Source organism: Streptomyces sp. AC550_RSS872 (assembly GCF_019049285.1).
Classification (GTDB): Bacteria; Actinomycetota; Actinomycetes; order Streptomycetales; family Streptomycetaceae; genus Streptomyces.
Map to the genome: position 1 here is coordinate 172523 of NZ_JAGMUL010000026.1, position 56000 is coordinate 228522.

52 protein-coding genes and 1 pseudogene (2 of these 53 running past the window's edge) are annotated in these 56000 nt (G+C 71.1%); 18 read left to right on the forward strand and 35 right to left on the reverse strand.

Annotation, left to right across the window (positions count from 1 at the left end):
* The 4 genes from KUM44_RS12460 to KUM44_RS12475 all read left to right on the forward strand — a co-directional run.
* A protein-coding gene (locus KUM44_RS12460) for a DeoR/GlpR family DNA-binding transcription regulator (protein ID WP_217208136.1) crosses the window boundary here: on the forward strand, positions 1-411 show its 3' portion. 354 nt of this gene lie to the left of the window's left edge; 411 of the gene's 765 nt are visible here — the last part of the coding sequence; its start codon lies beyond the left edge, outside the window; it ends in the stop codon at positions 409-411.
* Positions 408-1748, forward strand: coding sequence for a 6-phospho-beta-glucosidase (locus KUM44_RS12465; RefSeq protein WP_217207889.1), 1341 nt, complete (start codon positions 408-410; stop codon positions 1746-1748). The genes KUM44_RS12460 and KUM44_RS12465 overlap by 4 nt, the downstream gene beginning before the upstream one ends.
* Before the next feature lie 128 nt (positions 1749-1876).
* Positions 1877-4921 (forward strand): glycoside hydrolase family 38 C-terminal domain-containing protein, encoded by a 3045-nt coding sequence (locus KUM44_RS12470; RefSeq protein ID WP_217207890.1) that lies wholly within the window; start codon positions 1877-1879, stop codon positions 4919-4921.
* A 4-nt stretch (positions 4922-4925) separates the two neighbouring features.
* Positions 4926-6176, forward strand: coding sequence for an alpha-L-fucosidase (locus KUM44_RS12475; protein ID WP_217207891.1), 1251 nt, complete (start codon positions 4926-4928; stop codon positions 6174-6176).
* A gap of 248 nt (positions 6177-6424) precedes the next feature.
* Here the strand turns inward: KUM44_RS12475 and KUM44_RS12480 are convergent, their stop codons facing one another.
* Positions 6425-7561 carry an ATP-grasp domain-containing protein gene (locus KUM44_RS12480; protein WP_217207892.1) on the reverse strand — a complete coding sequence of 379 codons (1137 nt, stop codon included), beginning with the start codon at positions 7559-7561 and terminating at the stop codon, positions 6425-6427.
* A 295-nt stretch (positions 7562-7856) separates the two neighbouring features.
* Between KUM44_RS12480 and KUM44_RS12485 the strand changes: the two genes are divergently transcribed.
* Both KUM44_RS12485 and KUM44_RS12490 read left to right on the forward strand, forming a co-directional pair.
* The gene (locus KUM44_RS12485; RefSeq protein WP_217207893.1) at positions 7857-8717 is read left to right on the forward strand and encodes a metallophosphoesterase; all 861 of its coding nucleotides are present in this window, start codon (positions 7857-7859) and stop codon (positions 8715-8717) included.
* Positions 8714-9394: a 4'-phosphopantetheinyl transferase gene (locus KUM44_RS12490; protein WP_217207894.1), complete on the forward strand. Its 681-nt coding sequence runs from the start codon at positions 8714-8716 to the stop codon at positions 9392-9394. Before KUM44_RS12485 ends, KUM44_RS12490 begins: the two co-directional genes overlap by 4 nt.
* 25 nt (positions 9395-9419) lie before the next feature.
* Here the strand turns inward: KUM44_RS12490 and KUM44_RS12495 are convergent, their stop codons facing one another.
* The 3 genes from KUM44_RS12495 to KUM44_RS12505 all read right to left on the reverse strand — a co-directional run bounded on the left by KUM44_RS12495 (position 9420) and on the right by KUM44_RS12505 (position 10972).
* On the reverse strand, positions 9420-9650 hold the full coding sequence (locus KUM44_RS12495) for a hypothetical protein (protein ID WP_217207895.1): 231 nt from the start codon (positions 9648-9650) through the stop codon (positions 9420-9422).
* A 107-nt stretch (positions 9651-9757) separates the two neighbouring features.
* Positions 9758-10282 (reverse strand): toxin-antitoxin system, toxin component, encoded by a 525-nt coding sequence (locus KUM44_RS12500; protein ID WP_217208137.1) that lies wholly within the window; start codon positions 10280-10282, stop codon positions 9758-9760.
* 39 nt (positions 10283-10321) lie between these two features.
* A complete protein-coding gene (locus KUM44_RS12505) occupies positions 10322-10972 on the reverse strand; it encodes a helix-turn-helix transcriptional regulator (protein ID WP_217207896.1) in 651 nt (216 codons plus the stop codon).
* 223 nt (positions 10973-11195) lie between these two features.
* Here KUM44_RS12505 and KUM44_RS12510 point away from each other — a divergent pair, with 223 nt between their 5' ends.
* Positions 11196-11858 (forward strand): hypothetical protein, encoded by a 663-nt coding sequence (locus KUM44_RS12510; protein WP_217207897.1) that lies wholly within the window; start codon positions 11196-11198, stop codon positions 11856-11858.
* Positions 11859-11942: 84 nt separating this feature from the next.
* Here the strand turns inward: KUM44_RS12510 and KUM44_RS12515 are convergent, their stop codons facing one another.
* Genes KUM44_RS12515 through KUM44_RS12530 form a run of 4 tightly spaced genes read right to left on the reverse strand, consistent with a single transcriptional unit; the run spans position 11943 to position 15285 of the window.
* Positions 11943-12746 carry an ABC transporter ATP-binding protein gene (locus tag KUM44_RS12515; protein ID WP_217207898.1) on the reverse strand — a complete coding sequence of 268 codons (804 nt, stop codon included), beginning with the start codon at positions 12744-12746 and terminating at the stop codon, positions 11943-11945.
* Positions 12747-12770: 24 nt separating this feature from the next.
* Complete coding sequence (locus KUM44_RS12520) at positions 12771-13547, reverse strand: ABC transporter permease (RefSeq protein WP_217208138.1); 777 nt, start codon at positions 13545-13547, stop codon at positions 12771-12773.
* Complete coding sequence (locus tag KUM44_RS12525) at positions 13547-14320, reverse strand: ABC transporter permease (RefSeq protein WP_217207899.1); 774 nt, start codon at positions 14318-14320, stop codon at positions 13547-13549. Before KUM44_RS12525 ends, KUM44_RS12520 begins: the two co-directional genes overlap by 1 nt.
* Positions 14317-15285: an ABC transporter substrate-binding protein gene (locus KUM44_RS12530; RefSeq protein WP_217207900.1), complete on the reverse strand. Its 969-nt coding sequence runs from the start codon at positions 15283-15285 to the stop codon at positions 14317-14319. Before KUM44_RS12530 ends, KUM44_RS12525 begins: the two co-directional genes overlap by 4 nt.
* A gap of 158 nt (positions 15286-15443) precedes the next feature.
* Here KUM44_RS12530 and KUM44_RS12535 point away from each other — a divergent pair, with 158 nt between their 5' ends.
* Positions 15444-16295, forward strand: a complete 852-nt coding sequence (locus tag KUM44_RS12535; RefSeq protein WP_217207901.1) for an IclR family transcriptional regulator C-terminal domain-containing protein — start codon at positions 15444-15446, stop codon at positions 16293-16295.
* Here KUM44_RS12535 and KUM44_RS12540 read toward each other — a convergent pair.
* Genes KUM44_RS12540 through KUM44_RS12550 form a run of 3 tightly spaced genes read right to left on the reverse strand, consistent with a single transcriptional unit; the run spans position 16210 to position 18415 of the window.
* Positions 16210-17148, reverse strand: coding sequence for a PDR/VanB family oxidoreductase (locus KUM44_RS12540; RefSeq protein WP_217207902.1), 939 nt, complete (start codon positions 17146-17148; stop codon positions 16210-16212). The genes KUM44_RS12535 and KUM44_RS12540 overlap by 86 nt on opposite strands.
* Positions 17145-17348, reverse strand: coding sequence for a hypothetical protein (locus tag KUM44_RS12545; protein ID WP_217207903.1), 204 nt, complete (start codon positions 17346-17348; stop codon positions 17145-17147). The genes KUM44_RS12540 and KUM44_RS12545 overlap by 4 nt, the downstream gene beginning before the upstream one ends.
* Entirely contained in the window at positions 17345-18415 is a 1071-nt protein-coding gene (locus tag KUM44_RS12550) for an aromatic ring-hydroxylating dioxygenase subunit alpha (RefSeq protein WP_217207904.1), read from the reverse strand. The genes KUM44_RS12545 and KUM44_RS12550 overlap by 4 nt, the downstream gene beginning before the upstream one ends.
* Positions 18416-18886: 471 nt before the next feature.
* Here KUM44_RS12550 and KUM44_RS45330 point away from each other — a divergent pair.
* Positions 18887-19042, forward strand: a pseudogene (locus KUM44_RS45330) (aspartate aminotransferase family protein); the annotation flags it as partial.
* Here the strand turns inward: KUM44_RS45330 and KUM44_RS45335 are convergent.
* The 3 genes from KUM44_RS45335 to KUM44_RS12560 are packed head-to-tail and all read right to left on the reverse strand — an operon-like array spanning position 19029 to position 20857.
* Complete coding sequence (locus KUM44_RS45335; protein WP_254389502.1) at positions 19029-19259, reverse strand: hypothetical protein; 231 nt, start codon at positions 19257-19259, stop codon at positions 19029-19031. The pseudogene KUM44_RS45330 and the gene KUM44_RS45335 overlap by 14 nt on opposite strands.
* Complete coding sequence (locus KUM44_RS47550; RefSeq protein WP_374202030.1) at positions 19145-19498, reverse strand: hypothetical protein; 354 nt, start codon at positions 19496-19498, stop codon at positions 19145-19147. Before KUM44_RS47550 ends, KUM44_RS45335 begins: the two co-directional genes overlap by 115 nt.
* Before the next feature lie 60 nt (positions 19499-19558).
* A complete protein-coding gene (locus KUM44_RS12560) occupies positions 19559-20857 on the reverse strand; it encodes an MFS transporter (RefSeq protein ID WP_217207905.1) in 1299 nt (432 codons plus the stop codon).
* Between the two features lie 162 nt (positions 20858-21019).
* On the opposite strand from KUM44_RS12560, the gene KUM44_RS12565 reads away from it, so the two are divergent.
* Positions 21020-23071 carry a phosphocholine-specific phospholipase C gene (locus KUM44_RS12565; RefSeq protein WP_217207906.1) on the forward strand — a complete coding sequence of 684 codons (2052 nt, stop codon included), beginning with the start codon at positions 21020-21022 and terminating at the stop codon, positions 23069-23071.
* A gap of 19 nt (positions 23072-23090) precedes the next feature.
* On the opposite strand, the gene KUM44_RS12570 is transcribed toward KUM44_RS12565, so the two are convergent.
* On the reverse strand, positions 23091-24128 hold the full coding sequence (locus tag KUM44_RS12570) for a DMT family transporter (protein WP_308402593.1): 1038 nt from the start codon (positions 24126-24128) through the stop codon (positions 23091-23093).
* Entirely contained in the window at positions 24125-24943 is an 819-nt protein-coding gene (locus tag KUM44_RS12575) for a phosphatase PAP2 family protein (protein WP_217207907.1), read from the reverse strand. Before KUM44_RS12575 ends, KUM44_RS12570 begins: the two co-directional genes overlap by 4 nt.
* Positions 24944-25138: 195 nt before the next feature.
* On the opposite strand from KUM44_RS12575, the gene KUM44_RS12580 reads away from it, so the two are divergent.
* A complete protein-coding gene (locus KUM44_RS12580; protein WP_217207908.1) occupies positions 25139-25753 on the forward strand; it encodes a TetR/AcrR family transcriptional regulator in 615 nt (204 codons plus the stop codon).
* Positions 25754-25904: 151 nt separating this feature from the next.
* Here the strand turns inward: KUM44_RS12580 and KUM44_RS12585 are convergent, their stop codons facing one another.
* The 3 genes from KUM44_RS12585 to KUM44_RS12595 all read right to left on the reverse strand — a co-directional run bounded on the left by KUM44_RS12585 (position 25905) and on the right by KUM44_RS12595 (position 29576).
* Complete coding sequence (locus KUM44_RS12585) at positions 25905-26861, reverse strand: DUF2510 domain-containing protein (RefSeq protein WP_217207909.1); 957 nt, start codon at positions 26859-26861, stop codon at positions 25905-25907.
* Positions 26862-27105: 244 nt separating this feature from the next.
* Positions 27106-28260, reverse strand: a complete 1155-nt coding sequence (locus tag KUM44_RS12590; protein WP_217207910.1) for an anhydro-N-acetylmuramic acid kinase — start codon at positions 28258-28260, stop codon at positions 27106-27108.
* A 32-nt stretch (positions 28261-28292) separates the two neighbouring features.
* Positions 28293-29576: an MFS transporter gene (locus KUM44_RS12595; protein WP_217207911.1), complete on the reverse strand. Its 1284-nt coding sequence runs from the start codon at positions 29574-29576 to the stop codon at positions 28293-28295.
* 214 nt (positions 29577-29790) lie between these two features.
* Between KUM44_RS12595 and KUM44_RS12600 the strand changes: the two genes are divergently transcribed.
* Complete coding sequence (locus KUM44_RS12600; RefSeq protein ID WP_217207912.1) at positions 29791-32466, forward strand: AAA family ATPase; 2676 nt, start codon at positions 29791-29793, stop codon at positions 32464-32466.
* A gap of 21 nt (positions 32467-32487) precedes the next feature.
* On the opposite strand, the gene KUM44_RS12605 is transcribed toward KUM44_RS12600, so the two are convergent.
* The 8 genes from KUM44_RS12605 to KUM44_RS12640 all read right to left on the reverse strand — a co-directional run bounded on the left by KUM44_RS12605 (position 32488) and on the right by KUM44_RS12640 (position 39807).
* On the reverse strand, positions 32488-33279 hold the full coding sequence (locus tag KUM44_RS12605; RefSeq protein WP_217207913.1) for an SDR family NAD(P)-dependent oxidoreductase: 792 nt from the start codon (positions 33277-33279) through the stop codon (positions 32488-32490).
* A gap of 76 nt (positions 33280-33355) precedes the next feature.
* Positions 33356-34489 carry a 3-oxoadipate enol-lactonase gene (gene pcaD, locus KUM44_RS12610; RefSeq protein WP_217207914.1) on the reverse strand — a complete coding sequence of 378 codons (1134 nt, stop codon included), beginning with the start codon at positions 34487-34489 and terminating at the stop codon, positions 33356-33358.
* Positions 34486-35781 carry a 3-carboxy-cis,cis-muconate cycloisomerase gene (gene pcaB, locus KUM44_RS12615; protein ID WP_217207915.1) on the reverse strand — a complete coding sequence of 432 codons (1296 nt, stop codon included), beginning with the start codon at positions 35779-35781 and terminating at the stop codon, positions 34486-34488. The genes pcaD and pcaB overlap by 4 nt, the downstream gene beginning before the upstream one ends.
* The gene (gene pcaG, locus KUM44_RS12620) at positions 35778-36383 is read right to left on the reverse strand and encodes a protocatechuate 3,4-dioxygenase subunit alpha (RefSeq protein ID WP_217207916.1); all 606 of its coding nucleotides are present in this window, start codon (positions 36381-36383) and stop codon (positions 35778-35780) included. Before pcaG ends, pcaB begins: the two co-directional genes overlap by 4 nt.
* A 6-nt stretch (positions 36384-36389) precedes the next feature.
* The gene (gene pcaH / locus KUM44_RS12625) at positions 36390-37163 is read right to left on the reverse strand and encodes a protocatechuate 3,4-dioxygenase subunit beta (protein ID WP_217207917.1); all 774 of its coding nucleotides are present in this window, start codon (positions 37161-37163) and stop codon (positions 36390-36392) included.
* Positions 37164-37181: 18 nt separating this feature from the next.
* Positions 37182-38384: a thiolase family protein gene (locus KUM44_RS12630; protein WP_217207918.1), complete on the reverse strand. Its 1203-nt coding sequence runs from the start codon at positions 38382-38384 to the stop codon at positions 37182-37184.
* Positions 38381-39025 (reverse strand): CoA transferase subunit B, encoded by a 645-nt coding sequence (locus tag KUM44_RS12635; protein ID WP_217207919.1) that lies wholly within the window; start codon positions 39023-39025, stop codon positions 38381-38383. Before KUM44_RS12635 ends, KUM44_RS12630 begins: the two co-directional genes overlap by 4 nt.
* Positions 39025-39807 (reverse strand): CoA transferase subunit A, encoded by a 783-nt coding sequence (locus tag KUM44_RS12640; protein WP_217207920.1) that lies wholly within the window; start codon positions 39805-39807, stop codon positions 39025-39027. The genes KUM44_RS12635 and KUM44_RS12640 overlap by 1 nt, the downstream gene beginning before the upstream one ends.
* Before the next feature lie 209 nt (positions 39808-40016).
* Between KUM44_RS12640 and KUM44_RS12645 the strand changes: the two genes are divergently transcribed.
* A complete protein-coding gene (locus KUM44_RS12645; RefSeq protein ID WP_217207921.1) occupies positions 40017-40481 on the forward strand; it encodes a MarR family winged helix-turn-helix transcriptional regulator in 465 nt (154 codons plus the stop codon).
* Positions 40482-40513: 32 nt separating this feature from the next.
* On the opposite strand, the gene KUM44_RS12650 is transcribed toward KUM44_RS12645, so the two are convergent.
* Positions 40514-41473, reverse strand: coding sequence for a DUF3048 domain-containing protein (locus KUM44_RS12650; RefSeq protein ID WP_217208139.1), 960 nt, complete (start codon positions 41471-41473; stop codon positions 40514-40516).
* Between the two features lie 250 nt (positions 41474-41723).
* Here KUM44_RS12650 and KUM44_RS12655 point away from each other — a divergent pair, with 250 nt between their 5' ends.
* Positions 41724-42914 carry a zinc-dependent alcohol dehydrogenase gene (locus KUM44_RS12655; protein WP_217207922.1) on the forward strand — a complete coding sequence of 397 codons (1191 nt, stop codon included), beginning with the start codon at positions 41724-41726 and terminating at the stop codon, positions 42912-42914.
* 66 nt (positions 42915-42980) lie between these two features.
* Here KUM44_RS12655 and KUM44_RS12660 read toward each other — a convergent pair whose 3' ends face one another.
* Complete coding sequence (locus KUM44_RS12660; protein ID WP_217207923.1) at positions 42981-44051, reverse strand: ATP-dependent DNA ligase; 1071 nt, start codon at positions 44049-44051, stop codon at positions 42981-42983.
* Between the two features lie 74 nt (positions 44052-44125).
* Between KUM44_RS12660 and ligD the strand changes: the two genes are divergently transcribed.
* Positions 44126-45223 (forward strand): non-homologous end-joining DNA ligase, encoded by a 1098-nt coding sequence (gene ligD, locus KUM44_RS12665; RefSeq protein WP_217207924.1) that lies wholly within the window; start codon positions 44126-44128, stop codon positions 45221-45223.
* Here ligD and KUM44_RS12670 read toward each other — a convergent pair.
* Both KUM44_RS12670 and KUM44_RS12675 read right to left on the reverse strand, forming a co-directional pair.
* The gene (locus KUM44_RS12670; protein ID WP_217208140.1) at positions 45210-47396 is read right to left on the reverse strand and encodes an OmpL47-type beta-barrel domain-containing protein; all 2187 of its coding nucleotides are present in this window, start codon (positions 47394-47396) and stop codon (positions 45210-45212) included. The genes ligD and KUM44_RS12670 overlap by 14 nt on opposite strands.
* Before the next feature lie 14 nt (positions 47397-47410).
* Positions 47411-49888 (reverse strand): ThuA domain-containing protein, encoded by a 2478-nt coding sequence (locus KUM44_RS12675; RefSeq protein WP_217207925.1) that lies wholly within the window; start codon positions 49886-49888, stop codon positions 47411-47413.
* A gap of 178 nt (positions 49889-50066) precedes the next feature.
* Between KUM44_RS12675 and KUM44_RS12680 the strand changes: the two genes are divergently transcribed.
* Positions 50067-51068 carry a multicopper oxidase domain-containing protein gene (locus KUM44_RS12680; protein ID WP_217207926.1) on the forward strand — a complete coding sequence of 334 codons (1002 nt, stop codon included), beginning with the start codon at positions 50067-50069 and terminating at the stop codon, positions 51066-51068.
* Between the two features lie 152 nt (positions 51069-51220).
* Positions 51221-52270: a LacI family DNA-binding transcriptional regulator gene (locus KUM44_RS12685; protein WP_217207927.1), complete on the forward strand. Its 1050-nt coding sequence runs from the start codon at positions 51221-51223 to the stop codon at positions 52268-52270.
* A 50-nt stretch (positions 52271-52320) separates the two neighbouring features.
* Here the strand turns inward: KUM44_RS12685 and KUM44_RS12690 are convergent, their stop codons facing one another.
* The gene (locus KUM44_RS12690; RefSeq protein WP_217208141.1) at positions 52321-53112 is read right to left on the reverse strand and encodes a VOC family protein; all 792 of its coding nucleotides are present in this window, start codon (positions 53110-53112) and stop codon (positions 52321-52323) included.
* Between the two features lie 285 nt (positions 53113-53397).
* Here KUM44_RS12690 and KUM44_RS12695 point away from each other — a divergent pair, with 285 nt between their 5' ends.
* Positions 53398-53652 carry a WhiB family transcriptional regulator gene (locus KUM44_RS12695; RefSeq protein WP_217207928.1) on the forward strand — a complete coding sequence of 85 codons (255 nt, stop codon included), beginning with the start codon at positions 53398-53400 and terminating at the stop codon, positions 53650-53652.
* A gap of 50 nt (positions 53653-53702) precedes the next feature.
* On the opposite strand, the gene KUM44_RS12700 is transcribed toward KUM44_RS12695, so the two are convergent.
* The 3 genes from KUM44_RS12700 to KUM44_RS12710 form a co-directional block, all read right to left on the reverse strand.
* Complete coding sequence (locus KUM44_RS12700) at positions 53703-54677, reverse strand: acyl-ACP desaturase (protein WP_217207929.1); 975 nt, start codon at positions 54675-54677, stop codon at positions 53703-53705.
* A 219-nt stretch (positions 54678-54896) separates the two neighbouring features.
* Positions 54897-55673, reverse strand: coding sequence for a dimethylargininase (gene ddaH / locus KUM44_RS12705; protein WP_217207930.1), 777 nt, complete (start codon positions 55671-55673; stop codon positions 54897-54899).
* A gap of 99 nt (positions 55674-55772) precedes the next feature.
* Positions 55773-56000 carry the 3' portion of an excinuclease ABC subunit UvrA gene (locus KUM44_RS12710; protein ID WP_217207931.1) on the reverse strand. 2064 nt of this gene lie beyond the right edge of the window, so 228 of the gene's 2292 nt are visible here — the last part of the coding sequence; its start codon lies beyond the right edge, outside the window; it ends in the stop codon at positions 55773-55775.

The following is a 56000-nucleotide window of genomic DNA, read 5'->3' on the forward strand; positions in this document are numbered from 1 at the left end:
AATCTGGTGGTCTACGAGGAGCTCGCCGACGACGAGGGCATCGAGCTGGTGCTGCTCGGCGGCATGGTCCGCCGTGAGTACCGCTCCCTGGTCGGCTTCCTCACCGAGGACAATCTGCGCCAGCTGCATGCCGACTGGCTGTTCCTGGGCACCAGTGGAGTGCGGCCGGGCGGTCAGGTGATGGACACGACGGTCGTCGAGGTGCCGGTCAAGCGGGCCATGATCAAGGCCGGCGAGAAGGTCGTCCTGCTCGCCGACGCGGCGAAGTTCCCGGGCACGGGGATGGCGAAGGTGTGCGGTCCGGACGACCTGGACGTGGTGGTGACGAACGCGCCGGTCGACGCGGCGACCCGGTCCTCCCTGGAGGAGGCCGGCGTCGAGGTGGTCGTGGCAGGAAAGGTGCAGGTGTGAAACTGACGATGCTGGGCGGCGGCGGATTCCGCGTGCCGCTCGTGTACGGGGCGCTCCTGGCGGACCGCGCCGAGGGCCGGGTCACCCAGGTCGTGCTGCACGACCTGGACGCCGGCCGTCTGAGGGCGGTGACCCGCGTCCTCGCCGAGCAGGCGGCCGGGGTGCCGGACGCGCCCGAGGTGACCGCCACGACCGACCTGGACGAGGCGCTGCGCGGCGCCGACTTCGTCTTCTCGGCGATCCGCGTCGGGGGCCTCGAAGGCCGGGCGAACGACGAGCGGGTCGCCCTCGCGGAGGGTGTCCTCGGCCAGGAGACGGTCGGCGCGGGCGGCATCGCCTACGGCCTGCGGACCGTCCCGGTCGCCGTCGACATCGCCCGGCGCGTCGCCCGCCTCGCGCCGGACGCCTGGGTCATCAACTTCACCAACCCGGCCGGCCTGGTCACCGAGGCCATGTCCCGCCACCTCGGCGACCGCGTCATCGGCATCTGCGACTCGCCGGTCGGCCTCGGCCGCCGTATCGCCCGCGTGCTCGGCGTGAAGAACCCCGGCGAGGCGTGGATCGACTACGTCGGCCTCAACCACCTCGGCTGGGTGCGCGGCCTGCGCGTCGCCGGCCGCGACGAACTGCCGCGCCTGCTCGCCGACCCCGACCTGCTCGGCTCCTTCGAGGAGGGCAAGCTCTTCGGCGTCGACTGGCTCCAGTCCCTCGGCGCCATCCCCAACGAGTACCTGCACTACTACTACTTCAACCGCGAGGCCGTCCGCGCCTACCAGCAGGCGGAGAAGACCCGCGGCGCCTTCCTCGCCGACCAGCAGGCGCACTTCTACCGCGAGGTCGAGCGGTCGGACGCCTCCGCCCTGGAGATCTGGGACCGCACCCGCGCCGAGCGGGAGGCCACCTACATGTCCGAGAACCGGGAGACGGCCGGCGCCGGCGAGCGCGACGCCGACGACCTGTCCGGCGGCTACGAGAAGGTGGCGCTCGCGCTGATGCGGGCCATCGCCCGTGACGAGCGCACGACCCTGATCCTCAACGTCCGCAACCGGAGCACGCTGTCGGTGCTCGACTCCGACGCCGTGATCGAGGTGCCCTGCCTGGTCGACGCCAACGGGGCCCACCCGGTCGCCGTCGCCCCGCTGCCCGACCACGCCACCGGCCTCGTCTGCTCGGTCAAGGCGGTCGAGCGGGAGGTGCTGGCCGCCGCCGAGTCGGGTGCCCGGGCCACGGCGGTGAAGGCCTTCGCCCTGCACCCGCTGGTCGACTCGGTGAACGTCGCCCGCAGGCTGGTCGAGGGCTATACCGGGGTGCATCCCGGGCTCGCGTACCTTAGGTAGCGCCCACCTCGGAAAGCGCTTCCATCCGCACGCCCTCACCTCCCGTCCCACGCCCCCGAACCTCGCCTCCCGACCCTCGCCTCCTCCCTCGCTTCCCCCTCCGTTCTCTCCCTCCCTGGAGACTTCTCATGCACGACGAACGCCGCCGGATCGAGGAACGCGTCGAGCGCGTCCACAACCAGCGCATCAAGCCCGCGATCTACTCGGCCACCGTCCCCTTCGAGGTCGAGGCCTGGCAGGCGCCGGGTGAGCCGGTCTCCTTCGAGGAGGCCGCGGCCGCCCGCTACACGCCCTTCGCGATGGACACCCCGTGGGGTCCGCCCTGGGGCACGACCTGGTTCCGGATGCGCGGCCGGGTGCCCGCCGAGTGGGCCGGACGGCGCGTCGAGGCGGTCATCGACCTCGGCTTCGTGGGGGACTGGCCCGGCAACCAGGCCGAGGCCCTGGTCCACCTGCCCGACGGCCGGCCCCTGAAGGCGGTCAACCCGCTCAACCAGTACGTGCCGATCGGCAACCCGGTCGCGGGCGGCGAGGAGATCGACTACCTGGTCGAGGCCGCCTCCAACCCGGACATCCTGGCCGACAACTTCTCGAGGACGACCCCGCTCGGCGACATCCTCACGGCGGGCGACAAGCCGCTCTACACCTTCCAGCGCGCCGACATCGCCGTCCTGGACGAGGAGGTCTGGCACCTCGACCTGGACATCCAGGTGCTGCGCGAGCTCATGGTCCACCTCGGCGAGCACGAGCCGCGCCGCCACGAGATCATGCACGCCCTCGACCGGGCCATGGACGCCCTCGACCTGGACGACGTCTCCGGCAGCGCGGCCGCCGTACGCGAGGTGCTCGCCCCCGTCCTGGCCCGCCCCGCGCACGCCAGCGCGCACACCATCTCCGGTGTCGGCCACGCGCACATCGACTCCGCCTGGCTCTGGCCGATCCGCGAGACCAAGCGCAAGACCTCCCGCACCTTCTCCAACGTCACGTCGCTGGCCGACGAGTACGACGACTTCATCTTCGCCTGCTCGCAGGCCCAGCAGTACGAGTGGGTGCGCGACAACTACCCGCACGTCTGGGCCCGCATCCAGGAGTCCGTGAAGAAGGGCCAGTGGGCGCCGGTCGGCGGCATGTGGGTCGAGGCCGACGGCAATCTGCCCGGCGGCGAGGCCATCGCCCGCCAGCTCGTCCACGGCAAGCGGTTCTTCATCGAGCACTTCGGCGTCGAGACCAAGGGCGTCTGGCTGCCGGACTCCTTCGGCTACACCGCCGCCTACCCGCAGCTCGCCAAGCTCGCCGGCAACGAATGGTTCCTGACCCAGAAGATCTCCTGGAACCAGACCAACAAGTTCCCCCACCACACCTTCTGGTGGGAGGGCATCGACGGCACCCGCATCTTCACCCACTTCCCGCCGGTCGACACCTACAACGCCCGCTTCAGCGGCGAGGAGATGGACCGCGCGGTCCGCAACTACTCGGAGAAGGGCGGCGGCACCCGGTCATTGGCCCCCTTCGGCTGGGGCGACGGCGGAGGCGGCCCCACCCGCGAGATCATGGAGCGGGCCCGCCGGCTCGCCGACCTGGAGGGCTCACCCAAGGTCGTCGTCGAGCACCCGGACGAGTTCTTCGCCCAGGCCCGCGAGGAGTACCCGGACGCCCCGGTCTGGGTCGGCGAGCTCTACCTGGAGCTGCACCGGGCCACCTACACCTCCCAGGCCCGCACCAAGCAGGGCAACCGCCGCTCCGAGCACAGGCTCCGCGAGGCCGAGCTGTGGGCGACGACGGCCGCGCTGCACGCGCCGGGCTACTCCTACCCGTACGAGAAGCTGGACCGGCTCTGGAAGACGGTCCTGCTGCACCAGTTCCACGACATCCTGCCGGGCTCGTCGATCGCCTGGGTGCACCGCGAGGCGGAGGCCGAATACGCCCGTGTCGCCGAGGAGCTGGAGGCGCTGACGGCCGAGGCGGTGGCGGCGCTGGGGGCCGGAGGCACCCGGGTCTTCAACACCAGCCCGTTCGACCGTGCAGAGGTGGTCCGTACGGCCGCGGGGACGCCGGCGTACGTGGAAGTGCCCGCGGGCGGCAGCGCTCCGCTGACCGACGCCGAGCCCGCACAGCCGGTCCGCGTCCTCGGCCACGTCCTCGACAACGGCCTGGTACGCGTGGAGGTGGCGCAGGACGGCACCCTGTCCTCGGTCTTCGATGTGCGGGCCCGGCGTGAAGTCCTGGGCGACAAGGGCAACTTGCTCCGCCTGCACACCGACCTCCCGAACTACTGGGACGCCTGGGACATCGACAAGCACTACAAGAACCGGTACACGGACCTGCTGGAGCCCACGTCGATCGAGGTCGTCTCCGAGGACCCGCTGCTGGGCGCGATCCGCGTGACCCGCTCCTTCGGCAAGGGCTCGACGATCACCCAGACCATCACGCTGCGCGCCGACAGCCCCCGCATCGACTTCGAGACCGAGATCGACTGGCACGAGGCGGAGAAGATCCTCAAGGCCGCGTTCCCGGTGGACGTCCGGGCCGCGCACTCCTCCGCCGAGATCCAGTTCGGCCACATCCAGCGGCCCACCCACACCAACACCAGCTGGGAGGCGGCCCGCTTCGAGGTCTCCGGCCACCGCTGGGTGCACGTCGGCGAACCGGGCTACGGCGTCGCGGTGCTGAACGACTCCACCTACGGCCACGACGTCTCCCGCACGGTCCGTGACGACGGCGGTACGACGACCACGGTCCGGCTCAGCCTGGTCCGCGCCCCGCGCATCCCGGACCCGGAGGCCGACCAGGGCAAGCACCGCTTCACGTACTCGCTGCTGCCCGGCGCGAGCATCGAGGACACCGTCGCCGAGGGGTACTCCCTCAACCTGCCGCTCCGGGTGGCGGACGCGGCCGGCGCTCCCGAACCGGTCGTCTCGGTCGACGGCCACGGCGTGACGGTCGAGGCGGTCAAGCTCGCCGACGACGGGTCCGGTGACGTCGTGGTGCGCCTGTACGAGTCGGGCGGCGGTCGCGCCCAGGGCGTACTGCGCACCGGCTTCCCGCTGGCCGGAGCCCAGGTCACCGACCTGCTGGAGCGCCCGCTGGAGGAGACGGCCGAGGTCTGCGACGGCGGCGTGCCGGTCTCGCTGCGGCCCTTCCAGGTGCTGACGCTCCGGTTGCGCAGGGGCTGACCCCATGCCGATGCAACCCTGGTTCACCGACGCCAAGTTGGGGATCTTCATCCACTGGGGCATCTACGCCGTGGACGGTGTCCAGGAGTCCTGGTCGTTCTACGACGACATCGTCCCGTACGACCGGTACATGTCGCAGCTCGACCGCTTCACCGCCTCCCGCTACGACCCGCGCGACTGGGCCAGGCTCTTCGCGCGGGCCGGCGCCGGGTACGCCGTCCTGACCAGCCGTCACCACGACGGCGTGGCCCTCTGGGACACGGCCCACGGCGATCTGAACGTGGGCCGCGACCTGATCGGCGGCTACGCGGACGCCCTGCGCGAGCAGGGCCTCAAGGTCGGCCTGTACTACTCGCACTCGGACTGGAGCCACCCCGATTACGCCTCCACGCGCAAGCCCGGCCGCCCGCCGGAGCTGGAGGACAACCGTTACTCGGAGGTCGCGGCCGAGGACGAGGACCTGGACGCCTGGGAACGCTTCCTCGCCTACCGGGACGGCCAGCTCCGGGAACTCACCTCCCGCTACAAGCCGGACCTGCTGTGGTTCGACGGCGAGTGGGACCGCAGCGAGGAGCAGTGGCGGATCCCCGAGCTGGCCGCGTTGATCCGCTCCGAGGTGCCGGACGTCGTCTTCAACGCCCGCATGCTCAGCGAGGGCGACTACGCCACACCGGAACAGGGCGCCCCGGTCGTCCCGCCCGAGGGTCCCTGGGAGCTGTGCCTGACGATCAACGACTCCTGGGGCCATCAGCACCACGACCACAACCACAAGTCGGTCGACCAGCTGATCCGCTACTTCACGGAGACGATCGGAGGCGGTGGCAACCTGCTGCTCAGCGTCGGACCACGCGAGGACGGCACGATCCCACGGGAGCAGGCCGAACGTCTGGAGGGGCTGGGCGACTGGATCGCGCGGCACGCGGAGGCGGTGTACGGCACCGGGCGCGGCCTCCCGCCCGGCCACCACTACGGCCCGAGCACCCTCTCCAAGGACCGCCGCACCCTCTACCTGATCCTCTTCGACGCGCCGCGTGCCGAGATCAACGTGCGCGGACTGCTCGGCTCGGTACGCCGGGTCACGGTCCTCGGCAGCGGCACCGAACTGGCCCACCGCATCACCGGCGGCCTGCACGAAACACCGGGCGTCCTCTGGATCGAACCGCCCACCGGAGCCGACCTCGACCCGCACGCCACGGTGCTGGCCGTCGAGTTGGAAGGGGAACTGGAGCTGTACCGCGGCGCGGGCCGCTTCTGACCCCGCTACGCACCTTCGGGCCGGCCGGCCGCCACCCCCGTGACAGCGCCGGCCGACCCGAAGCCCCCGTACATCCCCCGTCGTGGTGCGTCCCCCCGTGGATCCCCCGCTGATCCCCCGTGCCTTTCACTCTTATGAGCACGCTGTCCGCGCCCTGATACACCCCTCGCTCGGTTCGGTCGGCGTGCCCGCGGCACAGGCAGGTGTTCTCGACCCGACGCAACCCGCACCCGGCAACGCAACGCAACCTAAAGAGGCAGAACCTGAGCCGCCCCAGCTGCATCGACCGAATCCACCGGTGCCGGCGCGGGCACCGCCGGCAGCAACGGCGCTTCAATCTCCCCCCGCTGCTGGGGAATGGACACCGGCCGCAGCGGCCGCGGCCCCGAAACCACCGTGTAGTCCTGCCCGAGGAACGGCGGAGCCACCTCGCCCGGATCCTCACCGAGCGCCAACTGAACAGCCAGCCAGGGCACGTTGACCCCGCACAGCGACAGCTGATGCAAGCCGCCGGCGGGCCGCGTGTTCACATCCATCAGCACCGGAGTCTCCCCGAACATCCGGAACTGGATGTTGGACAGATAGTGCAGCCCGAACCCCTCCGCGATCAGCCGCGCCGGCTCCAGCCACGGCTCCTGAAGCGTGAACCCGCGACGCCGGCCGTTCTTGATCCGGCCGATCGCCAGCCGGACCCGGTTGTCGGGACCGGTGAGGCAGTCCACCGACACCTCGGGCTGCTCCAGCCGCGGCATGACCAGCCAGTCCACCGGCTCGTCGGCCCGCCGCAACGCGTCCACGACAAGATCCAGCTGCACATACGGAGTCGGGAACCCGTTGAGGTGCATGAGCGAGAAGGGGGCGCGTGTGATCATGCGGAAGCCCACCCCGCCCGCACCGGACGCCGGTTTGAAGCAGGCCTTGTGCCCGCCCGCCTCCAACTCCTCGACCGCGGCGACGAGTTCATCGGCGTCGCGCACCCGCCACCACGGCGGCACCGGCACCCCGATGGCCTGCACGGCCTCGTACGCGATCACCTTGTCCTGGAAGACCGCCACGGCCTCCGGCGGCGGTGCCAGCAAGGCCGTACCGACCGCCTCGAACTCCGCGCGGTGCGCCACGACCGCCGACTGGTGCAGCCGCGGCACGAACACGTCGATGCCACGGCGCCGGCACTGGGCGAGCGCGTACTCGACGTACGCGGCCGGGGACAGGCCCTCCGGCTCCAGTTCGGCGGTGTCGGCGGCGGCCAGCACGGGCGAGTCGGCGTCCCCGTGCGTCGCATGGATCTCGACGGCCCGATCGCTGGGATTTCTCCGCAGCTGATCCATGAAGAACACGTTCTCCGCGTACGTGCGGTTGAGCCAGACGCGTACGCGAGAGACCATGCAGGGCCGTCCTTTCGGGGTTCGCGGGCAGGGCAAAGCAGGCCCGTGCCCGGGCAGGGTGGTTGGAGGGACACCAAACCGCCCCGTGCGAAGGGAAGTCCAGGCGGTGGTGTTGGGGCGATCATACGGCTTTCAAAGGGCGCCGCGTGCAACGTACGTGTTACGGAATCGCGGATCATTCCTGACCGCCCGTCGGCCCGGGCCGCCCCCTGCCCAGGTGATGCGTGTCCCCCTTGTACGGTGAACGCATCCTGTGTTCTCGTGTTGTCATTCGTGTGATCGAAAGGGGCGAGGGGTGACGTCGACGGTCGGCGGTGCCGGACAACTGCTGGCCATCAGTGACCTGCATATCGGCTACGAGGAGAACCGCGCCCTCGTCGAGAAGATGCGGCCGGACTCCGACGACGACTGGCTGCTCGTCGCCGGTGACGTGGCCGAGACCGTGGCCGACGTCCGCTGGGCCCTCAGGACACTCGCCGGCCGCTTCCGCAAGGTCGTCTGGGCACCCGGCAACCACGAACTGTGGACCCATCCGAAGGACACCGTCACCCTGCGCGGTGTCGCCCGCTACGAGCATCTGGTCGAGATGTGCCGGGAACTCGGCGTGACGACCCCCGAGGACCCCTACCCCGTCTGGGACGGCCCCGGCGGCCCGGTCGCCGTGGCTCCGCTGTTCCTGCTGTACGACTACTCGTTCCTGCCCTCCGGCTGCACCACCAAGGAGGAGGGGCTGACGTACGCCCACGGGACCGGGATCGTGTGCAACGACGAGTACCTGCTGCACCCCGACCCGTTCCCGTCCCGCGAGGCCTGGTGCGCGGCCCGGGTCGCCGAGACCGAGCGCCGGCTCGCCGCACTGCCCGAGGACCTGCCCACCGTCCTCGTCAACCACTACCCGCTGGACCGGCACCCGACCGACGTACTGTGGTACCCCGAGTTCGCCATGTGGTGCGGCACCCGGCTCACCGCGGACTGGCACCGCAGGTTCCGGGTCGAGACCATGGTCTACGGCCATCTCCACATCCCGCGGACCACCTGGCATGAGGGCGTCCGCTTCGAGGAGGTGTCGGTGGGCTACCCCCGTGAGTGGCGCAAACGACCGGACTCACCGGGACGGCTGCGCCGGATTCTGCCCAGTAAGGACACGACCCGTTGATCGAGGAACTGCTGCCGGCCTCTGTGGTCGCCGTCGAGGCGTACGGCGACGAAGAGCCCGCGAACACCGCCCTGTACCCCGAGGAGGAGGCGGTCGTGGCCCGGGCCGTCGACAAACGGCGCCGGGAGTTCGCCGTCGTCCGCTCCTGTGCGCGCCGTGCCATGGACAAGCTCGGCGTGCCCCCCCAGCCCATCCTGCCCGGCGAACGCGGCGCCCCGACCTGGCCGGCGGGCCTGACCGGCAGCATGACCCACTGCGCGGGCTACTGCGCCGCCGCGCTGGTCCGCGCCGCCGATCTGGCCTCCCTCGGCATCGATGCCGAGCCCCACCAGACGCTCCCGGACGGCGTCCTGTCCGCCGTCGCCCTGCCCGCCGAGGCCGAGCGGCTGCGCAGGCTGTCCGGCGACCACCCCGGCATCCACTGGGACCGGCTGCTGTTCAGCGCCAAGGAATCCGTCTACAAGGCGTGGTTCCCGCTCACCGGAAAGTGGCTGGACTTCACCGAGGCCGACATCGAGATCTTCGCCGACCCCGGTGAACAGCGCGGCGGCGGTCTCCGCGCCCGGCTCCTCGTGCCGGGCCCGTGGGTCGGCGACCGCAGGCTCGACCGGTTCGAGGGCCGATGGACCGTCCAGCGGGGGCTGGTGGCGACAGCGGTGAGTGTGCCGCACACCTGAGCCCCCGGGGCCCGCGCGCGGCGCGCTACGGCTCCGCCGGGCACCAGCTCCGCAGCATCCGGAAGAACTCCTCCTCGTTGCCCGTCAGCCCCGCGTCCGCCAGGGCCTGTTCCGCCTCGGCGAGGACGGCGGGCGGCACCACGGGTGGCCGGCCGCCCCCGGGAGGACCGTCGAACGCGGCTCGCACGGTGTGCAACAGCCGCAGATAGGCCTGGACGGCGGTGCGCTCGCGGTCGGTCAGTACGGCGGTGGGCATCGGTCGGCTCTCCCCAGGTCGGCGTCATCGCGTCACGCCCCGCACATGGAGGCGCACCACCAGCTTGCCGTCCACCACTGACAATCGGGCCTCGGCAGGGCGGTGGGTCAGCCCTGTGGCCCCAGGTAGCCCAGTGACGCCTCGATCCGCCCGGCCAGATGGTCACGCTGTCCCCGTACCGAGGAAACCGCCAGCCAGGTACGGCACTTGCTGGCGAGCAGCAGGCCGAAGCTCTCGGCCTCCTTCTCCTCGGCCTGGTCGAAGTGGTCGCGGGCGGCGACCTTCAGCACCGTCGACCGTAAGTCGGCGTCGTCTTGGAGGAGCCGGGCCGCCACGGTGGCGCCCTCGACGCTGTGGCTGCCGTGGCCGGCCTTCATGTGCCACAGCTCGTGGCCGAGGATCACCAGCTGGTGGTCGGGCGCGGTGCGTTCCTCGATCACCACGAGGTCCTGGTCTGCCATGTCGAGCCACAGCCCACTGGCGGTACCGGGCGGGAAGGCGGCGGTACGGAAGTGGACGGGCCGGCCGCGGCGTCTGCTCATCGCGTCGCACAGCGCGCGGTACAGCTTCTCCGGCGGCGCGGGCGCCGAAAGCGCCAGCTCCGCGACCAACTCGCCGCACAGGCGGCGCATTTCCCTACCGATGCCCACTGGTCTCCCGTTCTCCCCGGATCACGACTCGGGCCGCTTGACGCTCTCCAGGAGCATGTCCAGCCACTCCGCGACCTTGTCGCGATGCTGGTCGGTGGGAAGTTGGGCGGCCCGCCAGGCGATGCCGCGCACCCCGTGGTCCTGGAGGAGTCTCTCCAGCGGATCCTCGGCCGACTGGGCCGCCTCACGCTCGGCGAGCTTCTGGAGCAGGTCCTGCTCGGTACGCTGGAGCGCGCCCGCGAGCGCCTCGGGGTCCTCGGCCGTGAGGAATCCGGCGTGTACCCGGTAGAAGCGCTGGATGGCGTCGCAGTGCTCCATGGTGGGGCGCCGGTCGCCGTTGATGAGGGCGCCCGCCTGCTGCCGTGACATGCCCGCGCCGTCAGCGATCTCCTGCTGGGTGTACTTGCGGCCGTTCGGCTTGAGGCGGGTGCGCCGCAGCAGATCGAGGCGCTGGAGGAACCGGGCCTGTACATCGGGCTCGCCCGCGGGGCGCCCGCTCAGCAGGGCCTTGATCACCGGCACCGGGACGCCGGAGGCGACGGACAGACGGCCGGTGTCGAAGACCTCCGCGTGCGGCACGCCGAGCCGGTCGGCGAGCGCGGTGACACGAGCGACGACGGCCGGCAGCTCAGCCGTCGGCGTAACGCCCGGACCCTCGATGCCATCCGTCACCGACAGATCTCCTACGTCTCTCACAGGCTTCTCACAAGCGGTTGCCGTGAACTCGACGGAGATTACCGGGTAGTTCGAACTCACATCCAGGTCTCGCCACAACTGTGTCCAATTTCAGCCGTCAACCGGCACGGAATGCCACGATAGTTGACACGGCTCCGGCGTGGGCAGCAGGATCAAGGCGCCGCGTGAAGGCCGCATAGGCAAGAGGGGTGACCTCTCGATGGCATATCAGGCAGGTGGACAGCGGTCCGTACCGCGGTCCGTCCCCGAGCGGTCCGAGGCCGAGGCGTACCTACGGGACTACGCCACCCTCGTGGAGGCCGTGCCCTTCCCGTCCGTCGTCGTCGACCACCGCTGGGACGTCGTTCTGGCGAACACCGCTTTCGCGTCACTTTTCCGTTGTGTGGGCCCGCATCCGACGGCAATGCCCGACGACAACTTCCTCAGGTTCGTGCTCTTCCATCCGGACGCGAGCACGGTCCTCGGCGACCACGAGTCCAGCTGGTGCCTGCCGATGCTGGCCCACTTCGCCGCCGCCGTGGAGTTGCACGGCCATGACCACGGCCTCCAGGCCATCCGCCGCGAGATCGCCCAGGACCCCCTCATGGAGGCCGCCTACCGGCAGGGCCTGCCGCACTGGATCCGCGCGGTCGGCGAGCGGGCGGTCGCCCAGGACGGCGCCGTACGCCCGCTGCTCCACCCGGATCCGCGCTGGGGCGCCACCGACTGCCGGGTCGTCGACGAGACGCCCCGCACCCTGCGCGAGATGGGCCACACCCGGCTGACGCTGGTGCTGCGCGAGGTGCGCCGCGACCGGCCCAGGGCGCGCGCGGTGCGCCGCGGCGCCGCCCGTCTGCGCGTGGTGCCCACCCCCGAGGACTGACCGGGGCACCGTCGGCGTTCAGGTCGTCGACGGCGCCCCGTCAGAGCTTCCGCGCAAGCCGCGCGCGGTGAGTGGAGGCGTTCCTCATGTGACGACCTTCCCGGGGGGACCGGTCTCGGTCCCCCCGCGCTTCGCCGTCTGGATCTGCTCGTACACATGGGTGCGCAGTTCGGCGAAGCGCGGGTCGACGCGGGTGTGCAGCTGGTCGCGCTCGGCGGGCAGGTCGACCTTCAGCTGTTCCTGGACGACGGTGGGGGAGGCGGACAGGACGAGCACCCGCTCGCCCAGGTACACGGCCTCGTCGATGTCATGGGTGACGAACAGGATCGTGATGCCGCGGTCCCGCCACAGCCCCCGGACCAGGTCCTCCAGATCGGCCCGGGTCTGCGCGTCCACGGCGGCGAACGGCTCGTCCATCAGCAGCACACGGGGCTCGTACGCGAGCGCGCGGGCGATGGCGACGCGTTGCTGCATGCCGCCGGACAGCTGCCACGGATACGCCCCGACGGCATCCGTCAGCCCGACCGACTCCAGCGCGTCGCGCACCAGCTCCCGGCGTCGCGCCTTGCTCAAGTCCTTCTGCCTGAGCGGGAGTTCGACGTTCGCGCCGACCCGCATCCAAGGGAACAGACTGCGTCCGTACTCCTGGAAGACGAACGCCATACCGGGCGGTGGACCGGTCACCCTCCGTCCCTCCAGGAGCACTTCGCCGCTCGTCGGCGTGAGCAGCCCTCCCATGCACTTCAGCAGAGTCGTCTTGCCGCAGCCCGACGGGCCGACCAGACAGACCAGTTCGCCCGCTTCGACGGTGAAGGTGAGGTCGCGCACCGCCTCCACGCGCCGTCCGGAACCCTCGTAGACCTTCTTCAGGCCGCGTACGTCGAGCATGACCCGCCCCTTCACGGTGTTCACTCAAGACCGCCGGGTGGTCGCACGCAGACCGCGATACCAGCCGAGCACCCGGCGCTCGACCAGCTGGAAGACGACGGAGAGCAGGAAGCCGAGCAGACCGAGGACGAGGATGCCGGTCCACATGTCGGGGATGGCGAAACTGCGCTGGAACTGGACGACGGTGAAGCCGATGCCGTTGTTCGCGGCGAACATCTCGCTGATGACCATGAGGATGATGCCGATCGAGAGGGCCTGGCGCAGTCCGGCGAAGATCTGCGGGCTCGCCGAGCGCAGCACCAGATGGCGCAGGCGGGCGATGCCGGTGACGCCGTAGGAGCGGGCCGTCTCCAGCATCACCGAGTCGACCGCGCGCACGCCCTCCACGGTGTTGAGCAGGATGGGCCAGACGCAGCCGCTCGCGATCACGACGATCTTCATGGTGTCGCCGATGCCCGCGAACAGCATGATGACCGGGACCAGCACGGGCGGCGGCACGGCTCGCAGGAACTCCAGGACCGGCTCGAACACCGCGCGCACCTGGCGGTAGGAGCCGATGACCGTGCCGAGCGCGACGCCGACCGCGGCGGCCAGGGCATAGCCGCCCAGGAGGCGCAGGAGGCTCGGTACGACGTCCGTGCGCAGGCGGTCGGCGGTCCAGACGTCCGGGAAGGTGTCGAGGATCATCCGCAGCGGCGGCCAGAAGGGGTCGGTGCTGCCGTTCGACGCCGCCCACCACACGGCGACCAGCACCGCGGGCAGCGCGACGACGAAGAGCAGCCTCAGCAGCAGGCGTCCGATCACACCGCCACCTCCCCGCGCACCGACTGGTGCCAGGCCAGCGCCCGCCGCTCCACCGTCCGTGCGCCGACGTTGATGAGCAGCCCCAGCAGCCCCGCGACCACGATCAGCGCGTACATCTCCGGCACCGCCTGCGAGGTCTGCGCGACCGCGATCTGCCGGCCCAGCCCCGGTGCGCCGATGACGAGTTCGGCGGTGATCGCGAGGATCAGCGCCACCGCCGCGGCGAGCCGTACGCCGGTCATGACGTACGGCAGGGCCGTCGGCCACAGCACATGGCGCACGCGTGCCCAGGTGCCGAGTCCGTAGCTGCGTGCCGTCTCCTCGGCGACCGGGTCGATGTCCTGGACGCCGTACAGGGTCTGGATCAGTACCTGCCAGAAGGAGGCGTACACCACCAGCAGGAGCACCGACTTGAGTTCGGTGCCGTAGAGCAGTACCGCCAGCGGGATCAGTGCCACCGACGGGATGGGGCGCAGGAACTCGATCGTCGAGGCCGTCGCCTCGCGCAGGTACGGCACCACCGAGACGAGCACGCCCACGACGACACCGGCGCACACCGCGACGGCCAGGCCCAGCGCCCAGCCGGTGAGCGTGTCGCCGAGCGCGCTCCAGAAGGCGGCGTCGGCGGCCTCGTGCACGAGCGCCTCGGCGATCCGGCTCGTCGGCGGTACGTAGGCCTCCTTGACCAGGCCGAGCCGCGGCGCCGCCTCACCCAGGGCGAGGAAGGCCGCGAGTCCGGCCGCACCGAGTGCGACGTTCCCGCCCCTCACGGCAGGAGCGCGTCCAGGTCGGGCGTCTTCTTGAAGAGGCCGTCCGTCTCGCCGAGCTTCATCAGGGCCTCGATGGACGACCGGTTCGCCTCGGCCGGCCACTTCGGCAGGGTGACCTTCGCCAGCACGTCCGCCGGGATCTTCGTGTACGTCGTGATGATCTGGCGGGCCTCGTCCGGATGGGCGTCGGCGTAGGCGAGGGACTCGGCGGTGGCGTCCTGGAACTTCTTCACCACCTCCGGGTTCTGCTGCGCGTACTGCGTGGACGCGAAGTACATGGCCACGGTGAGGTCCGGGGCGACGTCCACCAGGGGTGAGGCGATCTCCACGCCGCCCTGGGTCTTGATGGTGGCGGTCGCCGGCTCGACCACCATGGCGGCGTCGATCTGGCCCTGGTCGAGGGCGGCCGGCATCTGGTCGAAGGCGAGCTCGACGAAGTTCACCTTGTCGGGATCGCCGCCGGCCTTGCGCACGGACTCGCGGACGGCGGTCTCGTTGATGTTCTTAAGGGTGTTGATGGCGACCTTCTTGCCCTCCAGCTCCTTGGCGGACTTGACCTGGCTGCCCTTCTTGACCATGAGGGCGCCGAAGTCCTCGCCCGCCACCCCGGTCGACGCGATGCCGTTGGCGACCGCCTTCACCGGGACGCCGTTGGACTGGGCGACCATCAGGGACGTCACATTGCTGAACCCGAACTGGAACTGTCCGCTCGCCACGCCCGGCACGATCGCCGCGCCGCCCTGCGCGGTGGTGAACTCCAGCTTCAGGCCCTGCTTTTCGAAGATCCCCTGCTTCTGGCCGAGATACAGCGGCGCGACATCGACGATCGGGATGAGTCCGACCCTGACGGTGGTGATCCCGCCGGACGACGCGCCCGGGTCCGACGAACCGCCGTCGGACGAGCCGCAGGCCGTCGCGACGAGCAGCAGGGCGCCGGCGGTGAGACCGGCCGACAGACGACGCATGGCTCCTCCTGTACAGACAACGGTGCAGCGGTGTTCCGACAGGTTGTGCGCAAGGCGCACAGTAGTGCGCGAGAAGGCCCAGCGGGAAGGTGGAAGTCTCAACCGAACCGGGTCACACGGGTTCCCCGACAACATGGTTGACACCATTGGAGGTGGCGATGCTTCCGGGAGACCGCGCACCGCACTTCGTGAGGTCCTTCGAGCGCGGCCTCGCCGTGATCCGCTCCTTCGACGCCGAACACCCCGCCCGCACCCTCAGCGAGGTCGCCCAGACCTGCGAGCTGACCCGAGCCGCCGCCCGCCGTCTGCTGCTCACCCTCGTCGACCTCGGCTACGTCCACCAGGACGGCCGGCACTTCCGCCTCACCCCGCGCGTGCTGGAGCTCGGCTACTCCTACCTCTCCAGCGTCACCCTGCCGCAGATCGCCGAGCCGTACCTCGAACAACTCGTCGACCGGGTAAGGGAGTCGTCGTCGCTGTGCGTTCTGGACGGCCAGGACATCGTGTACGTGGCGCGGGTGCCGACCCGGCGCATCATGACGGCGGCCATCACGGTGGGGACCCGGTTCCCGGCGTATGTGACGTCGGTGGGCCGGGTGATCCTCGCCCATCTGCCTGAGGAGGAGGTCGAACTCCACTTGGGGCGGGCGGAGTTGAAGCAGCTGACCTCGCGCACGATCACCTCTCCGGGCCGCCTGCGGGCCGAGCTGGGGCGCGTCCGGCGGCAGGGTTACGCCATCGTCGACCAGGAGTTGGAGGAGGGGCTCCGGTCGGTGGCCGCACCGGTGCGGGAACCGGACGGCGAGGTGGTGGCCGGCGTGAACATCGCGGTGCACGCCGGCCGTACCTCGGTGGACTCGATCCGTGCGGACCTGCTGCCGCATCTGCTCGCGGCGGTGGCCCGGATCGAGGCCGACCTACGGATCACAGGTCCAGCACGAGCCGCTTCCCACGGCAGCGGGACACACAGATCATCATCGTCTCGCCGCTCTCCTGCTCCTCCTGCGTGAGCACGGAGTCCCGGTGGTCCGGCGTGCCGTCGAGGACATCGGTCTCGCAGGTCCCGCAGGTGCCCTCGGTGCAGGAGAACAGCACCTCGACACCGGCGGCGCGCACGGCGTCGAGCACGGAGACGTCGGCGGGCACGGTCACCGTGTGGCCGCTCCGGGCGAGCTCGACCTCGAACTCCGTGTTCTCGCCGCCCTCCTGCTCCTTCGGCGCGAACCGCTCCACATGCAGCAGCCCGGCCGGGCACCGCGCCTCCACCGCGTCGAGCAGCGGCCCGGGCCCGCAGCAGTAGACGAGCGTGCTCTCGGGAACCTCGTCGAGCACCGGGGCGAGGTCGAGAAGGCCGGTCTCGTCCTGGGGTGCCACGGTGACGCGGTCGCCGCCGTAGCGGCTCAACTCCTCGGTGAACGCCATGGACCGGCGGGACCGCCCGCCGTACAGCAGGCTCCACTCGGCCCCCGCGCCCTCCGCCGCCGCCAGCATCGGCAGGATCGGGGTGATGCCGATGCCGCCGGCGATGAAGCGGTAGCGGGGCGCCGGCCGCAGGGCGAAGTGGTTGCGCGGCCCGCGCACCCGCACCTTGGCGCCCAGCCCCAACTGCTCGTGCACATGGGCGGATCCGCCCCGCCCGTCCGGTTCCCGCAGCACCGCGATCCGCCAGGCGTCCCGGTCGGCCGGATCGCCGCACAGCGAGTACTGCCGCTCCAGCTCCGGACCGAGGACGACGTCGATGTGGGCGCCGGGCTCCCACGCCGGGAGCGGCTCGCCGAGCGGGTGGCGCAGGGTGAGGGCGAGCACGCCGTCGGCCGCCAACTCCCTGTGCTCGACGACGAGTTGGGCTTCGTATGCGGTCATGAGCTGTTTCCTTGCGGATCGTGTCCCTGCGGCTGCTGTCCCTGGGGCTGGTGTCCCTGGGGATGGGCGAGCATCCACTCCCACATCTCGATCGGGTCCTGCGAGGTGTGCTCGCGTCCGCAGTGACAGGTGCCGTGCAGCACGTCGGTGCCCGGCAGCCAGTCGATGCGGTAGATCTCTCCGGTGGGGCTGCCGCTCACAGGACCTTCTCCACGGGCTTGTCGCCCTCCTCGACCAGCCGGGCGAGGATACGGCGGGCGGCCAGGCCGCCGGTGTCGATGTTGATGCTCAGCTCCTGGTAGCCGGTGCGCTCGGTGCCCAGGGTCCGCTGGAGCAGGTTGAGGGCGGTGACGTCCTGCATGACGACCGTGTGGTTGTTGCCCCGCAGGAACTCGGTGACCTCGGCGTCGTCCGTCGCCCAGTCCCGGGAGACGGCCCAGAAGTCGTAGACCTTGCCGTCGCCGGACGGGGTGATGGCGTACGTGATCTCGGTGTGGAAGCCGTTCGGGTCGCTGCCGTCCGCCTCGGGCAGCACACCCACGGGGGCGATCCGGCTGTGCAGCAGGTAGAGGCAGGGCGCGTGGTACTCGATGTCCTGCCAGCGGGTGATCCGGCCCTCGATGCCGGTCGACCTGGCGTAGAACGGCGGGCACTCCGCGTCGTCCATGTGCCGGCTCACCCGGACGATCCCGGCACCTTCGTCGACCTCCGTGGTGATCGGCGTCTCGGCGACCTCGGGGGTGCCGATGTAGCCGCCGTGCAGGTAGGTCTCGTGGGACAGGTCGAGGAGGTTGTCGACGAGGAGGCCGTAGTCGCAGTCGATGGGCTCCATGCCGCGCACGGTGACCCAGCCGGGGGAGTCGAGGTGCCTGGCCCGCGGGATGCCCTGCGGATCGGCGAGCGCCGGGTCGCCGATCCACACCCAGATCAGGGAGTCCTGCTCGACGACCGGGTACGAGGCCACGCGCGCCGTCCGCGGGACGCGCTTCTGCCCCGGCACATACACACACGTGCCGGTCGTGTCGTACGTGAACCCGTGGTACCCGCACACGATCCGGTCGCCGTCGAGCCGGGTCGGCGCCTCGGACAGCGGGTACCGGCGGTGCACACAGCGGTCGTGCAGGACGACCGGCGTCCCTTCCTCCTCCGTGCGGTACAGCACGAGGGTCTCACCGAGGATCGTCCTGCCGAGCAACTCCCGTCCCACCTCATGGCTGTAGGCGGCGACGTACCACTGGTTCCTGGCGAAGGCGGTCATGTGAGGCATGGCAGAGGTTCCCGTCTCTGAGTGCGGGGCGCCCTCGCCCCGCGTGCCGTGGTGGAACTCAGGTTCCTGACGACCGCGACCGCCGCGCAAGGCGGCTTCTGCCAGGCGGAAGGGGTTCCGTAAAGGAGCAGGTCGACCGGGCCGGGGCGGGCCTGCCCGGGCGAACGAGGCGGCGCGGGGCAGAGGGCCGTGGCCGAGGCCGACGGCGACGAACCTCCACGCCGGTTTCCCGGGCCAGGCGTTGCACCAGAAGCCGTAGCCGGTCGGGACCTTGCCGTCGGCGTCGCGCAGGCCGGCAGCGGCGCGGCGACGCCCGCGACCTGGTCGAGGAACGCCCGTGCCTGGTAGGCGATGTTGCCGCCGTTGCCGGCCCCGACCCCCGGCGCCTCCATCGGGACACCGCCCGCGAAGTACGGCAGCTGCGGACCGGCGGTGATCTGCCGTACGCCGCGCGTACGGGCCTCGGGCTGCGCGTCGTCGCATGTGCCGCACGTACGGGAGGTGCGCGGCCGGGGCCTGATGCTGGGCGTCGAGATCACCCGGCCCGGCACCGACGAGGCCGACCCGGCCGCCGCGTCGGCCGTGCTGGAGGCGGCCCGCGAGGGCGGCCTCCTCATCGGCAAGGGTCGAAGAGGTACTCGGCGGGCCGGTGCTGGTCGAACGCGGCCCGGCCGTCGCCGCCCAGGACGTCGAGGGCGAGCCCGTTGGGCAGGCCGAAGCCGGTGCGCGTCACCGAGAACGTGCCGACGAACCCGGACTCGAAGCGGACGGTGAAGGACGCGGTGTCCTCGTTCTCGACCTCGGCGAACTCGTCCGATACCGGGGCCGCGTTGTGTCCCACCACCGCGCCCAGTGGCAGCGGCCGCTTGGTGATCTGCGTCGACAGCGCGCACCGGACACCGAGGCGATCGGCCCGGCGACGTACTCGGCGGCGTCGACGACGTGCGACCCGACCTCCCCGAGCGCACCCGAACCGGGGCAGCGCTTGAACCGCCGGCTCAGCGGCCCGTTCGGGTCCGTCGCCCAGTCGCACCAGTAGCGCCCGCTGAACAGGGGCAGGTCACCCAGCTCACCGGCCCGCACATGCTCACGGATCGCGGCGATGCCGGGGGAGCCGCGCCGCGCTGATCCGGAGTCGCGCGGTCACCTTTCGAGCGCCTTGTGCGCCGTCTCGGGCAGCCGCAGGTACACCAGCGACGAGGCGAGGCACAGGACAGCGACGTACCAGGGGAAGAGGTCCGCGTGGCCCAGCTCCTTGAACAGCGTGCCGACGTACGGCGCCGTACCGCCGAACATCGCGACCGTCAGCGAGTACGGGAACCCGATGCCCGCCGCCCGTACCCGCGGCGGGAACACCTCGGCGTTCACGGCCGCGCTGATCGACGTGAACCCCGTCAGCAGCACCATGCCCGCGCACTGCACGAGCAGCAGCACGGCGAACGAATCGCGCAGAGCGTGCAGCAGGGGGACGGTGAGGAGGGTGAAGCCCAGGCCGAAGAAGAGGAGGAGTGGGCGGCGGCCGAAGCGGTCGGAGAGGAGGCCGCCGATCGGCTGGAGCAGACCGAAGAAGGCCAGCGAGATCGTGCCCGCGAGCAGGGCGTCCGACTTCTCGATGCCCGCGTTGAGCTCGGCGTACGTCGGCAGATACGACGTCCAGGTGTAGTACGCGATCGTGCCGCCCGCGGTGATGCCGCAGATCAGCAGGGACTGGCGCGGATGGCGGCGCAACGCCTCCAACAGGCCGGGGCGCGGGGCCTGTTGCTGCTCGGCGCTCCGCGTCTCCTCGGCGCCCTGGCGGATCCAGAAGCCGACCAGGCTGAGCACGGCACCGAGGACGAACGGCACCCGCCAGCCCCAGCCGTTCATCTGCCCGTCGCTCAGCGTGTCCACCAGCAGGGTCGCGATCCCGGACGCGACGAGCTGCCCGGCGGTCGTCGACACGTACTGGAAGCTGGAGAACAGCCCGCGCCGGCCCGGCCCCGCCGACTCGACCAGGAACGTCGTCGACGCCGCGAACTCCCCGCCCACCGACAGGCCTTGCAGCAGCCGGGCCAGCACCAGGATCACCGGGGCGAGGACGCCCGCCGTCTCGTACGTCGGGGTCAGGCCGACCAGCAGGCTGCTGCCGCCCATCAGCAGGATGGTGACCGTCAGAGCGGAGCGCCGGCCGCGGCGGTCCGCGATGGCGCCCATCAGCAGCCCGCCCACGGGCCGCATGAAGAAGCCCACCGCGAAGACCGCGAACGTCGAGAGCAGCGGTACCAGGGAGTTGTCCGCGCCCTTCGGGAAGACCTCGGCCGCGATGTAGGTGGCGAGGAACGTGTAGGCGTACCAGTCGTACCACTCCACGGCGTTGCCGACCGAGGCGGCGAGGAGCTGGCGTACGGGCCGTGAGGTCGGCGGGGAATCCGTGCGCGTCGTCTCTGTCATGATCGCGACCATCCCCGCGCCCGAGTCCCGGCACACCTCCCGTACCGACGACTTTCACACGAGCGCCACCGGACCCTTCCCTGACGTTTGGTGCTCCTGGAACACTCCTTCCGCGCGGCTTCCGTCACCAGCCGGCCGGTCAAACCACCCTAGATGGGAAGAGGTCCCTCACTCATGCCCGAAGTCAATCGCCGCAGATTCCTCCAACTCGCGGGCGCGACCACGGCGTTCACGACTCTGTCGAGCAGCATCCAGCGGGCCGCCGCCATCCCCGCCAACCACCGCACGGGGTCGATCGAGGATGTCGAGCACATCGTCGTCCTGATGCAGGAGAACCGTTCCTTCGACCACTACTTCGGCAAGCTGCGCGGCGTCCGCGGCTTCGGTGACCCCCGCCCGGTGAAGCGCGACGACGGCAAGCCGATCTGGCACCAGTCGAACGGCAGCAAGGACATCCTGCCGTTCCACCCGGACGCCGACGACCTGGGCATGCAGTTCCTGGAGGGCCTGCCGCACGGCTGGACCGACGGCCAGCAGGCCTACAACGGCGGCAAGTACGACAAGTGGATCCCCGCCAAGGGCACCACGACCATGGCGTACCTGACCCGCGAGGACATCCCCTTCCACTACGCCCTCGCCGACGCCTTCACCGTCTGTGACGCCTACCACTGCTCCTTCATCGGCTCGACCGACCCGAACCGCTACTACATGTGGACGGGTTACACGGGCAACGACGGCCAGGGCGGTGGCCCGGTCCTCGGCAACGACGAGCTCGGCTACGGCTGGACGACCTACCCCGAGCGCCTTGAGCAGGCGGGCGTCTCCTGGAAGATCTACCAGGACATCGGCGACGGCCTTGACGCCAAGGGCTCCTGGGGCTGGATCGAGGACGCCTACCGCGGCAACTACGGCGACAACTCGCTCCTGTACTTCAACAAGTACCGCGACGCGGGGCCCGGCGACCCCTGGTACGACAAGGCCCGCACCGGCACCGACGCCAAGAGCGGTGAAGGCTACTTCGAACGGCTGAAGGCCGACGTCAAGGCCGGCAAGCTGCCGCAGATCTCCTGGATCGCCGCCCCCGAGGCCTTCTCCGAGCACTCCAACTGGCCGTCCAACTACGGCGCCTGGTACATCGCCCAGGTCCTGGACGCCCTCACCGCCAACCCGGAGGTCTGGTCGAAGACGGCCCTGTTCATCACCTACGACGAGAACGACGGCTTCTTCGACCACGTCGTGCCGCCGCTCCCGCCGAAGGACGCCTCCCGGGGCAAGTCCACCGTCGACGTCTCGCTCGACCTCTACAAGGGCGACAGCAACCGCCCGGCCGGCCCCTACGGCCTCGGCCCGCGCGTGCCGATGCTGGTCGTCTCACCGTGGAGCAAGGGCGGTTACGTCAACTCCGAGACCTTCGACCACACCTCGATCCTGCGGTTCATGGAGCGCCGCTTCGGGGTGCAGGAGACCAACATCTCCCCTTGGCGCCGGGCCGTCTGCGGCGACCTGACCTCGGCCTTCGACTTCTCCCGCAAGGACAGCCGCCCGGCCGCCCTGCCGGGGACGGACGAGTACGAGCCGCAGGACCGCGAGCGCCACCCCGACTACAAGCCGACCCCGCCGGCCGACCCGGACATGCCCCGCCAGGAGCGCGGTCTGCGCCCGACCCGGCCGCTCAAGTACGCCCCGCACGTGGACGGTTCCGTCGACGCCGCGGCCGGCAGGTTCACACTCACCTTCGCCTCCGGCGCCAAGGCCGGTGCCGCCTTCCACGTCACCTCCGGCAACCGCACCGACGGCCCCTGGACGTACACCACCGAGGCCGGCAAGAGCATCGCGGACACCTGGAACTCGGCGTACTCGAACGGCTCGTACGACCTGACCGTGCACGGCCCCGGCGGCTTCGTGCGCTGGTTCAAGGGCTCGAACAGCGCGGCCGGCCCCGAGGTCACCGCCCGGCACACCGGCGACGACATCGAGCTGACCTTCACCAACAAGGGAGCGGCGAGCGTCCGCCTGAAGATCGCCAACGGGTACGGCGGTCGCGCCACCACGGTGACCGTGCGGCCCGGCGCCACGGTGTGCCGCACGGTCGACCTCGCGGCGAGCCGGCGCTGGTACGACCTGACCGTCACCGCCGACGCCGCCCCGGTCTTCCTGCGGCGGTTCGCCGGGCACGTCGAGAACGGGCGGCCGGGTGTGAGCGACCCGGCGATCATCACCGAGTAACCCGGACAGGGGCCGTTGCTCAGAGTGGTGTGAGGTGCCTCGGCTGCGGTTGCCGGGGCACCAGCGCCGGTTCCTGTGCGGGGGCGTCTACGGGGGTGCCGCGTCGGATTGTTCGTCGGCTGCGGCTGCGGCTGCGGCTGCGGCTGCGTCTGTGGCGTGGTTGGTCGCGCCCACGCGGCCGAGCCGCACATCGATACGGCCCGTGCCCCTTTTCCGGCGTTGCCGTCACGGCGTCCGGTTCGGGAGTCGCCCGGCTGAGCAGCACCACGCCCCATGACGCCAGGCCCGCCCCGGCCGGCGCGAGGAGCACCCCTTCTGCGCCGCCCTGCAACCGCTCGCCGAGCAGGAGGAGCCCGATCACCGCGGCCGCCATGGGGTTCGCCAGCGTCACCATCGCCAGCGGAGCGCCGAGGCCGCCCTGGTAGGCGGTCTGCGACAGCAGCAGCCCGCTCACCGCGAGGGCCGCGACCAGCAGCGCCACCCCGGTCACCTGCGGGCTGAGCAGCGGGGCGGAGTGGTCCGTCATGGCCACGGTCACGGTCTGCGTGAGCGCCGAGCCCACCCCGGAGGCGAGACCGGACGCGGTGGCGTGCCGCAGCCCCGGCCGGGCGCCCGGCCGCGACAGCATGCCGATCAGCGCCACGGTCACGGCCGCGACCGCCACCGCCTCGGACGTGCTCAGCACCTCCTCGGGGGCCGGCCCGGACGCCGTGACGAGGATCGCCGTCAGACCGGTGAGCGTCAGCGCCGTGCCGCGCCACTCGACCGCGCTGACCCGCCGCCCGGCGATCCGCGCGCCCAGCGGCACCGCGGCCACCAGGGTGAGCGCGCCGAGCGGCTGCACCACGGTCAGCGGACCGTACTTCAGGGCCACGACGTGCAGCAGCGCGCCCGAGCCGTTGAGGAGGACGGCCCCCCACCAGGCGCCGGACCGCAGCAGTCGTATCAGGCTCGATCCCGGGGCGCGGGAGGCCAGCCGTTCCTGGGCCACGGCCGCCGCGGCGTAGGCGACCGCGGAGAACAGGGACAGGACGACGGCGATCAGGGTGGCATTCACCGGCCCGCTCCCACAATTACGGATTCCTCGTCGGAGACCGCGTCCCGGGCCGCCGGCGCGGGCTTGCGGGTGCCGTGTCCGGCCGTGGTCGCCGTGCGCCGCGGCAGCTTGATCACGGCGAGCGCGATGCCGAGCATGGCCGTCGCCGCGACCGCGTCGAGCCAGTAGTGGTTGGCCGTGCCCACGATGACCAGCAGCGTGGCCAGCGGGTGCAGCAGCCACAGCCAACGCCGGCGGGAGCGGGTCGCCACGATCAGGCCGATCGCCACCATCAGGGCCCAGCCGAAGTGCAGTGAGGGCATCGCCGCGAACTGGTTCGAGAGGTGGTCGGTCCGGGGCGAGCCGTACACGGAGGGGCCGTAGACCTGGCCGGTGTCGATCAGGCCGGTCGCGGCGAGCATGCGGGGCGGGGCCAGCGGGAACGTCAGGTGGACCACCAGGGCGGTGGCGGTGACGGCGGCGAGGACACGGCGGGCCCGGACGTAGTGGGTGGGCCGGCGCAGGTACATCCAGACCAGGAAGGCCGCGGTGGCCGGGAAGTGCACGGCCGCGTAGTAGGTGTTCGCGATGTGTACGAGCGTGTCGCCGTGCAGCAGCAGATGCTGCACCGAGCCCTCGCCGGGCAGATGGACGGCTCGTTCCAGGTCCCACACGCGGTCCGCGTTGCGGAACGCCTCGCCGGTGTGGCCCGTGGCCAGCTGCCGCCCGAACTTGTAGACGAGGAAGAGCCCTGCGACGAGCAGGAGCTCCCGGACGAGCGGAGGCCGCGCTATCGCGTCGGTCTCCGCCTGAGCAGGCTCGGTGCGGCCATTCATTTTCCCCCGGCCCTTTCGCCGAACGGTGGGTGGTGCTGGGTGGTACCCGGCGAACTCATCGATACGGAAGCGTACCGAAACGTCCATGTACCGAAACGCTGCTGTTCCGATACGCCACTGTACCGATACGTCAGCGTTCCGGTACAGTGGCGTATCGATAGACGTACGACACGCTGGAAGTGAGGAGAAGAGCCGATGACGTCGCAGGCCGCGGACGGACCGGAGACGGTCGTCGCCTCGCGCCGCTCCAAGATCACGCCCGAGCGTGAGCAGGAGTTCTTCGACGCCGTGCTCGAACAGATCCGCGCGTGCGGTTACGACGCCGTCACCATGGAGGGCGTGGCCAGCAGCACCCGGTGCAGCAAGTCCACGCTGTACCGGCAGTGGAAGACGAAGCCCCAGTTCGTGGCGGCGGCCCTGCGCGCCAGCCGGCTCACGCGCTTCGAAGGCATCGACAGCGGCACGCTCGCCGGTGATCTGCGCGAGGCGGCGCGGGCCGCGGGGGCGTGGTCCGGCAAGGACACGCGGCTGTTCCAGGCGCTGGGGCATGCCGTGATGGAGGACCCGGAACTCAAGTGCGCGCTGCGCGAGGCGCTCATCGACCCCGAGATCGATGCGCTGCGGCAGATCCTTCGGCGGGGGGTGGAGCGCGGGGAGGTCACCGCCGGCCACCCCGCCCTGGAGTACGTCCCCGCCCAGATCTTCGGCGTGCTGCGGGCCCGCCCCGTGCTGGAGGGCGAGGACGCCGACCCCGACTATCTCGTCCGGTTCGTGGAGGCCGCCGTGCTGCCCGCACTGGGCCTCACCTGAGACTCAGGACGCCGTCCACGGGATGACTGGACGGTGACCTGATCCGCGCCGCACCGTGGGGACGGGGGCGGCGCGCACCCCCCGGCCGGGTGGGGTTCCTCTTGAGCGGAGGGGCGCCCCACCCGGCCGCGTCATTGCCGGACGCCGGGCATCAGACGTCCTGGCCGTTGCCGCCGCCCGTGGAGACCTTGATGCCCTTGGCTATCTCGTCGAGGACGGACTGGCCCTCGCTGACGTCGACGCCGAGGCGGACCACGACGATCTGCCGCTCGCTCACAGGCGAGGGGAAGGCCAGCGACTCCACGTAGCCGTCGGACCCCTTGCTCGTGACGGCCTTCCAGCGCACGAGATAGCCCTTCTGCCCGGCCACGGTCACCGCCTTGGAGGCCAGCACCTCGTGCGAGGTGATCTCGCCGTACCCCTTGCCGTAGGACTCCTCGGCGTTCGCCTCGATGTCAGCCTTGGCGACCTCCTCGGGGGTGTCGCCCTTGGTGCGGAGCGCGAGCGCAGGGGCCGAGTAGGCGCCGCCCTTCATACAGGTCTGGGAGGTGTCCGAGGGGCACTTGTACGTCTCGTCCGACCCGACGTGCGCACCCCAGTTGGTCTCCTGGCCGTACCAGTCGTCCGGGATGGGCAGACTGATCCCGCTCACCTCGTCGGTCACCGACCCGCTGTCCACCTTCGGCGCCTCGGACTGATCGGGCGAGGGCGACGCCCCACCGGAACCGCCGTCCCCGCCGCCGTTGCCTCCCCCGGGCCCGTCCTGACCTCGTTGCCGGGAGTTGGCGCTGCCGCCGCCCGAGCCGTCGTCGGCGGTCAGCGCGTACACGCCGACGCCGATGCTCGCGAGGACGACCGCGGCAACCCCCACGGCTATGCCGGTGCGCAGCCCACGCCGCCCGCCCGACTGCAACTGGCCGGGATAGCCCGGATGCACCGGATACGCCCCACCGGCCGCCAACTGCTCCGGAGGCCCCCATACGTCCGCCGGCCCCGCGGGCCGGACCTGATCCGTCCATGCCTTGCCGTCCCACCAGCGCTCGGTGGGCGGACCGTCACTTTTCTGCCCCGGGTCGGGGTACCAGCCGGGAGGAGTCACCTGCGTCATGCGCCCACCGTATGAGGTGTCGGTGAAAGTCGGATGAGAGGAAGTCAGCCTGTCCGGCGACATTTCAGCCCGTGCGGCGTTCAAGAACGAGGTCACCGCCGTCCCGAGCCCCCACCCACCCGCTGGGGGCGATCTTTCCAGCCCGTCCGGCGTTTGAGGACGAGGCCCGAAGGACCGGCAGCGGGGGTCTGGGGGCGCGGCCCCCAGGGACGGGACGGGTAGGGGCGGCGGGGGCGAGTCAGCATCACCGCAGGACGAGCCGTTCCGGTCGCTCTCCCGCCGGCGGCGGAAGCCGCAGGCCCTCGCGGCCCGGCGTGATCGAGCCGAGTACGCGTGCGTGCCGGGCGCCCGTGGCCGAGGGGACGGTGCCGGGCAGGCCATGGGCGGTCAGGAAGCCCAGTACGGCGAAGGCGTACGCCTCCTTCGCGGCGGCCGGGAGTCCCAGCTCGTCGGAGGTGCGAAGAGGGACCCCGGGCAGGCGCTGCCCGAGCATCGTCATCAGGACCGGGTTGCGGGTCCCGCCGCCCGAGGCGATCACCTCCGTCGCGCCGGCCGCGCGCACCGCGTCGGCGACCGTGCGTGCCGTGAGCGCGGTCAGCGTGGCGACGACGTCCTCGGCCGACAGGGTGCCGAACCCGGCCAACGCGTCCCGCAGACGGCCCAGGTGGAACAGCTCCTTGCCGGTCGTCTTGGGCGCGGGCAGCGCGTAGTACGGCTCCGCCAGCAGCCGCCGTAGCAGCGGTTCATGGACGCTGCCGCGACCGGCCAGCGCCCCGTCCACGTCGTACGCCAGCCGTCCGCCGCTGAACCCCCGCGCCGCCGCGTCGATCAGCGCACAGCCGGGCCCGGTGTCGAACGCGGTGCCGTCGGGTGCGGTGAGATTGGCGATCCCGCCGATGTTGAGGGCGACGGGTGTGCCCGGCCGGCCGCGCAGCCACAGCAGGTCGACCAGGCTGACCAGCGGGGCGCCCTGTCCGCCGGCGGCGATGTCACGGGGACGGAAGTCGGCGACCACGGGCAGCCCGGTCGCCTCGGCGATCCACGCGGGCTGCCCGAGCTGAAGGGTGCCGTACACCTTCCCGTCCTCGGCCCAGTGGTAGACCGTCTGCCCGTGCGAGGCGGCCAACTCCGCCCGCCCGCCGCACAGTTCACGGTCCGCACGCACGGCGGCCGCCGCGAAGGCCTGCCCGATCCCCGTGTCGAGCCGGCACACCTCCGCCATCGAGGTCGTCCCCGGCGGCAGTGCAGCCCCGAGCGCCTCCCGCAGCCCCTCGTCGTACGCCTCGCTCACCAGCCCCAGTGGTTCGAGCACCAGGCTGTCGCCGACGAGGCTCAGATCGGCGGCCGCGGCGTCGATGGCGTCGTACGACGTGCCCGACATCAGGCCGATCACCCGCATCCGATCACCTGCATTCGATCATCCGCATCCGCTCAACCCGCCCTTTCCTTCACTTCTCCGGCCGGAACCGCCGTCAGCGCGAGGACGCTCACCGCGCAGGTCGCGGCCGCGTAGTACGCGGGGATGTCCACGTTCCCGGTCCGTTCGATCATCTCCGTGATGATGAGCCCGGCACACCCCGAGAACACCGCATTGGACAGGGCGTAGGCGAGCCCCAGCCCCGTGTAGCGCACGTTCGTCGGGAACAGTTCCGCGAGCATCGCCGGACCCGGCCCCGCCATCAGCCCCACCAACGCGCCCGCACCCCACACCGCCGCACCCTTCACGGTGAGGGAAACGCCCGGGTCCTGGAGAAGGTTGAGCAGTGGCACCGCGAGGATCACCGTCAGCACCGCCCCCGCCAGCATCACCGTCCGCCGCCCGACCCGGTCGCTGAGCCACCCCGCCGGCACGATCGTCATCGCGAAGCCGAGGTTGGCCAGCGCCGTGGCGATCAGCGCCTGCTGGAAGCTCGCGTCCAGCGTGGACTGGAGGTACGACGGCAGCACGACCAGGAAGGTGTACCCCGCCGCCGCCCACCCCATGATCCGCCCGGCGCCCAGCGCGATCGCCCCGGCGACCGCACGCCGGGTCGGCCGCTCCGCCTCCCGCTCCTCGCGGAACGCCGGCGTCTCGTCCAGCCGCAGCCGCAGCCACAGGGCACCCAGCCCCAGCGGCAACGTCAGCAGGAACGGCAACCGCCAGCCCCAGTCGCCCAGTTGCCGCTCGGTCAGCACCGTGGCCAGCAGCGCCGCCGCCCCCGCGCCGCCCAGCAGCCCCAGCGCCACCGTGAACGACTGCCACGACCCGTACAGCCCGCGCCGCCCGGGTGGCGCGAACTCGGTCATCACCGACACCGCGCCGCCGAACTCCCCGCCCGCCGACAGCCCTTGCAGCACCCGCAGAAACGTCAGCAGCCACGGGGCGAGCGCGCCGACCGTGTCGTACGTGGGCAGTACGCCGATCAGCGTCGTCGCCCCGGTCATCAGCGTGATCACCAGGATCAGCACGGGACGCCGGCCGATCCGGTCACCGAGCCGGCCGAAGACGGCCGCGCCGACCGGCCGGAAGAAGAACGCCAGCGCGAACGACGCGTACGTCTTCACCAGCGCCTCGACCTCGCTGCCGCCCTCCGGTGTGAAGAACCGCGCCGCGATGATCGTCGCGAAGTAGCCGTAGACACCGAACTCGTACCACTCGATGAGGTTGCCCACCGACCCCGCGACCAGCGCCCTGCGGGACCGGACCGGGACCCGGTCGGGGAAAGTGGACGTCATGCCCGCGCCTCCTGGTTCACGAATGCCGGTCGTGGGGACGGCTTTTGACTGTTGGTAAGTTACGGCGGTGCAGGTCGCAAGCCCTGCGCGTCGCCCGCGCGCACCCGTTGTCACCCGTCACGGCAACAGGTGCCCGGACCCGCCTCCACTTAGGCAATCGGACGACTACGCTCGAGGTCTGTACGTCGTTCGGGCGACTTGGGGAGGTAGCGGGATGACAGAGGTACGGCCCACGCAGGCCGCCTCGGCCTCCCTGTGGGAGCGTGACGAGGAAGTCGCCGCCGTCGAGCGGGCCCTCGACACCCTGTGCGCGGACAAGTCCTCGTCAGGAAGCCTCCTGGTGCTCCGGGGCGAGGCGGGACTCGGCAAGACCGCGCTGCTGGCCGAAACCCGCCGTATCGCCGAGGCCCGCGGCTGCGCGGTGTGGTCCGCCCGGGGCAGCGAGACCCTGAGTTCCGTTCCCTTCAACGTCGTACGGCAGCTGCTCCAGCCCGCGCTGCTGTCGCTGATGCCGGAGGAGGCCCGCGAGTACCTCGGCGACTGGTACGACATCGCCGGACCCGCCCTCGGCATAACGGGGCCCGGCGAGCGCCAGGCCGACCCGCAGGGCGTGTGCGACGGGCTGGTGGCCGCCGTACGCCGACTCGCCCGGCGCGACTGGCCGCTGGTGCTGCTGATCGACGACGCCCACTGGGCCGACCAGGAGACCCTGCGCTGGCTCGCCGCCTTCGCCGAACGCCTCGGTGAGCAGAGCGTCCTGGTCGTCGTGGCCCGCCGCCCCGGCGAGGTCAGCGGCGACAGCGCCCGCCACCTCGACGCGGTCGCCGCCGCGGGCAGTTCCGTCGCCACCCTGAGCGCCCTCACCCCGGACGCGACCGCCGGCCTCACCCGCGCCACTCTGGGCGCCCACGCCGACGCCCCGTTCTGCCGCGAGGTCTGGGCCGTCACCGGCGGCAACCCGTACGAGACAGTCGAACTCCTCGCCAAGGTCCAGGACAGCGAGTTCGAGCCGACCGAGTCCGCGGCCGGCGAGCTGCGCGCCCTGAACCGCTCGGCGCGCGGCGGCGGCCTGGTCGCCCGGCTGGAGACGCTCGGCATCGAGGCCACCCGGTTCGCCTGGGCGGCCGCGATCCTCGGCACCGGCATCTCCGTCGACCTGGTGGCCGAGCTCGCCACCATGAGCGTGGACGACGCCGTGCGCTGCGCGGACCTGCTGCGCGCCGCCCGCATCCTCACCGAGCCCGACCCGGCGAGTGTCCAACCGGACGACGGCGACCTGGAGTTCGTCCACCCGCTGATCGCCAGCGCCGTCTACAACTCCATCCCCGACGCCCTGCGCACCGCCATGCACGGCATCGCCGCCCGCGTCGTCACCGACAACGGCCGTGGCGCCGCGGTAGCCGCCCGTCACCTCCTGGAGGTCCACCCGGACAGCGACGAGGAACTCGTCGAGCAGCTGCGCGAGGCCGCCCGCGAACACCTCGCCGTCGGCGCGCCCGACGCCGCCCGCCGCTGCCTGGAGCGTGCGCTTGTAGAACCGCCCCTGCCCGAGGCTCACGCGCGCGTGCTCTACGAGCTGGGCTGCGTCACCCTGCTCACCGCGCCCGCCACCGCCGTCGACCACCTCCAGACCGCGCTCGCCATGCCCGGTCTGGACGGCGACGCACGCGTCGACGCCGTCCACCGCCTCTCCCAGGCCCTGCTCCACAACGACCAGCTGGAGGAGGCCGTCCGCACGGTCGAGGCAGAGGCCGCCCGGCACCAGGCCGGCCCCGCGAGGCTGCGGCTCCAGGCCGTGCAGTTCATGTGGGAGGGCCTCCACGCGGGCGAGGCCGCCTCCCCGGGGCGCTCCACCCGCCTCGCCGAACTCGCCGCCACCTGCACCGGCCGCGACAACTCCGAACGCGCTCTCCTCATCCTGCGCGGCTTCGACGCGATGGCCCGCGGCGAGAACGCCGAGGAGGTCGTGGAACTCTGCGACCGCGCCCTCGTCAACGGCCGCCTGGCCCCCGGACTCGGCTGGACCGACCCGGAGTGGGGCCTGGAGCTGCCGATGATGCTGGCCAGCGCCTACGCCTTCACCGACCGGCTCGACCGGGCCGAGACCCTCTACAACGAGGCCCTGCGCGCGTACGAGTCCGCGGGCTGGAGCGGCGGCCACCTCTCCCTGGCCCACGCCTACGTCGGTCTCGGCCACCGCAGGCGCGGCCGGCTCCGCGAGGCCGAGGCGTCCCTGCGCAAGTCGCTGGCGCTCGCCGAGCGCGTCGGCCGTCGGCTGCCCCTGCACTGGTCCGCGACCTGCAACCTCGTCGACACGCTGCTCGCCCGCGGGCACGTCGACGCCGCCTGGGAGATCGCCGAGCAGTACGGCTTCGCCCCGCCCTACCCGTCCACCATCGTCCTGCCCGACCCGCGCTCGGTCCGCGGCCGTCTGCTCCTCGCCGTCGGCCGCACGAAGGACGGCATCAACGAACTGGAGGCGGCGGAGAAGGCGGCCGACGTACGCGGCCACCACAACCCGGTGCTGGTCCCCTGGGCCTTCGACCTGGCCCGCGCCCTCGCGAGCGAGGACCCCGCGCGCGCCGCCCGCCTCGCCACCGACGTCCGCCGGCACGCCGAGCGGCTCGGCACCGACACCGCGATCGGCGAGGCCCTGCGCTGCGCCGCCGCCCTGGAGACGGGCCAGCGCGCGGTACGCCTCGCCGAACAGGCCGTCACCTATCTCGAGGCCTCACCCTGCCAGTACGAGCATGCGGCGGCCCGTGTCGAGTACGGCATCGCCGCCCGCTCGGCCGGGGAGCTCCGGCGCGGGTTGACGCTGGCCCGCTCGTGCGGGGCGGACGGGCTGGTCACGCAGGCGGAGAGGGCGTTGCTGTCCGGCGTGGTGTGAGGGCGGTGGGGGGAAGGCGGGTCAGAGGCTCAGCAGCTGATCGGTGACCGCGGCCAGCCGCTTGCGGACCTCGGGGTCGTACGTTCCCTCGTGCGCCCGCGCCGGACGCGTGCCGTCGAAGTACCGGCCCGTGCCCAGCTCCCGGGTGGCGAGGGCCAGCACGCCCACCGCGCCGTCGGCGACCGTGTGCCGGGGCGTGAAGCCACCCTCGCGGACCATCGCCGTGTCCATGTGGGTCGCCGGGTGCAGCACGTTCACCGAGACTCCGGTGCCCGCCAGCTCCTCGGCGAGGACGAATGTATGGGCGGTGAGGGCGAACTTGCTGCGGCAGTACGCCGAGAGCCCGTCGTAGCCGCGCGTCAGCTCGGGGTCGTCGAGGTCCAGGGGCTCCTGGCCGGCCGAGCCGACGTTCACGATCCGCGCGGGCGCGTTGGCGCGCAGTACGGGGAGCAGGGCGCGGGTCAGCGTGACCGGCGCCAAGTAGTTGACCGCCAGACGCAGTTCGTGCCCGTCGGCGCTGAGCCTCCGCTCGGACCGGTGCGGTCCGGCGCCCACCGCGGCGTTGTTGATCAGTACGTCGAGTTCCGGGTAGGCGTCGGCGACATGCGCCGCCAGCTCCCGCACCTGCCCCAGCGAGGCCAGATCGGCGACGAACCCCTCCGCCTCGCCCTCGGCCCGCAGCTCCTCGACGAGCCGCTCGGTGCGGCCCGCGTCCCGCCCGTGCGCGAGGACGCGGTGCCCGGAGCCGACCAGCTCGAAGGCGACGTAGCGCCCGAGCCCCGAGGTGGCGCCGGTGAGCAGAATCGTGGACATGCCTCCACCGTAGGCACGGCGTGCGGACATGTGCGAGACGCTGCCGGTGGTACGACCGCCAGGGTCACCCCCCAGCTCAGGCACCCGCGTCCGGCCCGGCCTCCTCCGCGAGGACCCGCTGCGCCGCCGCGAACGCCGAGTTCGCCGCCGGAACTCCGCAGTACACGGCCGTCTGGAGCAGTACGGCCCCGATCTCCTGTGGCGTCAGCCCGTTGCGCCGGGCCGCCCGGACATGCATGGCCAGCTCGTCGTAGTGGCCGTGGGCGACCAGCGCTGTCAGGGTGATCATGCTGCGCTCGCGGCGGCTGAGCGTCGGGTCCGTCCAGATCTCGCCCCAGGCGTAGCGCGAGATGAAGTCCTGGAAGCGCGCGGTGAACGGTGTCTGCCGGGCCTGCGCCCGGTCGACATGGGCGTCACCGAGCACCTCGCGCCGCACCTCCATGCCCCGCTTGGCGCCGCCGCCGAGGTGCGCGCGCATCGCCGTCAGCACGGCCTGCGGGCACTGCGCCGGCGCCAGATGCGAGGCCCCGGGCAGCTCGACGAGCGTGGCACCGGGCACGGCGTCCGCGATCTCCCGCAGATGCGCCGGCGGCGTCGCCGGATCCTCGCGCCCAGCGATCAGCAGGGTGGGTGAGGAGATCTCGGGCAGCCGTTCACGCAGGTCGAAGGCGGCAAGAGCGTCACAGCAGGCGGCGTACGCGTCCGGATCGGCGTCCCGGTGGTCCTGTACCAGCTCCGGAACGGTGAAGCCGGACGTGAACCAGCGGTCGTCCGCGCTCGCGGCGAGCCTGGCCAGCCCTTGGCTGCGCACCAGCGCGGCCCGCTCCTCCCACGGCTTCGCACCGTTGAAGTGCGCCGAGGAGCAGATCACCGCCAGCGAGGAGACCCGCTCGGGACGGTGCAGGGCCAGGTGCAACCCGACCGCACCGCCCAGCGACACCCCCGCGTACGCGAACCGCTCGATGCCGAGCGAGTCGGCGAGCGCGAGCACCAGGTCGGCGAGGTCACCGACCGTCGCGCCCGCGCCGATGAGACCGGCCGCCGAACCCCCGTGCCCGGGCAGATCCCAGCGGACCACCCGATGGGTGATCGACAGCTCGGGCGCGACCTTGTCCCACAGGGCGTACGAGGTGCCGAGCGAAGGCCCGAGAAGCAGCGCGGGCGCAGAAGTGGGCCCCTCGGCGCGGTGGTTGAGGAGTTTGCCGGTCAACGTCGCTCCAGAGCACGGTCGGTGAGGGTTCCGGCGGAGCCGGTGTAGTGGGTGGGATCGAGGTCGACGTCCGTCAGCTCAGGCGCCTCGGCAAGCGGGCGGCCCTCGGACGCCAGTCGGGTGAGCAGTTCCTTGGCGCGGGCCCGGCCCAGTACCGGGGCCAGCTCGGCGGACAGCCGCTCGGACACGATCAACCCATGGGTGAGGTCGAGGTGTTCGCGCATGACGGCAGGTCTCACCCGCAGCCCCTCGGCCAGCTCCACGGCGTCCCTGGCGGCCCCGCCGACCAGCCGCAGCAGCTCCCGCAGGGGCTCCCACTCCGCGTGCCAGGCGCCGGCCGGCCGCTCGTCCTCCGCCGCCAGCGACCCGTAGAGGGTGGCCGCGAGGTGAGGTGCCCGCCGCGCCGCGGAGGCGATCAGGGTGGACCGTACGGGATTGGACTTGTGCGGCATCGCGGACGAGCCCCCGCCGCTGCCCTCCGCGAGTTCCGCGATCTCGGTGCGCGAGAGCGTGAGGACGTCCACGGCGGTCTTGCCGAGCGCTCCCGCCGTGAAGGCCAGGCATCCGGCGAGATCGGCGACGGGTGTGCGCAGTGTGTGCCACGGCAACTCCGGGGCGCGAAGACCGAGTTCGCGGGCGTACACCGTCGGCAGCTCGACCGGATCGGTTGCGCCGTAGGCTCCGAAGGCCGCCAACGTCCCTGCCGCGCCCCCCAGTTGGGCGGGCAGTGAATCCCGTACGGCCGTCACCCGGTCCCGTGCGTCCAGCACCAGCGACCGCCACCCGGCCGCCTTCAGCCCGAACGTCGTCGGTACGGCGTGCTGGGTGAGCGTCCGCCCCGGCATCGCGGTGTCGCGGTGCTCGGCGGCGAGCCGGGCCAGGGCCTGCTGGGTGCGGTCGAGGTCCGCGAGCAGAAGATCGAGGGTGCGCGCCGCCACCAGCATCGTCGCCGTGTCGAGGATGTCCTGGCTGGTCGCGCCCCGGTGGACGTACGGCCCGTACTCCGCGCCGACCGCCTGGGTCAGGTCGGCGACCAGAGGGATGACCGGGTTGCCGCCGCCGCGCGCACGCTCGGCGAGGGACCGGACGTCGAAGCGGTCGGCGTCGGCGGCCTCGGTCACCGCGGTCGCCGCCTCGGCCGGGGCCAGCCCCAGCGCGGCCTGCGCACGGGTGAGCCCTGCCTCCGCGTCCAGCAGCGCCTGGAGACAGGCGCCGTCACCGGTCGCGGAGGCGGCGGGGGAGCCTGCCCACCCGGGGGCGAGCAGGCCGGTGTCCGGATGGGGAGAAGTCACTGGAACTCCAGGAAGACCGTCTCGCCTTCGCCCTGAAGGCGGATGTCGAAACGGTAGGTGCCGTCGCGCTGCTCCCGTGCGATCAGCGTGTCGCGTCGCTCGGCCGGCACCCGGGTGAGCAGCGGGTCCGCGGCGAGGGCCGCCTCGTCGCCCGGCAGATAGATCCGTGTGTAGAGATGCACCAGCAGGCCGCGCGCGAACACGCACACGCTGATGTACGGTGCGCTCTGCCCGCGCGCGCCCGGCCGCAGTGTCCGCGCGGTCCAGTGCCCGTTGGCGTCGGTCTGGATGCGGCCCCACCCGGTGAACTCGACGCCGTTGCGGCCCAGATAGCCGCCGCTCGCCGGGTCGCGCCGGATCGAGCCGTCGACCTGCGGGACGTTGCCTTCGGGGTCGGCGCTCCACAGCTCCACGAACGCGTCGGGCAGCGGGTTGCCCTCGCCGTCGTGGATGTAGCCCTGGAGGGCGATGCTCTCCGGGTGCCCGGCGGGCGCGATGTCGCCGCCGCCGGGGAAGGGCAGGGCGTGGCCGTAGAAGGGGCCGACCGTGTGCGACGGGGTGGGGAGCACGGTCTCCGGGCGGCTCGTGTCGATCTTCGTCATGGCAGGTCAGCGTCCCTCTTCGAGCCAGGTGGCGTTCGGTCCGTCGAGAACGATGTCCCAGTGGTAGCCCATCGAGAACTCCGGCACCGACAGACTGTGGTCGTAGGTGGCGACCAGCCGCTGGCGGGCCGCGTCGTCCGTCACCGACTGGATGATCGGGTCGTACGGGAACAGCGGGTCGCTCGGGAAGTACATCTGTGTCACCAGCCGCTGGGTGAACGCCGTGCCGAACAGCGAGAAGTGGATGTGGGCCGGCCGCCAGGCGTTGACGTGCTGGCGCCACGGGTACGGGCCCGGCTGGATGGTGGTGAAGCGGTAGAAGCCGCTGTCGTCGGTCAGGGTGCGGCCGACGCCGGTGAAGTTCGGGTCCAGCGGGGCGTCGTGCTGCTCGCGCTGGTGGGCGTACCGGCCGGCCGAGTTCGCCTGCCAGACCTCGATCAGCTGGCCGCGCAGCGGACGGCCGTCGCGGTCGAGGAGACGGCCCTCGACGGTGATGCGCTCGCCGATCGGCTCCCCGGTGTGCTGCCGGGTGAGGTCGTTGTCGATCTCGGTGATGTCCCGCTCGCCGAAGGCGGGGGAGTGCAGCTCCACCAGCTCCGGGTCCTTGCTGACGTCGATCTGGATCGGCGGCTGTTTCGGATGCCGCAGCACCGAGGAGCGGTACGGGGTGTAGTCGCGGCGCGGGTGGTGCTCGACGGGGGCACCGTCGGCGACGCGCTTCTCGTACGCGGCGTGCTCGGCCGCGATCTCCTGGTCGATGTCGTGCTGAGTGAGAGTCATGGGGGATCCCGCGTTTCGTTAACGTTCGAGGACGAGGGCGAGGCCCTGGCCGACGCCGATGCAGAGGGTGGCGACGCCCACTCCGCTGCCCTTGCGGGCGAGCTGGTGCGCGACGGTGCCGGCGAGACGGGCACCCGAGGCGCCCAGGGGGTGGCCGAGGGCGATGGCGCCGCCCTGGGGGTTGAGGATCGCCGGGTCGAACTCGGGCCATTCGGCGACACAGCCCAGCACCTGGGCGGCGAAGGCCTCGTTCAGTTCGAGGACTGAGAGGTCGTCGAACGTCCGGCCCGCTCTGGTGAGGGCGCGGTTGACGGCTTCGACGGGGGCGAGGCCGAAGTAGTCGGGGTCGAGGGCGTGGACGCCGGTGGCGGAGACCCGGGCGAGCGGCTCGCGGCCGGTCGCCTTCAGGCCTTCCTCGTCGACGAGGAGCAGGGCGGCGGCGCCGTCGTTGAGCGGGGAGGCGTTGCCCGCGGTGACCGTCCCGTTGTCCTTACGGAAGGACGGCTTCAGCTTCGCCATCGCCGCGAGGGAGGCGTCCGTCCGTACGGACTCGTCGGCGGCGAAGACGACCGGGTCGCCCTTGCGCCGGGGGAGGGAGACGGGGGCGAGCTCGGCGTCGAAGAGGCCCTGCCGCTGGGCCGCGGCCGCTTTCTGGTGCGAGGCCAGCGCGAACTCGTCCTGCTGCTCGCGGCTGATCTTGTGCTTCTCGGCGATGAGCTCCGCCGACTCGCCCAGGGGGATGGTCCACTGCGGTTCCATCCTCGGGTTGACCATGCGCCAGCCCAGGGTGGTCGAGTACAGCTCCGTGTGCGCGGCGGGGAAGGGCTTGTCGGACTTGGGCAGCACGTACGGGGCCCGGGTCATCGACTCCACGCCGCCTGCTACGGCGATGTGGGCGTCCCCGGCGGCGATGGCGCGGGCCGCCTGGATGACCGCCTCCAGACCGGAGGCGCAGAGGCGGTTGACGGTGACGCCGGGCACGCTGGTCGGCAGACCGGCGAGGAGGGCGGCCATGCGGCCGACGTTGCGGTTCTCCTCGCCGGCGCCGTTGGCGTTGCCGAAGTAGACGTCCTCGATGCGGGACGGGTCCAGGTCGGGCGTACGGGCGAGGAGTTCGCGCAGGGCGTGGGCGGCGAGGTCGTCCGGGCGGACGGAGGCGAGGGTGCCGTTGTAACGGCCGATCGGGGTGCGGACCGCGTCGACGATGTAAACGGTGTTCACAGCAGATTCTCCGCGACGGTGAGTTTTGCGTCGGTCTTGGCGATGATCTCGTCAACGCCCACGCCGGGTGCGGTCTCGACGAGCACCAGGCCGTCGTCGGTCACGTCGATCACGCCCAGGTCGGTGATGACCCGGTTCACACACGCCTTGCCTGTGAGCGGCAGCGCGCACTCGGTGAGGATCTTCGGGCTGCCGTCCTTGGCGGTGTGCGTCATCACGACGATGACCGTGCGGGCGCCGTGCACGAGGTCCATCGCGCCGCCGATCCCGGTGATCATCTTGCCGGGGATGGCCCAGTTCGCCAGATCGCCGGTGGCGGAGACCTGCATGGCGCCCAGCACGGCGACATCGATGTGCCCGCCGCGGATCATCGAGAACGACAGCGCTGAGTCGAAGAAGGAGGCGCCCGGCAGAACCGTGACGGTCTCCTTGCCGGCGTTGATCAGATCCGGGTCGACCTGGTCCTCGGTCGGGTACGGGCCGGTGCCGAGGATGCCGTTCTCGGACTCCAGGATCACCTCCACGCCCGGCGGCAGGTAGTTCGGGATCAGCGTGGGCAGTCCGATGCCGAGATTGACGTACTGCCCGTCCTGAAGTTCGCGCGCGGCCCGCGCGGCCATCTCCTCGCGTGTCCAGGCCATCAGTTGCTCACCGTCCCTCGTGCCTCGGGCGCGGAAGTCGTGCGCTGTTCGATCTGCTTGGCGGTGGCCTGCTCCGGGGTGAGCGCGACGACCCGCTGCACGAAGATCCCCGGCAGGTGGACCGCGTCCGGACCGATCTCACCGGGCTCGACGAGTTCCTCGACCTCGGCGATCGTCACCCGTCCGGCCATCGCGGCCAGCGGGTTGAAGTTCCGGGCGGACTTGTTGAACACCAGGTTCCCGTGCCGGTCGCCCTTCGCCGCCCGGACCAGCGCGAAGTCGGTGCGGATCCCGCGCTCCAGCACGTACTCGGTGCCGTCGAACTCCCGCACCTCCTTCGGCGGCGAGGCCAGCGCGACCCCGCCCGACCCGTCGTAGCGCCACGGCAGCCCGCCGTCGGCGACCTGGGTGCCCACCCCGGCCGGGGTGTAGAAGGCGGGGATCCCCGCGCCGCCGGCCCGCAGCCGCTCGGCCAGCGTGCCCTGCGGAATCATCTCCACCTCCAGCTCTCCGCCCAGGTACTGGCGGGCGAACTCCTTGTTCGCGCCGATGTAGGAGCCGGTCACCCGGGCGATCCGGCCCGCCGAGAGCAGCACCGCAAGACCGGACTCCATCGCCCCGCAGTTGTTCGAGACCACCGACAGCCCGCCGGTGCCCTGCTCGAACAGGGCCTGGATCAGCACGTTCGGCACACCGCTCAGCCCGAAGCCACCCACTGCGAGCGACGCGCCGTCACCCACATCGGCCACCGCCTCCGCGGCTGTGGCGACCACCTTGTCCATCCGAGAAGCCCCATCTCTTCCGAGCGCCCAGCCCCCGAATTAATCAGGGCACTGAGTATTTCTGCGAGGTTGCTCCTCACGCTGCCATCGGAGCGGGAAGCCGTCAAGGCCCCGGTAAATGCGAAATGCATGGACCCTTCGATCCGAGGACACCTCCGGCGAGGTCGGCTATTGTTCAGTGCACCAACGATTGCGAACAGGGGGCGCACATGGCCGCCGTGGACCTCACCACCCACCCCGGGCATCTGGCCCGGCGGCTCCAGCAGGCGCACTACCTGCTGTGGAACACGATGGTCTCGGAGGAGATCACCTCGCCCCAGTTCGCCGTCCTCAACGCGCTCGTCGCCGAGCCGGGCCTGGATCAGCGGACGGTGGGGGAGCGCGTCGGGCTCGACCGGTCCACGATCGCCGAGGTGATCAGCCGGCTCGGCCGCCGCGGACTGCTCGACAAGGTCCGCGACCCCCAGGACGGCCGCCGCTTCCTGCTGCGCCTCACGGACGACGGGATGCGCACGCACAAGAAGCTGACCGTGCGCACGGCTCGGATGAACCAGGTCTTCCTGGCCCCGCTCTCCACCGACGAGCAGGCGCTGTTCTTCGATCTGATCCGGCGCGTCGCGGACGCGGCCGAGGGGCTCCGCAACCCTTCGGAGCCCCTCGCCGCACCATCCTGATCCCCGGTTCGAAACCTCCGGTCACCGGATCCTCAGGACGCCTTCGCGTACACCACCCACACCTGGCCGGGCTTGAAGTTCACCCGCCTGCCGTCCTCGGTCGTGAACCTGGTGCCGCCCGTGGCCTTCGGACGCGTCCAATAGACGTCGTAGGCGCGCCCGTCGCGCAATACCCGCGCCCTTCCGGAGCCCACCGTCTCGGTGTACGGCGTGTTCTTGCCGAGGGAGTCGTGGAACGTGGACTTGCGTACCTTCACGTACTGCACGACGACCGTCCCGGCCCCGACCCGCTTGCCGTCCGTCGTCATGGCGGCCGTGCCGTCCATGGTGACGAGCCAGCGCTTCTGGCTCCTTGACCAGGTGAAGGTGTAGCGGGCCAAGTCGTAGCGCACCGTCTGCGAGGTCGTGGCCTTGCCGCCGGCCGGGGCGGCGCCGTAGCGGAAGCCGGTCGTCAGGGCGTCGGCGCCGGGGGCGGAGCCCAGCAGCCGATGGGGCCGTAGATAGAGGTTGTGCGGCGAGGGCCTGTTCCGGATGCGGAAGTAGGCGTCGGCCGCCTTGCCGGGCGGCACCGCCTGCAACGGGGCGTTGTCGATCAGGGGCAGGAGCTTGCCCTGCGCTCCCGAGAAGGCGAGCGTCGGCCGGTTGAACTGGCGCAGCAGCTCCAGGTCGCTCTCGCGTGCGCTGCGCACCGGCCCGACGGCCTTCGGCAGCTTCGTCGCGTACACCGCCATCAGTCGGCTCAGTCCGCCCTCGACCTGCTCGACGTACACGACGTCCGCGGCGTTCAGACCCGTGTGGGGCCGGGCGGCACGCGCGTTGTCGATCTTCACGGCGAGCACCGAGGAGCTGTTCGCCAGGCTCTCGCGCCCGCTGGCGTCCTCGTGCGACGACGGCACGTGCGTGGTGCCGCGCCCGTCGTCGCGCTGTCCGCCGGATGTCGTACAGCCCGCCGCCAGGGAGGCTGTCAGTGCGGCGGCCAGCAGCCCCGCCATGGTCGTGGCGCGTCTCGTGCGCGCGCCTCGTTGCCTGCCCACCGTCGCCACCCGTCGCCACCCACCCAGTCCGTGTCATCAATTGTGCGCTTATCTGTTCATAGATGGCCATACCCGATCGGTTGCGATCAGCCCCACAAATCCGCCGATCGGCCCACACGACTGTCCCCGCGGTTCGGCGCCGTGGCGCAGGGGTACCCGGCGCCCACCGCATCAGCGGACGCACACGCCACGGAGGGAGCACGGGGCGATGAGGGCAGTGACCTGGCAGGGCAAGCGCGACGTACGCGTGGAGAACGTGCCCGATCCGACGATCCAGGAGCCGACGGACGCGGTCATCCGCATCACATCCACCGGACTGTGCGGCTCCGACCTGCACTTGTACGAGGTGCTGACGCCGTTCATGACACCGGGGGACATCCTCGGTCACGAGCCGATGGGCATCGTCGAGGAGGTGGGCGCCGGGGTGCCGGACCTCCAGGCGGGCGACCGGGTCGTGGTGCCCTTCCAGATCGCGTGCGGCGACTGCTGGATGTGCCTGACCGGGCTGCCGACCCAGTGCGAGACCACCCAGGTCACCGGCGAGGGCATGGGCGCGGCCCTGTTCGGCTACACCCGGCTGTACGGCGCGGTGCCGGGCGCCCAGGCCGAGTACCTGCGTGTCCCGCAGGCCCAGTTCGGCCCGATCAAGATCCCCGAGGGACCGTCCGACGACCGGTTCGTGTACCTCTCCGACGTCCTGCCCACCGCCTGGCAGGCGGTCCGCTACGCCGAGGTCCCGGAGGGCGGCAGCGTCGCCGTGCTCGGCCTCGGCCCCATCGGCGACATGGCCTGCCGGGTCGCCCAGGTGCAGGGCGCCGGGCGGGTGTTCGGCGTGGACCTGGTGCCCGAGCGGCTGCGCCGGGCGCGCGAGCGGGGCGTCGAGACGTACGACCTGAGGAGCTTCGACGACGAGAAGGAACTCGTCGCCGCCATCCGCGACGTGACGGACGGCCGTGGCCCCGACGCCGTGATCGACGCCGTCGGCACCGAGGCCCACGGCAGCGCCGCCGCCAGGCTCGCCCAGTCGGCCTCGGCGATGCTGCCCCGCAGGATCAGCGGCCCCTTCGCCGAACGCTTCAGCGTCGACCGGCTCGCCGCCCTGTACACCGCCATCGACCTGGTGCGCCGCGGCGGCACGATCTCGCTGTCCGGCGTGTACGGCGGCACGGCCGACCCGATCCCGCTGCTCACCCTGTTCGACAAGCAGATCCAGCTGCGGATGGGGCAGGCCAACGTACGCCGCTGGACCGACGACATCCTGCCGTTCCTGACCGACGAGGATCCCCTCGGCGTCGACGACTTCGCCACCCACCGCGTGCCGCTGAGCGACGCCCCGCACGCGTACGAGATGTTCCAGCGCAAGCAGGAAGGCGCGGTCAAGGTGCTGATGAAGCCCTGACTCCCGCCGCGCTCCCGGTCGCGGCCGGGCCCTGGCGGACGACGGCTCCCGTCAGGTCCCGTCCCGTCAGGCCTGCGGCGCGAAGATCTCCGCCAGGTCGTAGCGGACGGGCTCCTCCAACTGCGCGTACGTGCAGCTCTCGGGGGTGCGGTCCGGGCGCCAGCGGCGGAAGCGGGCCGTGTGCCGGAAGCGCACGCCGTTCTCCATGTGGTCGTACGCCACCTCGGCCACCCGCTCCGGTCTGAGCGGCACCCAGGACAGATCCTTCTTGCCCGACCAGCGGCTCGGCGCCCCCGGCAGCCGCGCCGACTCGTGCGCCGCCTCCTCGGCCCAGGCAGCCCACGGGTGTCCCGCGACGTCCTCCATACGCAGTGGCTCCAGCTCCTCGATCAGCTCGGCGCGCCGCTTCATCGAGAACGCGGCTGACACCCCCACATGCTGGAGCGCGCCCCGGTCGTCGTGGAGACCGAGCAGCAGCGAGCCCACGACCGGACCGCTCTTGTGGAGCCGGTAACCGGCGACGACGACGTCCGCCGTCCGCTCGTGCTTGATCTTGAACATGGCGCGCGCGTCCTGGAGGTAGCCCAAGGTGAGCGGCTTGGCGATCACACCGTCCAGGCCGGCCCCCTCGTACTGCTCGAACCACCCCTGAGCCGTGTCGACGTCGGTCGTCGCCGGCGCCACATGCACCGGCGCCGTCACCCCCGACAGGGCCATCATGAGCCGCGCCCGCCGATCCGCCAGCGGGACCTCCAGCAGCGACTCGTCCGCCAGCGCCAGCAGGTCGAAGGCCACGAACGACGCCGGGGTCCGCTCGGCGAGCATCCGCACCCGGGAGTCGGCCGGGTGAATGCGCTCGGTGAGCGCGTCGAAGTCCAGCCGCCCCTCCCGCGCGATCACGATCTCCCCGTCCAGCACGCACCGCTGCGGCAACCGCTCCTTCAGCCCCGCCACCAGCTCAGGAAAGTACCTGGTCAACGGCTTTCCGGTACGGCTGCCGAGCTCGACCTCGTCCCCGTCGCGGAACACGATCGCCCGGAAGCCGTCCCACTTGGCCTCGTACTGCATGCCCGGCGGGATCTTCGCCACCGACTTGGCGAGCATCGGCTTCACGGGCGGCATCACCGGAAGGTCCATGGTCCGATTCTGCGCGCATCCGGTCGCTGACGCCCGGTGTGCGAGGTGTGCGGCGGGCGCCTACCGTGGCTCGCATGGGCGAAGCGGTGGAACTTCAGGCGGGCGGCCGCACCGTGCGCCTGTCCAACCCGGGCAAGGTCTTCTTCCCCGAGCGCGGATACACCAAGCTGGACCTCGCCCGCTACTACATCGCCGTCGGCCCCGGCATCCTGCGCGCCCTGCGCAACCGCCCCACCACCCTGGAGCGCTACCCGGACGGCGTGACCGGCGAGTGGTTCTACCAGAAGCGGGCGCCCAAGAGCATGCCCGGCTGGATCCCCACCGCCCACATCACCTTCCCCAGCGGCCGCAGCGCCGACGAGATGTGCCCCACCGAGGAGGCCGCCGTCCTGTGGGCCGCCCAGTACGGCACCCTCACGTTCCACCCCTGGCCGGTCCGCCGCGACGACGTCGACAGCCCGGACGAACTGCGCATCGACCTCGACCCCCAGCCCGGCACCGACTTCGACGACGCCGTCCGCGCCGCCCATGAACTGCGCGCCGTCCTCGACGAGTTCGGCGGCCTGCGCGGCTGGCCCAAGACCTCCGGCGGACGCGGCCTGCACGTCTTCGTGCCCATCGAGCCGCGCTGGACCTTCACCCAGGTCCGCCGCGCCGCCATCGCGGTCGGCCGGGAGATGGAACGCCGGATGCCGGAGCACGTGACGATCAAGTGGTGGAAGGAGGAGCGGGGCGAGCGCATCTTCATCGACTACAACCAGACGGCCCGTGACCGCACGATCGCCTCCGCCTATTCCGTACGGCCCCGCCCGCACGCCCCCGTCTCCGCACCCCTGCGCTGGGACGAGGTCGGCGTGGCCCACCCCCAGGACTTCGACATCGCGACCATGCCCGCGCGTTTCGCCGAACTCGGCGACGTGCACGCCGACATGGACGAGCACCGCTTCTCGCTGGACGCGCTGCTGGAGCTGGCGAACAAGGACGAACGCGACCACGGACTCGGCGATCTGCCGTACCCGCCGGAGTACCCGAAGATGCCGGGGGAGCCGAAGCGGGTGCAGCCGAGCAGGGCGAAGAAGGCGGCGCCGAAGAAGGCGGTTGCGAAGAAGGCGGTTGCGAAGAAGGAGGCGCCCCCGTCGGAGGCGCCTCCCCCGGAACCTACAACTCCTTGATCCGGATGTCCCGGTAGGACACCACATCCGTCGTGCCGTGCACCTGGAGTCCGATGTAACCGGAGGCGAACCTCCGCCCGTCCGTACCCGGGTCGTCCGAGCGGGGCGGGACGAACTCCTGGCCGCCGGTGTTGTCGAACTCGTTGATCAGCACGCCGTTGCGGTAGACCGAGTAGTGCTGGTCGACCACCCGGATCTCGTAGTCGTTCCAGGTGCCCTTCTGGGTAACGCCGGCACCGGCGAGCCCCACGCGGTCGAAGCCGTAGACCGACCCCGTCTTGTACATGTCTCCGTCGGGACGGTCGAGCACCTGCACCTCGTGCCCGTATTTGATGGCGACCCACTCGGGCCGCGACTCCTCGGGGTGGTCGTGGACCCACGGGAACCGGACGAACACGCCGGAGTTGGCGTTTCCCGTGCCCGGGGCGTCGTCACGCCACTGGAGCTTGAGCGAGAAGTCACCGTACTTGCGCTCGGGGAACCACAGCATGCCGAGGCCGGCCTTCGTCGTCCCGGACGTGATCGAGCCGTCGCCGTTCGGCGCGAACGAACCACCGCCCACCTGCTGCCACTTGGCGAACGACGCCGCGCTGCCGTCGAGGATTGTGCGGTAGCCCTCGGTCTGCCCGGGCTTGCCGATCCCGGACTGACGGGCGGCCTTGCGGACGGCGTCGTACTCGCGCCGGTCGACGACCCCGTCCTTCAGGAGCTGGTCCAGGACCGTCTTCACGTGCTTGAGGAACAGCGCCTGGGACGTCCACTGCTTCTCGTCCTCGATCAGCTCGTTGATCCGGCACCGGCTGTTGGTGAGCCGGTTCGGGACGCCCGAGTCGACCGTGCCGACGATCACCGTCAACCGCTCGTCGAACTCCGGGCAGTTCGGCGGCGGTACCTGACTGGACACGACGGTGAAGGTCACCGTGCGGGCCGCGGAGGTGTTGCCCGCCTTGTCGGTGGCCCGGTAGGCGAGCGTGTGCGTGCCCGCGCGGTCGACGACCACCGGGGCGCCGTACGCCAGATACGGGCCGCCGTCGAGGGAGTACTCGATCCGGTCGACGCCCGAGCCGTGGTGCTCGTCGGTCGCCGTGACGGTCACCTTGGCGTTGCCGACATACGCCCCGTCGGAGTTCTTCGTGCCCTCGACACTCACACCGGTCACCGGCGCGGTCGTGTCCGGCTGCGGCGCCGCCACGACCGTGAACTGCACGCTCTTCTCGGCCGCGACGTTCCCCGCCTTGTCGGTGGCCCGGTAGCGCACCGTATGACTGCCGACCTCGTGCACCATCACGGGCGCGGTGTACGGCTGCCAGGCACCGGTACCGATCGCGTACTCGATGGTGTTGACGCCGGAACCGGTGTCCGACGCGGAGACGGTGACGGTCGCCATGCCGATGTACGTCCCGTCGGGATTCTGCTCTCCGCCGACGCCCGCCGATGTCTCCGGCGGGGTCGTGTCGTCGGACTGCGGTGCCACCACCGTGAACTCGACGCTCTTCTCCGCCGAGACGTTCCCCGCCTTGTCGAGGGCGCGGTAGCGGATCTTGTGGTCGCCGACCTGACCGACGACGACCGGGGTGGTGTACGGCTGCCAGGCGCCGGTGTCCCCGACGGCGTACTCGACGCGGTCGACCCCGGAGCCGCCCTCCTCGTCGGTGGCGTGGATCGCCACACTCGCCGAACCGACGTACTGGCCCTGCGTGTTCTGCGTCCCGCTGACGTGGGCCGAGGCCTCGGGCGCCGTCGTGTCCTCGCCGCTGCCCTCGGTCACCACCAGGATGCCCTGCATCTGCCCGTGGCCGGGGATCGTGCAGTAGTAGCGGTAGCGGCCCGGGGTGAGCGTGACCTCGGCCGTGTGGCGGCCGCCCTGGTCGTCGCTCGGGTTGGCGAGGATGTTCAGCTGGACGTCGTTGTTGTACTCGGGATCGGACGTGTCGAACGTCAGCGTGTGCGGCATCCCGGTGGTGTTGCCGGTCGCCGTGCTGTTCTCGAAGACGATCGTCGTTGTGCCCGCCACCGCGGTCGCGGGCGCCGAGGTGTACTTCGTGATGTCGTCACCGGCGGTCCAGGTGAGGACCTGTGCGGCGGCGGATTCCCGTGCCTGTGGCTGTCCGGTCGCGGGCAGGGCATGCAGACCGAGTACCACGAGCAGTGCGGCCAGCAGGGCCGCCCACATTCTTCGTTCTCGTGTCACTGCGCCCCCCTGGCCAGCTGATCGGCGGCCGGAGTGGGCCCGCCGCCCGTGTAAGTCACCCTCCACAGCGCCGACTTGGCGTCCGAGGTGAAGAAGCCGCGGCCGTAGTCGAGCACGTACAGCGCGCCGTCCGGACCGAACTTCCAGTCCATGAGGTTCTTGATGCCGTCGTTGCCGACCGGGACGATCTTCTTGAGCGACTCCGAGTGGACCGGCAGACCGCCGTCACCGTGGGTCTTCGGGTCGGTGATCACCGCGTTGCGCGGCTGGTCGGCGTCGTAGAAGTCACCGACGAACCACTTGCCGTCCCAGTACGCCGGCCACTTGGCGCCGCTCGTGCTCGCCGCGTCGTACCGGTAGACCGGCCCGTTCATCGCGGCCTGGCCGCCGCCCTTGAGCCACGGCAGCCCGTAGGTGGCCTCCTCCTGCTGGTACGACGGCACGCCGTTCGCATCGCGCGGGAAGTCCGGGGCGCCGCCCTGCGGGGAGTACCAGATGTTGTTGCCGGTGACCGGCGGAAGGTTGACGAGGCCGTCGTTGTTCGGCGACTCGTTCTTCGGGTGGTCGCAGTCGTACCAGCCCAGCGGCTTGCTCGGATCGGGAAGGTTGCGGTCCCGGTAGGGCTGCTTGTTGCCCATGCAGTACGGCCAGCCCCGGTTGCTCGCCTTGGTGATGACGGCGAACGTGTCGTACTTCGCCGGGCCCCAGGTGGTGGAGGGCGCCGGGGCGTCCGGGCCGACCCAGCCCGCGTACAGGACGTCGGTCTGCTGGTCGACGGAGATGCGCGCCGGGTTCCTGACGCCCATCACATAGATCTCGCCGCGTGTCTTGCCGCCGCCCTCGTCGGTCTCCCTGCCGGTGAAGAGGTTGCCCTCCGGCAGCGTGTACGTGCCGTCCGGTTCCGGGTGGATGCGCAGGATCTTGCCGTTGAGGTTGTTGGTGTTGCCGGCGGTGCGGCGCGCGTCGGCGAAGGACACGCCCTTGTAGTGGGGCTCGGGGTTGTTGCCCGAGTAACCGCCGCTGAAGCCGCTGGAGTTGTTGTCGCCGGTCGCGATGTACAGATTGCCCTTGGAGTCCCAGGCCATCCCGCCACCGGCGTGGCAGCAACTGTGCACCTGCACCGGCCACTTGAGCAGCACCTTCTCACTGCCCAGGTCCAGCTTGTCGGTGGCGGGGTCGAGGGTGAAGCGGGAGACGCGCCGCTCGGCCATCCGCGTGTCGCGGTCGAGCTGCGCGTGCGGGGTGTAGTGCAGATACACCCAGCCGTTGTCCTCGAAGCGCGGGTCGAGCTCGATGCCGAGGAGCCCCTCCTCGACCTTGATCAGCTCGCCGCCGCCGCCCTTGTTGCCGAACACCGTCAACGCCCCGGCCAGGGTGACCTTCTTGGTCTTCGGGTCGTAGACGTGGATCTCGCCCTTGCCCTTGCCGATGTCCGGGTTGTTCCAGTCGGTGACCACCGGCTGGGAGGAGTCGGCGCCGCCCCGGCCGATGTAGAGCACCCGGCCGTCGGGTGCCGTCACCAAGCCGTGCGGCTCACCGATCTGGTCGTTCTGACCCGGCTGGTTGGGCTGGGTCAGGCGCTCGGCCTTGTAGTTGCCGTTGATCGTGGCCTTGCAGTCGGCCTGCGAGAGCCGGGTGGTCCACAGCAGGGCGCCGCGCAGATGCGCACGGAAGTCGGTCTCGTCGTACGACGACACCGTGCCCCCCATGCCGGTGTAGAAGGAGCGGCCGCCGTCGTAGTCACGGCACCAGCTCACCGGGTGGTCCCAGCCGCCCGCGCCCGTACCCGGCTGGTAGGTCGACTCCCGGACCCGGGCGACGGTGTGCACCTCGCCCGACGGGTTCCTGGTCCAGTTCAGCCACTTGTCGGGCCGTTTCCACTGAACCGGCAGTTCCTTGGTGGCCGGGTGCCGGCGGTCGCCGACCTCGACGACGGCCCGCTGTACGGCCGTCGGGCTCCCGGCGGCCGGGCGGGCGCCGACGAGACCGGTGAACCAGTCCGAGTACGGCTCCGCGCGGGCCGCGTCATGGACGCCGACGAAACCGCCGCCCGCCTCCATATAGGCCTCCAGGCCCGCCTCCTGCTCGGGGTCGAGGACGTCGCCGCCCCCGGTGAGGAAGACGATGGAGTTGAACCGGCCCAGCTTGGTCCCATCGGTGAACACCGAGGCGTCGTCGGTGGCCTCTACCTTGAAACGCCGGTCGGCCGGACCCGACAGGCCGATCCTCTCGATCGCCCCGATACCGGCGTTCACCAGCGGCGACTCGTCGCCGGCGGCCGCGGACCCGTAGAAGATGAGCACGCGTACTTGCGCGCCGCCCGGTGGCGACTTCACGGACATCGTTGTCAGGGGTGGCTCCGGGGCCGGGCGTGCGTCGGCGGCCGGGGCGGACATCAGCCCGGCGGCGACGAATCCGGCGGTCACAGTGGCCACCCAGGTCTGTCTTCTCGTGCTCAACCCTCGTAAGTGCATGGGCACCTCCACGGTCACAGCAACAGCGACAAGGAAGCTAGACCCCTTTGAACGACCCGCCAATACCTATGGCCGTTCTGGGAGCAACTTTGTCCTGAGTGTGGATAAACGAGAGGTCGACCGGTACCGTCTCAGCGGTTCATCCCCGTAATTTCCGTACCGCCGCTGGGAGTTCGGCATGAACAGACGCAACGTCAACAGGCGTGCCTTCAACAGACGCATGCTGCTGGGTGGTGCGACCGTCGCGACATCGTTGTCCCTGGCGTCCGTACCCGAGGCCGTGAGCGCCGACACCTCGGCGCGGACCGCCCCGGCCGGCGGCGAGGTCCGGCACCTCAAGCTGTACGCCGAGAAGCTCGCCGACGGGCAGATGGGCTACGGCTTCGAGAAGGGCAAGGCGACGATCCCGGGCCCGCTGATCGAGCTCAACGAGGGCGACACCGTGCACATCGAGTTCGAGAACACCATGGACGTACCGGTCAGCCTGCACGTCCACGGCCTCGACTACGAGATCACCAGCGACGGCACCAAGCTCAACAAGAGCGATGTCGAGCCCGGCGGCACCCGCACCTACACCTGGCGCACCCACGCTCCCGGCCGCCGCAAGGACGGCACCTGGCGGGCGGGCAGCGCCGGTTACTGGCACTACCACGACCATGTGGTCGGCACCGAGCACGGCACGGGCGGCATCCGCAAGGGCCTCTACGGCCCGGTGGTCGTCCGGCGCAAGGGCGACATCCTCCCGGACGCGACCCACACCATCGTCTTCAACGACATGCTGATCAACAACAAGCCCGCCCACTCCGGGCCCAACTTCGAGGCCACGGTGGGCGATCGGGTCGAGTTCGTGATGATCGCGCACGGCGAGTACTACCACACCTTCCATATGCACGGTCACCGCTGGGCCGACAACCGCACCGGCATGCTCACCGGCCCCGACGACCCCAGCCAGGTCGTCGACAACAAGATCGTGGGCCCGGCTGACTCCTTCGGCTTCCAGGTGATCGCGGGGGAGGGGGTCGGGGCGGGCGCGTGGATGTACCACTGCCACGTCCAGAGCCACTCGGACATGGGGATGGTGGGGTTGTTCCTGGTGAAGAAGACGGACGGGACGATTCCGGGGTACGAGCCGCATGAGCACGGTCATGAGGCGGCGTCGGGGGCAGGACACGCGCACTGACGGATCATGGCCGGGTGACGGTTGTTCCGAGCCGTCGGCGGATGGATCCGCCGATGTGACCTCGCGGGCGCTTCCGGGTATCCGAGAGCGCTCTCACCTCGTCCTCCCGCCACGGCTATCCTGATCGGCAGTCGCCGACGAGGAGCCGCGCAGTGACCGAAACCGCCCCGCGTCCCACCCTGGAGGCCGTGGCCGCCCGGGCCGGGGTCTCGCGGGCCACCGTGTCCCGGGTCGTCAACGGCGGGGACGGGGTGCGCGAACCCCTCGTGGAGCGGGTCCGCAAGGCGGTGGAGGAACTCGGGTACGTGCCCAACCAGGCCGCCCGCAGCCTGGTGACCCGGCGGCACGACGCCATCGCCGTCGTGGTCGCCGAACCGGAGACCCGCGTCTTCGCCGACCCCTTCTTCGCCCTGCAACTCCGCGGCATCAGCAAGGAGTTGACGGCCCACGACAACCAGCTCGTGCTGCTCCTCACGGAAGGCCGCGACGACCACGCCCGCGTCGGCCGCTACCTCGCCGGCGGCCATGTCGACGGGGCCCTCGTCTTCTCCCTGCACCTCGACGACCCGCTGCCCGGACTCATCCGGCGTGCCGGGGTCCCCACCGTCTTCGGCGGACGGCCCGGCTGGTCCGGCGACCATCGGGGCGTCGTCTACGTCGACAGCGACAACCGCGGCGGCGCCCGGGACGCCGTACGGCACCTCGCCGGCCTCGGCCGCAGCCGCATCGCGCACATCACCGGTGCCCTGGACCAGACGTCGGCGGTGGACCGGCTCGACGGATACCGGGATGTCATGGTCGACGCCGATCCGCAGCTGATCGTCGAGGGCGACTTCACCCCGACCGGCGGTGAACGGGCCATGCGCGAACTTCTCGCACGCTGCCCTGACCTGGACGCCGTCTTCGCTGCCAACGACCTCACCGCGGCCGGGGCGCTACGGGTGCTGCGTGCGGCGGGGCGGCGGGTGCCGGACGACGTCGCGGTGGTCGGGTTCGACGACATGCTGCCCGTGGCGGAACAGACCGACCCCGCCCTCACGACGGTCCGCCAGGACATCGAGGAAATGGGCAGGTTGATGGCCCGGCTGCTGCTGCGCGGCGTCGACCGCCGTACCGTCGACCGCCGTTCCGGAGAGCAGGTGGGAGGCGCGCCGTCGAGTGTCGTCCTGCCGACCACACTGGTCCGACGCGCATCCGCCTAGCCGGTGTGGCGGGGCGATGGGGCGATGGGGCGTCGTCCCGGCCGCGGGGCTCAGCTCGGTGCCGGAGCGCTCTTGATCACCGCGAAGCGTGCGCCGTACGGGTCGGTGAGCTTGGCGATACGGCCTACGTCCGGCAGGTCCGTCGGAGGCATCCGGACCGTGCCGCCCAGCTCCTCCGCCTTGGCGGCCGTCGCGTCCGTGTCGGTGACCTCGAAGTACGGCAGCCAGTACGCCGGGCCCTCCGCCTCCGCCGGGTCGTCGGCCTTGTCCACGACGCCGCCGAACATGGCGTCCTCCCCGGCCGCGGCCGGGCTGAACGTCGTGTAGGTGCCGCCGTAGAAGTCGAGGGCGAAGGTCTCCAGGCCGAGCGTCGCGTGGTAGAAGCCGGCCGCGGCCGGCACGTCCGTGGTGTACAGCTCCAGCCAGCACAGCGAGCCGGTCTCCTGGACGACGTCGAGACCCTTGTTGGTGCCCGGCTGCCAGAGCCCGAAGCCGACGCCCGCCTTGTCGGCCAGGATGGCCATACGGCCCATGTCCATCACGTCCATCGGCTGCACCAGCACCGAGCCGTGCGCCTGCTCGGCCGCCTTCGCGGTGGCGTCCGCGTCCGGCGTCTGGAAATACACCGTCCAGGACGGCGGCCCCTGCTCCTCGGTGGTCTGCATCCCGCCGGCCACCGTCCTGCCGTCGAGCTGGAAGAGGCCGTAACCGCCGGTCTCGGGCCCGCCCGGCTGGAACCGCCAGCCGAACAGGCCGCCGTAGAAGGAACTGGCGCCCTCGATGTCGGGTGTGCCGACGTCGATCCAGTTCGGCGCGCCGGTGACATAGCGAGTGGTGAGCATCATCGCCCTCCTCGGAAGGGGTCCCCTTGTCAGCTCTGCCGGTGTCTGCTCTGCCGAGTCTTGCACCGCCCACTGACAACCGCTGCCGGAGTGCCGCCGTCGGCTGAGCGGAGACGGTGATCACCGGGGGTGACCGTCGGGGAGCTGCTCGCTTTCAACTGCTTCCGCGCGCCGCCGTGCGCGGCACCCGTGCGGAGGGGGACCATCGACTCGGCCGGAGGCCCTGCGGCGCGCGTTGATCCCGCGTTGATCGAACGTTTTTCGCCGACCGGCACGATTCTGCGCATGCACATCGACTCGATCACAACGGTCACCTCGCCCGAGACGGACTGGCAGCAGGATGCGTTGTGCGCACAGACCGGCGCGGACTTCTTCTTCCCCGAGCCGGGCAGTTCCGTGCGGGAAGCGAAGCGGATCTGCGGCATGTGCCCGATCCGCTCCGCCTGCCTGGAGTACGCCCTCGACAACGACGAACGGTTCGGCGTGTGGGGTGGCCTGTCGGAGAAGGAGCGGCTGGAGCTCAGGCGTACGTCACATTGACCCGGGTCGTTGCCCGGGTGCGGGCGGGTGGGGACCCCCGCCCTCGAACGTCAGCCCCCGGCGCGAGCCGCCATCCGGGCCTTCCGGGCCGCCAGCTTCTCGTCGAACTTCAGGGCTTCCGCGTCGAGGCCGCCCATGAACAGGCCCAGTTCCTCCTGGGCCTTCTGGCCCTCGGGGCCGAGGCCGTCGATCTCCATGACCTTCAGATGGCGGAGGACGGGCTGGAGGACGTCGTCGTGGTGGATGCGCATGTTGTAGACCTCGCCGATGGCCATCTGGGCGGCGGCGCGCTCGAAGCCGGGGATGCCGTGGCCGGGCATGCGGAAGTTGACGACCACGTCGCGCACGGCCTGCATCGTGAGGTCCGGCGCGAGCTCGAAGGCGGCCTTCAGCAGGTTGCGGTAGAAGACCATGTGCAGGTTCTCGTCGGTCGCGATGCGCGCCAGCATGCGGTCGCAGATCGGGTCACCGGACTGGTGGCCGGTGTTGCGGTGCGAGATGCGGGTCGCGAGCTCCTGGAAGGCGACGTAGGCGACGGAGTGCAGCATCGAGTGCCGGTTGTCCGACTCGAAGCCCTCGCTCATGTGGGACATGCGGAACTGCTCCAGCTTGTCCGGGTCGACCGCGCGCGAGGTGAGCAGGTAGTCGCGCATCACGATGCCGTGCCGGCCCTCCTCGGCCGTCCAGCGGTGCACCCAGGTGCCCCAGGCGCCGTCACGGCCGAAGAGCGAGGCGATCTCGTGGTGGTAGCTGGGGAGGTTGTCCTCGGTCAGCAGGTTCACCACCAGCGCGATCCGGCCGATCTCGGTGACCTTGGACTGCTCCTTGTCCCAGGCCTCGCCGTCCTCGAAGAGGCCGGGGAAGTTACGGCCGTCCGTCCACGGCACGTACTCGTGCGGCATCCAGTCCTTGGCGACCTTCAGATGCCGGTTGAGCTCCTGCTCGACCACTTCCTCCAATGCGTACAACAGCCGGGCGTCGGTCCAGACGGCAGGGCTGCCGAGGTGAGGGGAAGCGATCGTCACGGGAACTCCAGGGGACGCACAACACAGGGGCAGGTGACCGGCGAGCGGTTGCCGGGAACCTACGGGATCGTAGGCTACGAATCCGTAGGTTACGAAGCCGTAGGTTAAGAGTGATGTAAAGACCCCTGATCAGCGGCCCTTCTGCCCCGACTCCACGGGTACACGAAAAGCCCCAGGACCCGCAGGTCCCGGGGTTGAAAGAGTGTTCCGCTCCGGGCGTCAGGCGTACAGATCACGCATCCGGACCGAGAGACATGTCACACATCCCTCGAGCTTCTCGAACTCGCTGATGTCGACCGGCACCGGTTCATGACCCAGGTCCGCGAGCAGCTCCGCCGTCTTCGGCGCGCTCGCGGCCATGAGCAGCTTGCCGCCGCCGAGCAGCACCACATGCGCCCCGGACTCCTCCGGCACCGGCAGGAAGCGCGGGAACAGCGACGGGGCGTCCAGCTGCGGGATACGGCCGAGAATCGTTCCGTCGGGCAGCGCCGTGATCGCCGACTTCAGATGCAGCACCTTGCTCACCGGCACGGCGACGACCCGCGCCCCCAGCGGTTCGAAGGCGGCCCGCACCTGCTGGACGCCGGCCGCGTTGGTACGGCCGCCCCGGCCGACGTAGATCGTGTCGCCGACCTTGAGCACGTCACCGCCGTCCAGCGTGCCCGGCTCCCAGATCCAGTTCACCGAGCAGCCGAGCGAGGCGACGGCCTCCTCGACGCCGAGGGTCTCCTCGCGCCGGGACTCGGCGCCGGGCCGGGTGATCAGCGCGACGTTCCTGTACATGACGACCGTGTCCTCGACGAACACCGAGTCCGGGCAGTCGTCGGCCGGGTCCACCTCGATCGTCTCCCAGCCGTGCCCCCGCAGGGCCTCCACGTACCCCTCCCACTGCTCGACCGCCAGGTCGACGTCGACCTTCTCCCGGTCGATGTGCGTCACCAGCCCTTCGGCGAGGCGCGGGCTGGGGCGACGGACGAGGGCCTTCTTGCTGGGCACGAGGGATCTCCGGATCGGTGGCAGGTGTCGGCGCCATGATGCATGGGGCACCGACCCGCCATCATGCAGGGGTTACCCGCCCGTACAAAACCCCCGTGGTCAGGCTGTGGCCCTCCTGAGATGCTCGGCGGTGAAGGAACCGGCTGCGTCGAGGAGCTGTCGCGGGGTTCCCTCGAAGATCACCCGGCCCCCGTCGCGCCCTCCGTCCGGCCCCAGGTCGATGATCCAGTCGGCGTGCGCCACCACGTCCAGGTTGTGCTCGACCACCACGACCGTGTTCCCCGCGTCGACCAGCCGGTCCAGCAACCCGAGCAGCGCGTCGACGTC

Excerpts from the sequence above, each read along its gene's own strand:
- KUM44_RS12580 (WP_217207908.1), top strand. The coding sequence starts at position 25,139 with ATGACGTCGCAGGCCGCGGACGGACCGGAGACGGTCGTCGCCTCGCGC.
- KUM44_RS12480 (WP_217207892.1), bottom strand. The coding sequence starts at position 7,561 with ATGGTCTCTCGCGTACGCGTCTGGCTCAACCGCACGTACGCGGAGAAC.
- KUM44_RS12600 (WP_217207912.1), top strand. The coding sequence starts at position 29,791 with ATGACAGAGGTACGGCCCACGCAGGCCGCCTCGGCCTCCCTGTGGGAG.
- KUM44_RS12680 (WP_217207926.1), top strand. The coding sequence starts at position 50,067 with ATGAACAGACGCAACGTCAACAGGCGTGCCTTCAACAGACGCATGCTG.
- KUM44_RS12575 (WP_217207907.1), bottom strand. The coding sequence starts at position 24,943 with ATGAATGGCCGCACCGAGCCTGCTCAGGCGGAGACCGACGCGATAGCG.
- KUM44_RS12500 (WP_217208137.1), bottom strand. The coding sequence starts at position 10,282 with ATGCGCCGCCTGTGCGGCGAGTTGGTCGCGGAGCTGGCGCTTTCGGCG.
- pcaH (WP_217207917.1), bottom strand. The coding sequence starts at position 37,163 with ATGACTCTCACTCAGCACGACATCGACCAGGAGATCGCGGCCGAGCAC.
- KUM44_RS12515 (WP_217207898.1), bottom strand. The coding sequence starts at position 12,746 with ATGCTCGACGTACGCGGCCTGAAGAAGGTCTACGAGGGTTCCGGACGG.
- KUM44_RS12695 (WP_217207928.1), top strand. The coding sequence starts at position 53,398 with ATGCACATCGACTCGATCACAACGGTCACCTCGCCCGAGACGGACTGG.
- ligD (WP_217207924.1), top strand. The coding sequence starts at position 44,126 with ATGGGCGAAGCGGTGGAACTTCAGGCGGGCGGCCGCACCGTGCGCCTG.
- KUM44_RS12670 (WP_217208140.1), bottom strand. The coding sequence starts at position 47,396 with ATGTGGGCGGCCCTGCTGGCCGCACTGCTCGTGGTACTCGGTCTGCAT.
- KUM44_RS12690 (WP_217208141.1), bottom strand. The coding sequence starts at position 53,112 with ATGCTCACCACTCGCTATGTCACCGGCGCGCCGAACTGGATCGACGTC.
- KUM44_RS12605 (WP_217207913.1), bottom strand. The coding sequence starts at position 33,279 with ATGTCCACGATTCTGCTCACCGGCGCCACCTCGGGGCTCGGGCGCTAC.
- KUM44_RS12565 (WP_217207906.1), top strand. The coding sequence starts at position 21,020 with ATGCCCGAAGTCAATCGCCGCAGATTCCTCCAACTCGCGGGCGCGACC.
- KUM44_RS12595 (WP_217207911.1), bottom strand. The coding sequence starts at position 29,576 with ATGACGTCCACTTTCCCCGACCGGGTCCCGGTCCGGTCCCGCAGGGCG.
- KUM44_RS12560 (WP_217207905.1), bottom strand. The coding sequence starts at position 20,857 with ATGGTCGCGATCATGACAGAGACGACGCGCACGGATTCCCCGCCGACC.
- KUM44_RS12470 (WP_217207890.1), top strand. The coding sequence starts at position 1,877 with ATGCACGACGAACGCCGCCGGATCGAGGAACGCGTCGAGCGCGTCCAC.
- KUM44_RS12550 (WP_217207904.1), bottom strand. The coding sequence starts at position 18,415 with ATGCCTCACATGACCGCCTTCGCCAGGAACCAGTGGTACGTCGCCGCC.
- KUM44_RS12645 (WP_217207921.1), top strand. The coding sequence starts at position 40,017 with ATGGCCGCCGTGGACCTCACCACCCACCCCGGGCATCTGGCCCGGCGG.
- KUM44_RS12655 (WP_217207922.1), top strand. The coding sequence starts at position 41,724 with ATGAGGGCAGTGACCTGGCAGGGCAAGCGCGACGTACGCGTGGAGAAC.
- KUM44_RS12675 (WP_217207925.1), bottom strand. The coding sequence starts at position 49,888 with ATGCACTTACGAGGGTTGAGCACGAGAAGACAGACCTGGGTGGCCACT.
- KUM44_RS12495 (WP_217207895.1), bottom strand. The coding sequence starts at position 9,650 with ATGCCCACCGCCGTACTGACCGACCGCGAGCGCACCGCCGTCCAGGCC.
- KUM44_RS12585 (WP_217207909.1), bottom strand. The coding sequence starts at position 26,861 with ATGACGCAGGTGACTCCTCCCGGCTGGTACCCCGACCCGGGGCAGAAA.
- KUM44_RS12530 (WP_217207900.1), bottom strand. The coding sequence starts at position 15,285 with ATGCGTCGTCTGTCGGCCGGTCTCACCGCCGGCGCCCTGCTGCTCGTC.
- pcaG (WP_217207916.1), bottom strand. The coding sequence starts at position 36,383 with ATGACGAAGATCGACACGAGCCGCCCGGAGACCGTGCTCCCCACCCCG.
- KUM44_RS12535 (WP_217207901.1), top strand. The coding sequence starts at position 15,444 with ATGCTTCCGGGAGACCGCGCACCGCACTTCGTGAGGTCCTTCGAGCGC.
- KUM44_RS12650 (WP_217208139.1), bottom strand. The coding sequence starts at position 41,473 with ATGGCGGGGCTGCTGGCCGCCGCACTGACAGCCTCCCTGGCGGCGGGC.
- KUM44_RS12540 (WP_217207902.1), bottom strand. The coding sequence starts at position 17,148 with ATGACCGCATACGAAGCCCAACTCGTCGTCGAGCACAGGGAGTTGGCG.
- KUM44_RS12475 (WP_217207891.1), top strand. The coding sequence starts at position 4,926 with ATGCCGATGCAACCCTGGTTCACCGACGCCAAGTTGGGGATCTTCATC.
- KUM44_RS12660 (WP_217207923.1), bottom strand. The coding sequence starts at position 44,051 with ATGGACCTTCCGGTGATGCCGCCCGTGAAGCCGATGCTCGCCAAGTCG.
- KUM44_RS12510 (WP_217207897.1), top strand. The coding sequence starts at position 11,196 with ATGGCATATCAGGCAGGTGGACAGCGGTCCGTACCGCGGTCCGTCCCC.
- KUM44_RS12590 (WP_217207910.1), bottom strand. The coding sequence starts at position 28,260 with ATGCGGGTGATCGGCCTGATGTCGGGCACGTCGTACGACGCCATCGAC.
- KUM44_RS12640 (WP_217207920.1), bottom strand. The coding sequence starts at position 39,807 with ATGGACAAGGTGGTCGCCACAGCCGCGGAGGCGGTGGCCGATGTGGGT.
- KUM44_RS12635 (WP_217207919.1), bottom strand. The coding sequence starts at position 39,025 with ATGGCCTGGACACGCGAGGAGATGGCCGCGCGGGCCGCGCGCGAACTT.